We start from the raw sequence: 55,620 nt of genomic DNA, 5'->3' as shown, positions 1-55,620 counted from the left end.
GACCCACACGGTCTACATCACCTTCAGCAGCGGTCAGCCCGCCGACTTCGTCAACCTCAACTGGTTCTCCTTCAGCGGCTGAACCCCGGCCGCCGGACCCACCGCGGCTTGCGCGCCCCCGGGGACGCGCAAGCCGCACCGCTCCGTACCGTGACCCGCCCCGGCCTACCGGGGCCCACCGTGCACACTGCGCACGCCGCGACCCGGCCCGCCGGGAAGAAACCGTCCCGTCTCGGTCCACGTACGCAGCGGCCCGGCCCGCCGGGGAGAGACCGGCCGGGCTCAGTCGTCGACCCAGCCGTGGGACCGGGCGAACGCCAGGAAATGCTGCCTGACCTGACCGATCTGCGCGCCCGTCAGCGTGGGCGCGTGCTCGATGAGCAGCTCGGTCACCGCGCCGCTGAAGGACTTCGCCGACAACACGTCACACACGCCGTCGTCGTCACCGTCGCCGAGCTGCGGCGAGGAGACGGGGAGCGGGTGTGCCACGGCCGCGACCGGCCGCCGGGCGGGCGGCGGGTCCAGAAGGCTGACGGTCGAGACCTTCAGGCCGCGCTCGCCCTCCATGACCTCGTACTCCACCCGCAGACCGGGCTGGACGACGTGCCTGCTCTCGCCGAAGTCGTTGGCGTGGAAGAACACATCCTCGCCCCCGCCGACGGCGGCGATGAAACCGTACCCGCGTACCTCGTCAAAACGAAGGATCGTACCGACTGCCACCACAACACCACCTACACAGAGAATCGCACCGCTTCGAGCTCACCTTCCGGAACTGTCCGGCCGGTGAGTCCGGCCTGCCTGTCACGCCGGACGACCCGATGCTAGACCGGACGGCGCGCCGTGTCCCCGCCGACTCCGTACGACTCCCGCGACTCCGTACGGCCGCCTCGCGCGAACCCGGCCCGGGCACCCGGGCACCCCGGCGCCTCGCCCGCCCGGCGATGGTGCCAGGCTTCGAGGGCGTAGCCGTGCCGACCGAGGAGAGCCACCCGATGTCCCAGTCACCGACGTCCCCGATGTCCTCGACGTCCCCGACCTACGACGACGTCCTGGACGCCGCCGCCCGCATCGCGCCGCAGGTCCACCGTACCCCCGTGCTGCGTTCGCGCCGGATCAACGAGATCGTCGGCGCCGACGTGGTGTTCAAGTGCGAGAACTTCCAGCGGATGGGCGCCTTCAAGTTCCGCGGCGCGTTCAACGCGCTGTCACGGTTCACCGCCGAGCAGCGACGCTCCGGCGTGATCAGCTACTCCTCGGGCAACCACGCCCAGGCGATCGCGCTGGCCGCCCGGCTGCTCGACATCCCGGCCACGATCATCATGCCGCACGACGCGCCCGCCTCGAAGGTGGCCGCCACCGAGGGGTACGGCGGGAAGGTCATCCGCTACGACCGCTACACCGGGCACCGGGAGGAGATCGGCCGCGCCCTGGCCGCCGACCGCGGTCTCACGCTGATCCCGCCGTACGACCACCCCCACGTGATCGCCGGTCAGGGCACCGCCGCCAAGGAGCTGTTCGAGGAGGTCGGCGACCTCGACGCGCTCTTCGTCCCGCTGGGCGGCGGCGGGCTGCTCTCCGGTACGGCGCTGTCGGCCCGCGCGCTGTCGCCCGGCTGCGCGCTGTACGGCGTCGAGCCGGAGGCGGGCGACGACGGGCTGCGGTCGCTGCGCCAGGGCTCCATCGTCCAGATCGACACACCCAAGACCATCGCCGACGGCGCGCAGACCCAGCAGCTCGGCACCCACACCTTCGAGATCATCCGCCGCGAGGCCGACGACATCGTCACCGCCACCGACGCCGACCTCGTCGACGCCATGAAGCTCTTCGGATCCGCCATGAAGATCGTCGTCGAGCCCACCGGGTGCCTCGGCCTGGCCGCCGTCCGCAACCTCGCCGCCCAGCTGGGCGGCAAGCGGGTCGGTGTGATCGTCAGCGGCGGCAACGTCGACCTCGACCGCTACGCCTCCCTGCTGGCCTCGTGACCCGTGGGGGCGGGATCCCCGTCAGCGGGCGGGGCGGTAGGCCGGGATCGTGACCATCGGGGGGCGTTCGGCGACGGCGACGTCCCGGACGCTCACCTGGTGGCCGTCCGCGCCCCGGCGGAACTGGGCCAGGCGGGGAGAGGGCCGGTGCAGGGAGACCATCATGTTCTGGCGCTCCAGGCGTGACCAGGAGGTCTGCAGGATCTGGGCGGCCATCCCGCCGAGCGCCTCCGTCGACTGGTGGGAGTGCACCCGGCGGCCCAGGTCGACCTGGGCCAGGGCGTCGAGACCGGCGAGTTCGAGCAGGTCGATCAGCAGGGCGAGTTCCACGCCGTAGCCGGTGACGAACGGGACGCGCTCCAGCACGGACCTGCGCCCGGCGTACTCCCCCGCGAGGGGTTGCACGAACCCGGCCAGCCGTGGCCAGTGCAGGTTGAGCAGGGGCCGCGCGACCAGCTCGGTGACCCGCCCGCCGCCGCTCTGCACGTTCTGCAGGGGCCGGTCATAGCAGCCCTTGACGTAGACCGTCGCCGGGTCGGCGAGCAGCGGGCCGAGCAACCCGGTCACGAAGGACGTGCGGAACTCGCGCAGGTCGGCGTCGACGAAGACCAGCAGGTCGCCGGAGGTCGCGGCGAGGGACTTCCAGAGCGCCTCGCCCTTGCCGTCCAGCGGCTTGAGGTCGGGCAGGACCTCGTCCTGGGCGATCACCCTCGCCCCGGCCCGCGCGGCGCGTACGGCGGTCTCGTCGACGGAGCGCGAGTCGATGACCACGAGCTCGTCGACGAGCGGCACGGTCTCCATGAGGTCGCGGCGGATCGCGGCGACGATCTCCCCGACCGTCTCCTCCTCGTCGCGGGCGGGCAGCACGACACTGATCGTCGTCTCACCCTTGGCGCTCAGCAGCTCCGGCAGCGCCCAGTCACCCGAGGATGAGGTGCGCTCGCGTAGCCATGCCTCGACCTCAGGCAGCACGACCCACCCTTTCCATCACCTCGGCACTTAGGGGTATCACCCTATGTGGCGCCGATTCCCGACAACTACCGGCTCCCGTCCCCGCCGCGCAGGTGGGAAGATCAGTCCAGTCCGGAACAAGGGGGGACGGCATGAACCCGGTAGCCGTGATGCGGGCGGCGCGAGGTGTCCGCGACGAGCTCGACAGCTTGATGGGCGGCGCCTCCGGCGAGCTTCGCGACCGGCTGGACCCGCTGCTCGCCGAGGCGGGCAGCCGGCCTCCTGGCCAGCTGGCCGACGCGGTCATCATGCTCGTCGCCGAGTACGGTCCCGCCTGGGAGCGGCTCACCGCGCTGCTGAGCCTGGAGCGGGGCGTCACCGCCGAGCAGGTGATCCCCATGCTCTCCCCGGGACCGGGCGCCGAATCCGGATCTCACGGGGGCACACAGTCCAGCTCGTACGGGGGCACGGAGCCCGGTTCATACGGAGGCGCGGAACCAGGCGCGTACGGGGGCGCACAGTCTGGCGCGAGCAGTCTCTCTTCCCCGGCGCCGGGCGGTACCGCCCCCACCCCGCCCTCCTCCTGGGGCTCGGCGCCCTCGAACGGCACGGACCTGTCCGGCTGGGATCCGGCCGACGCCCCGCGGCCCGCTTCCTACACTCCCGCCTGGGTGCTCCCCGGCACGGGCGGGCAGGGGCGTCCGGCGCCGGACCCCGGGCAGCCGCCGCGGGAGGGGGAGGTGGAGGAGGCCGCCTACGACGACGGGTACGGCGACATGCCCTCCACCGGCGCCATGAGCGTCGACTGGATGCGCCCGGACCCCGCCTCCCCCCAACCGCCGTCCCAGGGCTCCCCGGAGCCGCCGTCCCCGGACCCTCAGCCCCAGGCACCGGCGCCGGTCCCCGCGCAGGCGCCGCCGACGCTGGCCGAGCCGCCCGCTCCCGCCGAAGGCCGGGCCTCCTCGGTTCTCGACCGGCTGACCGGGGCCTTCCGCAGGCGGCGCAAGGAGACACCGGCCGCGGCGCCGGGGCCCACGTGGGAGGGGATCCCGCTGATCGAGGCCCCCGCCGAGGCGGTCGCGGGCTGGGGTGCCGAGGTGGCGATCGGCGTCGCCCCCGGCCAGGGGCAGGACGGCACCGCGAAGCCGCGCGAGCCGGTCGACCTGGACATCCAGCTCGTCGCCGAGGGCTTCGACGCTCCCGGTGGCTGGCGGGTGCGGCTGCGCGCCGACGAGGCCACACCGTACCCCCGCGCCGTGGTCAACCTCGTCGCCCTCGCCCAGGAGGAGCCGGAGGCCGCCCGGCAGATCCAGGCGACCTACGCGGTGGGCGGCCAGGTGATCGGGTTCGGCCTGCGGGCGATCACGGTCCACGGCGCGGCCGGCAGCCTCGGCGGGCACGAGGCGCTGGAGCCGGTCTCGGGCACCCGTATCCGCCCGGCCCTGATGGGCGAGCCCCCGGACGTCACGGCGATCGTCGTCCACGGCGACCGGCCCGGACGGCTGTGGTGGACCTACCAGTCGCCGCACTTCGTCACCCCCGACCGGGCCGAACGCTGCGATCTGGGCACCCGGGCCTCGGAGTTCGGCCGCCAGCTGACCGGGCGGGGCCGTCTCTCCGAGGAGCTGGGCCGGGAGGTCGGCGCGCGCGTGCCGTGGGGGTTCTGGGATCTGCTGAACGCGGTGGCCGCCCGGGTGGCGCCGCGCCGCCCGACCGTGCTGATCCTCTCCCAGGAGCCGCACGTGCCCTGGGAGCTGGCCGTGCTGGAGCAGCCCTACGATCCCTCGCTGCCCCCCTACCTGAACTGCCAGACGGTGACCGGCCGCTGGCCCCTCGGCGGGCGGCGCCCCGAGCTGCCCCCTCCGGTGAGCGCGCGGGCCGACCGTGTCGCGGTGGTGTACGGCGAGGCGCGGGCGCACCCGCTGGTGGCCGAGTACGGCGCCACGCAGGTCTCCCCCGCGCTCGGCGACGTCTTGGGCGTGCTCAGGCAGGGGCCCGACGTCGTCCACTTCACGGACGGCGGCTCCGCGTCCGAGGCGCTGGGCTACGAGCTGGCCGGGGCCCCGTTCGTCTTCCTGGAGGAGCCGGGGGACGCCCAGGCGTTCCTGATGGCGGGCGCGAGCGGGGTCGTCGCCCCGCTCTGGCCCGCCGCTGGCGGCCTGGCGCCGGAGTTCTACCGGCGCTGCTTCGCCGGTGAGCCCCCGGCCGAGGTGCTGCGGTCCATGCGCGGGCAGGCCCCCGACGACGCGGGCGCCTACCGGTTCCACGGCCACCCGTCCCTGACGCTGCACCGGACGGCCCCGCCCTCGGGGTGAGCTCAGCCCGCGGCGTGGCGCTCCAGGAAGGTGTAGACGTCGGCCTCGTCCACCCCGGGGAAGGACCCGGGCGGCAGCGCGGCCAGGATGTGGGAGTTGCCTCGGGCCGAGGGCCAGGCGTACCCCTCCCAGCGCTGGGTCAGCTCGGCGGGCGGGCGGCGGCAGCAGTCGCCGGTGGGGCAGCCGGACTTGGTGCGGGTGGTGGTCTCCCTGCCCCGGAACCAGCGCGACTCCCGGTACGGGACGCCGAGGGTGATGGCGAAGTCGCGCTCGCGCGAGATGTCGACGTGGGCCATGCAGAAGTAGGTGCCGGTGGGCGAGTCGGAGTACTGGTAGTGGACGGAGAAGCGGTCCGGTGACAGGAAGACCTGGCGCCCCGACCACCGCAGGCACATGCGCTGGCCCTCGATCGCGCCCTGCTCGTCGGCGGGGAAGACGATGCCGTCGTTCTCGTAGGCCTTGTAGATGATCCCGTCGGCGTTGTTGCGGACGAAGTGGCAGACCAGGTCGAGGAAGTTGGTGGCCAGGTTGGTGAAGCGGTGCGCGGCCATCTCGTAGGAGACGGCGAACACGTCCCGCAGGTCCTCCACGCTCAGCGCGCGGTCCTTCTTGGCCTCCCGCAGGTACGGTACGGCGGCGGCCTCGGGCACCAGGACGGCGGCGGCGAAGTAGTTGGCCTCGGTCCGCTGGCGCAGGAAGTCGGCGAAGTCGCGGGGCCGGTGGTGGCCGAGGGAGAGGTGGCCGAGGGTCTGCAGCAGGATCGTGCGCGGGGTGTGCATGCCGACCTGCTCGTGCTTGACGTAGATGCGCCGGTTGCGCAGGTCGGAGATGGAGCGCACGGTACGCGGCAGGTCCTGGACGGTCTGGACGGTGTAGCCGAAGTGGCTGACCAGCGCCTGGACGGTGCTCTGCGACAGCGCGCCCGAGCGGTAGCCGACCGCGGCGAGCGCCTCGGCGGCAGCCTGCTCGATCTCCGCGAAGTAGTTGCCCTGCTCGCGCTGCTTGCGGCGCAGCTCGGCGTTGGCGGCGCGGGCCTCCTCGGGGGTGGCGGTCCCCCTGGCCTGGCGTGAGCGCAGTTCCCCGTACAGGCCGAGGATGTGTTCGAGCACGTCGTTGGGGACGCGGGCGGAGATCTTCAGCCGGGCCAGGCCGAGCCCGGCGTACAGGGGGTCGCGCTGGGCCTCCTCCAGGGCCATCTCCAGCTGGGCCCGCCGGTTGGGGGCCTGCCTGCGCAGCAGCTCCTCGATCGGCACGTTGAGCGCGGCGGCCAGCGACTTCAGCAGCGACAGCTTCGGCTCGCGCTTGCCGTTCTCCAGCAGGGAGAGCTGGCTGGGCGCGCGGCTCACGCGCTCGCCCAGGTCGGAGAGGGTGAGGCCGCGCTGCTTACGCAGGTGTCTCAGCCGCTGGCCGAACGCGATGAGATCGAGCTCCTGCGTCAAGGAAAGCGGTTCTTCACCCACCAAAGATGCCATGACCCGATGCTAAACGAAATTTCCGAGGAAATTTCACCTCCTCGCGGGTCTCCGGCCGGATGTCGGCACCCTCGCCTCCGGGGCGTCCACGCGGGGTCCGGCCCGGCGGCCGCGATCATCACACCCGTACGGAGTCCGGCCCGGCGGTCGCGGTCGTCACATCCGCACGGGTCAGGCCCGGCGAGCGGTCGTCACGCCCGTACGGGATCCGGCCCGGCACGCGGTCGGCAATCCGCACGCGGTCGTCACGCCCGTACGGGATCCGGCCCGGCGCGCGGTCGGCACGCCCGCGTGCCGGAGGTCCCGGCAAAGCCGGTACGTGGCACGCGTCCGCGGACACCTGATCCCAGCACAAGAATTGGTCTAGTCCATAGAGAAAACTATTAACTTCTTCTCGTCCAAATACCGGTGAGTATTGATCTCAGGAGAAGAATTTCCATTCTTTCGTCCGACTCGACCTTGTTTGGCCGTTTCGTCGAGGCACACACTCGGAGTAGGCCACCCAGGGGACGAAAAGGAGTTACCGATGAATGATCGCCTCAAGGGAGCCGCAGACGAGCTGCGGCGCGAGTGGGAGACCAACCCTCGCTGGAAGGGGACCGAGCGGACCTACACGGCCGAGGACGTGGTTCGACTCAGGGGTTCCGTCCAGGAGGAGCACACCCTCGCCCGGCTCGGCGCCGAGCGGCTGTGGGACCTGCTGAACACCGAGGACTACGTGCACGCCCTGGGCGCCCTCACCGGCAACCAGGCCGTGCAGCAGATCAAGGCCGGGCTCAAGGCCATCTACCTGTCCGGCTGGCAGGTCGCCGCCGACGCCAACCTCGGCGGTCAGACCTACCCCGACCAGAGCCTCTACCCGGCCAACTCGGTCCCGGCCGTCGTGCGGCGCATCAACAACGCGCTGCTGCGCGCCGACCAGATCACCTGGTCGGAGGGCGACCGGGACGCGCCGCACTGGCTGGCGCCGATCGTGGCCGACGCGGAAGCCGGTTTCGGGGGCGTGCTGAACGCCTTCGAGCTGATGAAGGGCATGATCGCCGCCGGTGCCGCCGGGGTGCACTGGGAGGACCAGCTCGCCTCGGAGAAGAAGTGCGGCCACCTGGGCGGCAAGGTGCTCGTCCCCACCGGCCAGCACGTCAAGACCCTCAGCGCCGCCCGCCTCGCGGCCGACGTGCTGGGCGTGCCGACCCTGGTCATCGCGCGGACCGACGCCCAGGCCGCGACCCTGCTGACCACCGACGTCGACCCCCGTGACCAGGCCTTCACCACCGGCGACCGTACCGCGGAGGGCTTCTACCGGGTCCGCAACGGCGTGGACGCCTGCGTCGCCCGCGGCCTGGCCTACGCCCCCCACGCCGACCTGCTGTGGATGGAGACCTCCACCCCGGACCTGGACGTGGCCCGCGAGTTCGCCGAGGCGATCAAGGCCGAGTATCCCGACCAGATGCTGTCCTACAACTGCTCGCCCTCGTTCAACTGGAAGAAGCACCTGGACGACTCCACCATCGCCAAGTTCCAGCGCGAGCTCGGCCACATGGGCTACAAGTTCCAGTTCATCACGCTGGCGGGCTTCCACTCACTGAACCACTCGATGTTCGACCTCGCCCGGGGCTACGCCGAGGACGGCATGACCTCCTACGTCGGGCTCCAGGAGGCCGAGTTCGCCTCCGAGGCGCGCGGCTACACCGCCACCCGCCACCAGCGCGAGGTCGGCACCGGATACTTCGACCTGGTCAGCACGGCCATCGCGCCGGAGTCCTCCACCACGGCCCTGAAGGGGTCGACCGAGGAGCAGCAGTTCGCGGAGGCCCACTGACCCCGCGAACCGGGCTCGCCCGGACAGACGCGACAGGCCCCGCCGCACGGATCTCCCCCGAGTCCGTACGGCGGGGCCTGCCCGTTCCCCTGACCGTCCCAACACCCGCTCTCCCCGCGGCCCGCGTTCCCGAGGGAGTTCTTTCCGGGAACGCGGGCGGCGGACGGCGGGGCATCTCAGTGGCCGACGGCCTCGATGAGCTTGCGACGCTGCTGGGTACCGAGGCCTCCCAGGCGACGCGCCTCGTCCACATCGGCCTGCTGCATCAGCTGCGCGGCCTTGACCGTACCGACTCCGGGCAGGGCTCGCAGGGCCTGCGACACCTTGATGCGCTTGGCGATGTCGTCCTCACGGCCAAGCAGTTGCTCCAGGCTGAGCGCGCCTGTCTTGACCTCGGCGAGAAGCTTGGCGCGAGCGGTCCGGGTCTCGGCAGCCTTGACCAGGGCGGCCTGACGCTGTTCGGGGGTGAGCTTGGGCAAAGCCATGGTGTTTTCTCCCTGATGACGGTAATTCCAGCGTCCTGCTACCCAAAGCCACCCGGATAATCATCGGAGGACAAACAGATAGATCTCCAGCACACGTACTGTGCATCACGATATGCCCGTTTGGTTACCCCGCCCTTACCCGCTTCTCCGTAGCCTCGGGCTCATGGGTATCTGGCGAAGCCCTCAGGGCATCGAGGTTGAGGCGATCGTGGTCCACGACGGCCCCTGTCTGCTGGTCACCCGTCGGATCGACGGACGGCGGGTCCTCGTGGCGTACTGCATGAGCATTCGCGAGGTCGGAGAGCACGTCGACCTCGCCGAGCTGGTCCCGGCGTAGGCGGCCCCCGCGCATCCGAACGGCCAATGATGGATCATGTCCGAGTCTTGTTCGGTACGCGTGTCAACTTCTGCGACCGCTGGGGCGTCGAGTAGTCAGGGAGGCTCGATGGATGTACTGATCGGCCTCATTGACGAAGATCTCCTCCTGGAGCTCATCCTCGTCGAGGCACTGCACACCGAGGCGGAACGGCTGGCCGCCCAGCCCGACCGCTGAACGAGAACGGGTGCCCGCCACCGGAAACGGCGGGCACCCGCACCGCCCGCGAGAGCCGGTGTGTGAGAACCGGGGCTCGATTCACCCGGTGGTGATGGCGTTAACTGTTCCCCATGAACAAGCGCGAGCTGATCGAGAAGGCCGCCGCCGAGGCCGGGCTCACCCGGAGGCAGACCGCCGCGGCTCTCGACGCGATCCTGGGGACGATCCAGACGGCCGTGGCGGCCGAGGACAAGGTGGCGATTCCCGGGTTCGGGTCCTTCGAGATCGTGCACAAGCCCGCACGGACCGGGCGCAACCCGCAGACCGGCGAACCCCTGGAGATCGCGGAGACCTGGACGGCGAAGTTCAAGCCCAGCCCGGGGTTCATGGGCCTGATCCGCCAGCGCAAGAAGGACTGACGGCCCCCGGCGCCTCGGGCGGGAAAGGCGACGGCCCCCGGGGAAGTATCCATTCCCCGAGGGCCTGGAGTGCCGCCATGTCGCGGCACCGGCACGTTTAAGGATCCGGGTCACTCATGATGAGGTCGCACTCTGCCATTAAGTTATAGACGCACGTGGAGCGTCCAGCGGGATTCGAACCCGCACTCGACCATCGTCGCCCGTATCCGTTCGATCCGGCGCCCGGCGGCGAATGCTGAATCTGGAGCGAGAGCCTGAGCATGAGCGGCTGCCTCTGCCATTTGGGCTACCCCGGCTCGACGGTGCCGGGGGAGGGAATCGAACCCCCACTGTGACCGCGTGTCAGTCTGACGGATCAGTTTCAGCTTCCGCGCTTTCGCTCATCCCCGTGCTCCAACGGGGAGTCCTGTGATCTTACCCGAGCAGGTAGCCCAGCACCTTCTCACCGACGCGCTGGTAGGTGATCTCGGTGCCGTTGGCCTCCTCACGGGCGAACTTCACCGCGTTCTGAAGCCTGCCGACCCGCTCCAGGAGCTCGTTGACCCGCTTCTGCGGCACGGCTCCCGAGAAGGTGACCTTGGTCCAGAAACCGACGACGATGTCCTCGTGGTAGACCTCGACCTGGGCCGGGTGCTTGTCGGTGGCCTCCGCCTTGACGTGGTTGCGGGGCACCTTCTTCGTACGGGTCGTCTTGACCGGCTCGGTCCGCCAGCAGTCGGTCGACTGGTCCGGCGTCCAGGCCTCGGCGGCGTCCAGGACGGGCAGCTTGGCGATGAAGGTGTGCAGATCCACCAGCTGCTTCTCCAGGAACAGCAGGTAGGTGACGGGCACGTCCTCCAGGAGGGTGGAACCGTCGACCTTGACGTCGGCCCGCGCCGAGCAGTTGGCCCAGTCCTTGGTGGCGGTGACGTCGAACAGCCGGGTGAGCGCGGCGCCCACCTGCTTGAGCAGATCCTCGCCCTGCACCTGCACCCGGGTCGACTCCGGGGGCAGCCGCTCGCCCTCGTCGTCGATCGGCTGGTAGGTCCGTGAGAGGCCCGACAACAGGGCGTTCTTCTGGATCGTGTGGTAGGCCTCGGTCACCTTGCGCTGGGTGTCGGACTTGACGCCCTTCTCCACGGCGAGGATCTGGTTCAGCTTGGTCGCCATGCGTGACACCGTACCGGGAAGATCACCCACACAACACCGCTTTTCCCGCAGATCACCCCTCGTCGTACCCGCTCACCGGCCGCGCGCTCCCCGGTCGTCGGGGCCCTCAGCCGCGTACCGCGCGGGCCGACCAGCGGCCGTCAAGGTGGTCGACGCGCAACGGGCGCCCGAAGCACTCCGACAGGTTCTCCGCGGTCAGGATCTCCGCCACCGGCCCGCCCACCTGGACGCGGGCGTCGCGCATCAGCAGGGCGTGGGTCGTGGTGGCCGGGACCTCCTCCAGGTGATGGGTGACGGTGACCGTGGTCAGCGCCGGGCGGGTCGCCGCCAGGTCCTCCACCGCGGTGATCAGGTCCTCGCGGGCGGGCAGGTCGAGCCCGGCGAACGGCTCGTCCAGCAGCAGGATCACCGGATCGGCCATCAGCGCCCGCGCGACGCGGACGCGGGCCCGCTCCCCCTGCGAGCAGACCCGGAAAAGCCGGTCCGCGAGGTCCTTGCAGCCCAGGTCGGCCAGCAGGTGGTGGGCACGCTCGTGCTCGGCGGGGCCGTAGCGGTCCCAGAGCGGGGCGCTGCTCCCGGTGTGGCCGGTCAGGACGACGGTGTGCGCGGTGGCCCCCTCCTCCTCCAGCAGCTCCTCGTCGACGAGCCGCTGACTGGCCGCGACGAGGCCGATGTGGCGGCGCAGCTCCCGCAGATCGACCCGGCCCAGCCGCTGGCCGAGCACGGTGACGGCCCCCTCGGTGGGATGGCGTACGGCGGCGGCGAGCGACAACAGGGTGGTCTTCCCCGCCCCGTTGGGGCCGAGCACCACCCAGTGCTCCCCGTATCCGACCCGCCAGCCGATGTCGTCCAGCAGGGTACGGCCGACCACCCGGACCCCGACGCCGCTCAGCTCCACCGCACCGGACACTGGCCCGCCCATCGGTATCCCCCTCGCCTCGATTCGCGGCGCTCACTTTAACCGATGTGCCGATATCTCCCTGTAAATCGTCTGAAAAGCGGGTCTCAACCTATCTGCATGGAGGGGCCGGGAGTGGGCTGCGGGGTGATGGTCGTCCCCGACGGGGCGGGGGCGGTGGGCGTCGGGGACGGGCTCTCGCCGTCACCGGTCTGCGGGATCTGGGTGAAGGAGGGCTTGGGGCCGGGGCCGCCCGAGGCCGTCGGGCAGTCCCTGGCCCTGCCCTTGCCCTTGGCGGTCGCGTCCGCGCAGTCCCTCGGATCGTCGTCGTCGGGCGAGTCGCCGGAGCCACCGGGGCCTCGGGGACGCTCCGCCTCCGGCTCCTCCCAGCCGTCACGGCCGTCGTGGCCGTCCTCACCCGTGGTGGGCAGCGAGACGGTCCTGGTGGTGGTGACCTGGACGGTGGAGGGGGTGGTCGGCGTCACCGCCCTCGGCCTGCCCGGGGACGGCCGGGTGCCGTCGCGGAAGATGGAGCCGGAGGGAGTGCCCTCGGCCGGGAGGACCAGCGGCACCGGCTCGGGAACCCCGGCACCGGCGGCCGGGTCGGACCCGCCGCCGCCGGTCGCGGCGGCCACGGTGACCGCCGCCATGGAGACCGTCGCCAGCGCCGCGAAACCGGCCTGCGACAGGTGCGCGCCCCGGCGGGGGGCCCGGCGAGACCCCCTGCCGGAGATCTCCACCGGGACCGAGGGCTCGTCGTGGACCGAGGAGGCCGACAGGGAGGCCGACAAGGGCGGGAAGGGCGGGGCGGCGAGCCGTACCCTCCCGGCTCCCGGGGTGTAGGGCACCGGGGTCCAGATCTCCGCCAGCACCTCCGCGACCGCCTCACGCAGGTCCCAGGGGGCGCCCACACCGCCCGCGGCGAGCAGCGCGCCGAGCAGGTCGGTGGCTCTTGGCCGCTCGGCGGGATTCTTGGCCAGGGACGCCTCGACGGCCGGGCGCAGCAGCACGGGCACCGAGGCCACCCTCGGCGGCTCGACCAGGATGCGCCGGGTCAGCACGTCCGCCTCCCCCGCGCCGAAGGGGTGGTGGCCACCGGCCGCGTACGCGACCAGACACCCCCAGGCGAAGACGTCGGAGGCGGGCAGCGCGAGCCCGCCGGTGAGCCGCTCGGGGGCGACCCAGCCCGGACTGCCCATCACCTGCCCCGCCTGCGTGTGCGCGGCGAGCACGTCGACGTCCCTGGCGATCCCGAAGTCGATCACCCGGGGACCGGTGTCCGACAGCAGCACGTTGCCGGGCTTGAGGTCGCGGTGGACCAGCCCCGCCTCGTGCACCGCCACCAGCGCGGCGGCCACCCCCAGCGCGACGCCGTACGCCAGGTCGGGGGTGAGGGGGCCGTGCGCGGAGACCACCTGGGACAGCGCGGGACCGGGGACGTACTCCGACACCAGGTAGGGACGGTCCTTGTCGGTGCCGTCCTCGATCACCGCGGCGGTACAGAAAGGCACCACTCTCCGGGAGAATTGCACTTCTTCCGCGAAACGGGCGCGGAGCGTGGCATCGTTGAGATGCATCGGGTGCGGCGTCTTGAGCGCCACCACCCCGCCCTGCGGATGCTCGGCCAGATAGACGATGCCCATCCCACCCACCCCGAGGCGGCCGAGCAGAAGGTAACGGCCGATGATGACCGGGTCTCCGACGGTCAGCGGCCGCACACCGGTCGGCATGCCGTTCACAGGACCTGCTCCCCCACGTGCCATCCTCGTTGTGCCTCTCGTGCGCGGGCTACCGGCAAGCACACTGTGGCGGGGTTTGAGCGTCCTTCGCTCCCGACAGGCCAGAAGGGATATGAGAGGTAAGGCGAATGATCCCTCAGGGTAAGGAATCCATGGTGTGAGGGATGCCTTTGGGACGGGACGGGACGGTGTGACCAGCGAGAGAAGGCCACCGCGTCACGCGGGTCCAAGCCTCAGGCGGTCGCGGGCGTACGGCTAAAGCGGTCACGGGGTACGGGCTAAGGCGTCTCACGGGCGTACGACTCAGACGTCTCACGGGCGTACGGCTCAGGCGGCGGCGGACCCCGGGCGTGCGCGCCGCTTCCTGAGCACCGGAGCGGCGGCGTCCTCGGGGGCGAGGCCCGGCACCGAAGGCCCGGGGACGGGAAGTCCCGGCAGGAGAAGGCCCGAATCCGGACCGGCGAGATCCGACGCGGCGACCTCCGGCAGCGCGAGGCGTCGCTTCGCGCCACCGCGGACGGGCAGCCGGTCCTGGGCCGCGGCGAGGAAACGGGCGATGTGCGGATACACCTCGCGGGCCTCGGGAACGACGTCGGCGAGGATGGCGAAGACGTGCGGCATCCGGGGCCACTCCTCGTACGTGACCGGCACCCCGGCGGCGCGGGCCCGCTCGGCCACCCGGCGGCCCTCGTCGCGCAGGACCTCGGTGGAGCCGGTGACGACCATCAGCGGCGGCAGGCCGGTGTAGTCGCCGAGGACCGGGGAGAGCAGCGGGTCGTGGGGGTCGAGGCCCGCGGTCCAGCGGCGGGCGAGCCAGTCGACGCGTCCGGCCGGGATCATCGGGTCGAGCAACCGGTTGACCCGGCGGGGCGCGCCGGTGAGGTCCGCCCACGGGGAGAGGCACACCGCGGCGGCCGGTAGCGGCATGTCCTGGTCACGGAGCGCCAGGAGCGTGGCCAGCGTGAGGTGGCCTCCGGCGGAGTCCCCGCCGAAGACGATGTCGGCGGGCTCGTACCCGTGATCCAGGAGACATCGGTAGGCGGCGATCGCGTCCTCCAGGGCCTCGGCAGGCCGGTGGACGGGACCCTGACGGTAGTCGACCGCAAGTACCGGGCGCCGGGTCGCGGCCGACAGGCGCCAGGTGATCGGCCGGTGGGTCGCCGGGGAGCAGGCGAAGTAACCCCCGCCGTGGAAGTAGAGCAGGACCTTGTCCTCGTCGAGTTCCTCCCCGGCGCGGACCCACTCCCCCGGGCACGGCCCCTCCTCGTCGGGGGTCACCTGTACGTGGACGGGCAGCCGGAACGGCATCCTGCCCGCCAGCGCGACAATGCGGGAGGCCGCGGCGAAGCCGACGTCGTTTCTCAGCAGGATGTCGGAGATCGGCTTGAAGGTGCCACGCATGATCGCGTTGAGGGCCGCGGCCTGCCAGCTGAACGGGTAGACCGGACTGACGTCCATATTGATCTCATCGCGCATGGGGGACCTCCACAAAAGGACATTCCCCCCAGAATGGGCTTCTATCGGCGATTGAACATATCAGGAAGATTACAAATATGTATCACGCAGGTACGAATCACGTTAAGCATGCGTTCACATGCTGACCGTAACCACACCCAAGGACCACTCAGAGCCGCTCAGGGCCCCGGATCCGGCCGTACCGGCGGGCCCGGATCCCGCCGCGTCACCCCCGGGACACCCAGGGACGCCCCAGGACGCCTCAGGACGTCTTGAGGTCTCAGCGCGGCCTTGGAGCCTCGGGATATATCAGGACATCTCGCGACTTTTCATGACCTTTCGTGACCTTGAGACGTCTTGAGGGCTTGAGCTTGCGACGCCTTGGGACGCTCTGGGACGGCGCCGAAAATCCGTTGCCTCTCCCTGGAACGCCCCTAAGGATAGGAGGGTTGTCCTGACACCCCCCGGGAGGCAGCCTTCCTGCTCTACGCGCGCATCGCCGGGTACGGCTTCCGCCGCCACTCCACCTACCGTGCCGCCGCCATCGCCGGAGCCTTCACCAACACCGTCTTCGGCATCCTCCGCGCCTACGTCCTGATCGCCCTCTGGCAGGCCCGTCCCGGCCTCGCCGGATACGACCTCACCGACGCCGTCACCTTCTGCTTCCTCAGCCAGGCCTTCATCGGCCCCATGCAGGTGTTCGGCGGCGGCCTCGAACTCTCCGAACGCGTCCGCAGCGGGGACGTCGCCCTCGACCTGCTCCGCCCCGCGTCCCTGCAGATGTGGAGCCTCGCCGACGACCTCGGCCGGGCCGCCTACCTGTTCTTCGTACGAAGCCTGCCCCCCACGGCCGTGGGTGCCGCGCTGTTCGGCCTCGTCGTACCGGTCGACCCGCTGACCTGGCTGTCCTTCACGATCGGGTTCGTCCTCGCGGTGGTCGTCAGCTTCGCCCTGCGCTACCTGGTCGCGCTGTCCTCCTGCTGGGTCATCGACGACCGGGGCGTACAGACGATGTCGCTCGTGATGACCTTCTTCTTCAGCGGCATGGTCCTGCCCCTCAACCTCTTCCCCGGCTGGCTCGGCACCCTCGCCGAGGCGCTCCCCTGGTCGGCCATGGTCCAGGTCCCCGCCGACATCTACCTCGGCAAACGCGACGTCCTGGAGGCCCTGGGCTTCCAGGCCGTGTGGGCAATGGCACTGCTGGCCCTGGGCGCCCTGGCCACGAGCGCCGCCCGCAGGAAGGTCGTGATCCAGGGTGGCTGACGACCACGGGAACACCGGAAACGGGCCCTCGCCCCGAGGGGGTGCCCGATGGTGAGGACGTACCTCCTGCTGGCCTGGACCTGGCTGAGAGCCTCGGCACAGTACCCGGGACCGTTGATCATGATGATGCTGGGCTCGTTCGCGGTCAACGCGCTGGACGTCGCGGCGATCTGGGTGATCTTCGAGCACACCGGATCGCTCGGCGGCTTCCGGCTCGCCGAGGTGATGTTCCTGTACGGCACCGCCGGCCTGTCCTTCGCCCTGGCCGACATGCTCTTCGGCAACGTCGACCGGCTCAGCCAGCACATCAGGAGCGGCGGCTTCGACATCATGCTGATCCGCCCGGCGAGCGCGTTCACCCAGATGGCCGTCGACCGCTTCGGGGTGCACCGGTTCGGCAGGGCGACCCAGGCCGCCGTCGTGCTCGCCCTCGCCCTGCCCCAGCTCGGCCTCTCCTGGGACAGGGCCTGGATGATCCCCCTGATGGTCGCGTGCGGGCTCGTCATCTTCACCGCGATCTTCACGCTCGGCGGGGCCGTCCAGTTCCTGCTGACCGACGCCCCCGAGGTGGCCAACGCCTTCACCTACGGGGGCGGCACCCTCACCCAGTACCCCCTGAGCGTCTACGGCTCCGAGCTCGTCAAGGGAGTCACCTTCGTCGTGCCGCTGGCGTTCGTGAACTGGCAGCCCGCGCTGTTCGTGCTCGACCGCGACGACCCCCTGGGCCTGCCGTACTGGCTCCGTTTCGCCTCCCCCCTGGCGGCCGTCGTCCTGGCCGCCGTCGCCGCCCTCGCCTGGCGGGCGGGCATCCGCCGCTATCGCTCGACGGGAAGTTGACATGATCGAACTCGACCGGGTCGGCCGCTCCTTCGTCGTGGGCCGCCGCAGGGCCAAGAAGACCGTGCACGCCGTACGGGACCTGTCGTTCACCGTGGAGGCCGGGGAGTTCGTCGGCTACCTCGGCCCCAACGGCGCGGGCAAGTCCACCACCATCAAGATGCTCACCGGCATCCTCGCCCCGACCTCGGGCAGCGTCCGGGTGGCCGGGCTCGATCCGACCCGCCGCCGTACGGCGCTGGCGCGCAGGATCGGGGTGGTGTTCGGCCAGCGGACGACCCTGTGGTGGGACCTGCCGCTGCGGGACAGTTTCGACCTGATCCGATACCTGTACAAAGTAGATCAAACGGACTTCCGGCGAAGGCTGGCCGAGCTGACCGAGCTCCTCGGGCTCGACGACTTCATGACCACCCCGGTCCGCCAGCTCAGCCTCGGCCAGCGCATGCGCGGCGACATCACCGCGGCCCTCCTGCACGACCCCGCCGTGCTGGTGCTCGACGAGCCCACGATCGGCCTGGACGTGGTCAGCAAGGCCGCCATGCGCGACTTCCTCCGGCACCTCAACACCGACCGGGGCACCACCGTCCTGCTCACCACCCACGACATGGGCGACATCGAGAAACTCTGCCGCCGCGTGATGCTGATCGACCACGGCAGCCTGGCCTTCGACGGCACCCTCGACGACCTGCGCGCCACCGCCCCCGAGGGAGACTCCATCGAGGAGGTGGTCGCCCGCCTCTACTCCGGCTGACCCGGACCCCGGCCCCAGAAAAGCCGGGTCTTTACTACGAATCTCCGCCAAAATGAATGTGATGTTCGTCACATGTCAGTGATCGTCGCGGAGGACGTGAACGCTCCCCGGGAAGCGGTTGAAGCCACCTTGACCCATGCGGTCTTCTCCATACATAAAACCGGTCTCCGGGAAGCGTTTCCCCTCTCCCTTTACCACGGGAATCCCCTATGCGTGGCCACAAATGCCGTCGGGGGCGTACGGGCAAAGCCCGGCCGGAAGGGGCCGGGTGATCGCCGGGCAGGGGTGGGCCGATCATGGGATACGCCCCTCGAAAGGGGCTCTGATCAGGGCGTTCATCACCACCGCTTGGGTCTTTCATGGGAGTGATACTGCCACCTTGTCAAATGGGTTCTGACATACCGTAATGCTATGGACAGCGACAAGCTCCTAGGTGAGTTCCTGCGCGCCCGGCGCGAGCTCACCACCCCTGAACAGGTGGGCCTCCTGCCGTCGGGTTTCCGGCGGACACCGGGGCTGCGCCGGGAAGAGGTGGCGATGCTTGCCGGGGTCAGCACCGACTACTACATCCGGCTGGAACAGGGACGGGAACGTCACCCCTCCGATCGAGTACTCTGCGCCCTCACCCAGGTCCTCGACCTCAGCGCCGACGCCGCCACGCACCTGCACGAGCTGGCGCACCCCCGGCCGCGGCCCGCCGGGGACACCGGCCAGCCCCACCAGGTCAAACCGGCGCTGCTACGGCTGATACGGAGCTGGCCCTACACCCCGGCGATCGTGACCAGCCGCTGGATGGACGTACTGGCCTCCAACCAGATGGCCGACGCCCTCTACGACGGGCTGGAGCACCGGGACAACCTGCTCCGGCTGATCTTCCTGAACCCCGACTCCCGCCGGTTCTACCGGGACTGGGAGGAGTCCGCCCGTTCCAAGGTGGCCCAGCTGCGCGCCATCGCGGGAGCCGACCTCGACGACCCGTACCTGACCGACCTGGTCGGCGAGCTCTCGCTCAAGAGCACGGACTTCCGCCGCCTGTGGGCGCGCCACGAGGTGTCCACAGAGAACATCGCCACCAGACGCTTCCATCACCGTGACGTCGGAGACCTGACGCTCACGTACGAGATGTTCACCGTCAACGGCTCCCCCGGACAGAAACTGATCGTCTTCCAGGCCGAGCCCGGGAGCCCTTCCGCGCACGCGCTGGACCTGCTGGGCAGCCTCGCGGCGCTGACGTCGTCATGAAGGGGTCTCGGCTGCGCTCGATCCAGGCGCGATACACGATCATCACGACGATGCTGCTGCTGCTCATCCTCACCCTGGTGGGGGCGAGCATCGACATGGCGATCCGCTACCGGATCCAGGACGACGTCTTCGGCAACACCGAACGGGTCGCCAGCCAGTGGAGCGCGCTCGTGAGGATCGGCACCATCCCCGACCCGATCCCCGTCTCGGCTCCGGTCGACCTCGTCCAGCTGGTGAACTCCCACGGCGTGGTCGTGAACTCCAGCAGGCAGGCCATGGGCATGGCGCCGATAAGCTCGTCCCGCCCCCCGCCCGACGACCGGTTCCAGCAGCTGACCGAGGGCTCCCTCATGGTCATGGCCATCCGGGTCTCTCCCGCGGTCGACTCACCCGTCGTCTACGCGGGCCTTGAGGAACCCGCCATCCTGCACAAACACCACCTGGAGTACTTCATCAGCGCGGGCGCCCTCGTCCTCCTGGCCCTCGCGGCCTGGATGACCTGGTGTGTCGTGGGACGGACGCTACGTCCGGTGGCGGCGATCCGCGCGCGGATGTCCGAGATCACCGTGAGCGACCTGAGCCTGCGGGTGCCCATCCCGCCGGGTGAGGACGAGATCGCGCTGCTCGCCCGTACCGCCAACCAGACCCTGAGCCGCCTGGAGGAGGCCGTGGAGCAGCAGCGCCGCTTCGCCTCCACCGCCTCCCACGAACTCAGGACCCCGATCGCGGGGCTGCGCGTGCAGCTGGAGGAAGCCCTGCTCTACCCCGACGACACCGACCCCCGCGACACCATCCGGGGGGCGCTGACGGCCAGCGGACGGCTGGAGGCGATCGTCAACGACCTGCTGCAGCTGGCCAGGCTGCGCGCCGCCGACCCGGCGCCGCAGGAGCTGATCGACCTCGGCGCCCTCGTGACGGAGGAGGCGTCCCAGGGCACCGGGATGCCGGTACGGGTCCAGGTGACCGCCCGCGTGTGGGTCCACGGCTCCCGGATCCAGCTGATCCGGGTGGTGGGCAACCTCCTGAGCAACGCGCGGCGGCACGCCGACAGCCGCGTCGAGGTCTCCGTCGGCCTGGAGGACGGCAAGGCCGTCGTGGCCGTGGTCGACGACGGCGCCGGCATCGCGCCCGCCGACCGCGAGCGCGTCTTCGAACGCTTCACCCGGCTGGACGACGGGCGCCTGCGCGACTCCGGCGGCAGCGGGCTCGGCCTCGCCATCTCCCGCGACATCGCCCACGCCCACCAGGGAACCCTGGTCGTCGAGGACTCCCCCCGGGGAGCCCGGTTCGTCCTGCGGCTCCCGCTCTCGGACACGCAGGCGCTCGGGGGCGACCCGGAGGCCCAGCGCAACGGTTCCGGGAAGGCCGTCCCGCCCTCCAGGAGGGCCGGTGGCAAGGAGCTCACGACCAGGGAGGCCGCGGGTAAGGAGACGGCGGGCAAGGAGGCCGTGGGTAAGGAGAGCACCGGCAAGAAGGGCGGCGGCACGGAGGACCCGGTCAGCGGGGTGGGGCACCGCCGACGGTGATCAGGGGTCGCGGTGCTTCCTTGAGGCCCTTTCGCCAAGATCAGCGGTAGCCCCGCTCCTCTGGCTCCTCGTACTCCTCCTCGTCCCCCCGGAACCTCGGCGTCCACCGGGAGGGCATCAGCACCGGCAGGAACAGCAGGATGCCGAGAAGCGCGTAGACACCGGTGGTCAGCAGCAGGCCCATGCCGCGACCGGCCTGCAGGAGCGCCTCGTGGAAGGCCGGGTCGTCGGGGACCAGGCCCATGGCGCGCCTGACGTCCAGGGCGTAGACCACCGTCCAGGCGAGCAGGACCATCGACGGGACGAAGGCCGCCAGCGGGGAGACACGTCCGGCGACCACCAGGCCGACCAGGAGGCCGATCCCGGTCATCACCCCGAGGGCGACCCAGGTCCTCGGACCGCTCTCCACCGGGAGGGGCACCAGGCCCGCCGCCGCCTCCTGCACGGCCCAGCCCGCGCCGAAGAGGAGCACGGCCGCCACGACCAGTCCGACCAGCACCCCAACGACGTGCCGCATCGCCACCACCTCGGCTCCAAGGACCTGTCACGGTCGCGGCAACCATAGCGACAAAAACATCAAAACGGCAGACGCCCCGGAACGTGAGAACATATGGGTCACCATGCGTGCCCGCCTCCCATTACGCCTCATGCGCGCGGCCACCTTCTCGGCCGTCTGCCTGGCACTCGCCGTCCTCGGCCACGTGGCCGCGGGCGGTTCGTGGCCGCGGCCGTGGGCGGTGGCCACGGCGGGCGCGGCGGTCATGGCGATGGCCGTGGTGCTCGCGGGGCGGGAGCGGTCCGCGGTGACGATCAGCGCCGGGCTCGCCGCCCTGCAGCTGTCGCTGCACGAGGTGTTCGCCCTCGGCGGCGCCGCGGGGATCGCGCCCCCGCATCCGCACGTCAAGGGGCTGGGCGAGAGCCTCGGCATGCTCGTCGCGCACCTCACCGCGACCCTGATCACCGGATGGTGGCTGGCCCGCGGTGAGAGCGCCCTGTGGGCGATGCTCCGTTCGGCCGGTCGGCGCCTCGGCGCCCTGTTCCCGCTGCTGCGGCCCCCGGTGGTCGTCGCCCCTCCCCCGCCCCCCGCGCACGCCCCGGCCGCGCGCGTTCCCGCGCGTGCCGTCCTCCGTCACTCCGTCAGCCGACGCGGTCCTCCACTTCCCGCCGCCTGACCCGGCCCCTTCCCGTCGCCTGACGCGACCCCGGAAAACCCGAACCCCCAAGTGGAGAACCCCCATGTCGTTTTCGCACGCCTGCCGCCGTCTGGCCGCCGTCACCGCGGGTGTCACCGCCCTCACCCTCGGCCTCGCCCTTCCCGCCCTCGCGCACGTCACCATCAACCCCGGCACCGCCGAGCAGGGCGGTTTCACCAAGGTCGCCTTCCGGGTCCCGAACGAGCGTGACGACGCCTCGACGACCAAGCTCGAGGTGACCTTCCCCACCGACCACCCGCTGGCCTTCGTCTCGGTCAAGCCGGTGCCCGGCTGGGACGTCAAGGTGGTCGAGGGCAAGCTGCCCAAGCCGATCACCACCGAGTACGGCGAGCTCACCGAGGCGGTCACGAAGGTCACCTGGTCGGGCGGGAAGATCGATCCCGGCCAGTTCCAGGAGTTCGAGGTGTCCATGGGCACGCTGCCCACCGACACCGACCAGCTCGTCTTCCCCACCACCCAGACCTACAGCGGCGGCGAGGTCGTCAAGTGGGCGGACGAGCCCAAGGCCGACGGCTCCGAGCCCGAGCGCCCGGCCCCGACGCTGAAGCTCACCCCCGCCTCCGCCGAGGGAGACGGCCACGGCGCCGCCTCCGCCACCCCCTCGGCCTCGGCCCCGGCGGTGTCGGCTCCGTCGGTGGCTCCCGCCGCCGCCTCCGCCACCGAGAGCTCGGACGGCACCGCGCGCCTGCTCGGCGGGGCCGGGCTGGTGCTCGGGATCATCGGGCTCGTGGTCGGGGCGTTCGGCCTGCGCCGTGGCCGCGCCTCCTGAAAGTCCCTCCGACTGCCTTGTGATCTCCACCTGATCGTCTTCTGATCGCGCGGGACGGCCCCGGGAAGCTCCTTCCCGGGGCCGTCCCGCGTTTCCCGCCTCCGCCCCGTGACCGCCCGCCCTCCCTGAGCCCCTCTACGCCTCCCTTGCGCTCCCCGCGCCTCCCCGTACCCAGGAGTGGGGTCGTGTCAGTCACGGCCCCTCCCCGTTCCACGGCGGCTCCGGCGTGCCGCCGCGTCCAGGAAGGGGTGGCCCGGCCGCGCGCCACGGAAATGTTTCCAGGTCAGGACAGCGTTCTACCTGCGTGTATGTCGCACCGCACCGCCCCGGCCGTGCCATCCCCTCCTTCTCCCGCGGCGCCACCGGTTCCGTCGGCCGACGCCGCCGGACAACGTTCCCGTGCACCCCATGGAGGTCCCCGTCATGCGGCTCACCAGGCGCGCGACCTCGGTCACCGCGCTCTCCCTCGCCCTGCTCACCGTGGCGGCCTGCGGCGAGCCGCCCGCCGCCGGTCCGCAGCCCCCGGCCCCCGAGGTCAGCGCCGCCGACATCGAGAGGGCCATGCGGACCGAGACCACGCTGACGTTCTGGTCCTGGGTCCCCAACATGGAGAAGACGGTGGCGCTGTTCGAGCGGAGATACCCCAAGATCAAGGTCAACCTGGTCAACGCCGGCCAGTCCAGGGTCGAGTACGCCAGGCTCCGGAAGGCCCTGAGGTCCGGCACCGGCATCCCCGACGCGGCGCAGATCGAGTACTTCGCGCTCCCCCGCTTCGCGTTCTCCCAGATCGTGGCCGACCTCAACATGTACGGCGCGGAGAAGCTGGAGAAGAGGTTCAGCGCCTCGGCCTGGGACCAGGTGGACCTCAACAGCAGCGTGTACGCGTTCCCGCAGGACACCGCCCCGATGACCATGATCTACCGCAAGGACGTCTTCGACCGGCTCGGCCTGAGACCACCGAGGACCTGGGCCGAGTTCGTGACGGTCGCCGAGCGGATCAGGAAGCGGGACCCCCGCGTCTTCATCACCAGCGTCGACCCGACCGACGCCGGTATCGCCGACAGCCTGATCTGGCAGGCGGGCGGGCGGCCGTTCGCCATCGAGAACGCCACGACCATCCGGATCGACCTGCAGGACCGGGGCACCAGGCGGTGGGCGAAACTGTGGACGAGACTGTCGCGGGAGAAGCTCGTCGACCCGGCCACGCACTGGAACGCCGCGTGGTGGAAGAAGATGGCCGGAGGCAGGTACGCGCTGTGGATAACGGGCGCCTGGGCCCCCGGGGTCATCGACGGCGCGATCCCGCAGACCAGGGGCAAGTGGCGTGCCGCGCCCCTCCCCAGCTGGGACGCCGGGAAACCGGTCAACGCGGAGAACGGCGGCTCCGGCGTGTCCGTGCTCTCGCGGAGCAGGCACCAGCTCGCCGCCTACGGCTTCGCCCGGTGGCTGGACTCCGACCCCGAGGCGGTCAGGTCGCTGAGCACCGCCTCCGGGGTGTTCCCCGCGACGTCCGAGCCGATGGTGAGCCGGGAGTTCCTCGACGTCGGGATCCCGGTCCTGGGCGGCCAGCGGGCGAACCGGCTGTTCACCGAGGGCTCCACGCAGGTGGCGAAGGGCTGGCAGTACCTGCCGTTCCAGCTCTACGCCAACAGCGTCTTCGCCGGCAGCGTGGGACGGTCGATCTCGGACGCCACCGACCTCGACGCCGGTCTGAGGGCCTGGCAGTCACGGATCAGCGCCTACGCGCGACGGCAGGGCTTCCAGGTCTCCCCAGAACGCTGAGATCTCCCGCAGTGCCTTCGCGTGCCTTCGCGGTGGGCTCGGCGGTACCGCGTGCCACGGGCGCCCCACCCGGGAGGCTCCCGGGCGGGACGGACTGAAGCGGTTAAAGCGGGCCAGGCGGTTCAGGCTGTTCAGGTTCAGGCGGTGATGTCCTTGCCGGTGAAGCGGGCCCAGGCGACGGAGCCGAAGACGGCGACGTAGGCGGCGAAGACCAGCAGCCCCTGCCCCATCTCGCCGGTGGCCATCGGGTCCCGCAGCACCCCGTCGAAGCCGCTCCACCAATGGGTGAGCAGGTACGGCTGGATCACGGACAGCTGCGGGATGACCCCCAGCACCTGGGCCACGATGACGACGACCACGGTCGAGGCGATGGCCCCGATGGACACCTCGGTCAGGGTCGACAGGGCCAGCGCGACGGCGGCCAGCGCGGCCATGCCCGCGGTGACGTACAGCACGACGACGCCGATCCGCAGCACGCCGTCGAGGAAGGGGATCGTCCCTCCCGACAGCAGCGTGATCGGGCCCGCGGGGAACAGCAGCAGGCCGACGAGCAGCGCGGACAGCGCCACCGTGGCGACGGCGGCCAGGCAGAAGGCGACCACGCTGGTGTACTTGACGGCCAACAGGCGGGTCCGGCCGGCCGGGGCCGCGAGCAGGTAGCGCAGCGTGCCGATGCCCGCCTCCCCGGCGATCGAGTCCCCGGCGACGACCGCGACGGCGACCGGCAGCAGCAGCTGCACCAGGACCGAGAGCGCGGCGAAGGTGAGGAAGAGCCCGTTCCCGGCGACCTGCTCGAAGATCGCCGATCCGCCGCCCCCGCCTCCCCCGTCCCCCATGGATCCGCTGAACATCCGCAGCGCGATCCCGATCAGCGCCGGGATCGCGGCGAGCACGACGAGCATGGCGATGTTCCTCGGCCGCCGGAAGGTCAGGCCGACCTCCGAGCCGAGCAGCCGCAGCCACGCCCGGAGGGCGCCCACCGCCCGCGCGGGCGGGATCGTCCCGCCCCCGGAGACGCGCCCGCCCGAGACCGGACCCGCCGGACCCGGACTCACCGGACCTGGACTTCCCGGCCCCGGACTTCCCGGACCTGGATCCACCGGCCCCGGAACGGAGCCCGCCACCGGGGCGGGTTTCTCTGAGGTGGTGCGTGTGGCGTTCTCGGTGGACACGGCTTCCTTCCCGCTAACCGTCGACATCGAATCCCTCCCCGGTCAGGCCCACGAACATGTCCTCAAGGCTGGGCCGCTGGACGGCGAGGCCGCGGACCGCGACGCCCTCGGTGACCAGGGCGGCGCACACCCGCTCCGCCGCGCCGGTTCCCAGCGCGGCGCTGACGTCGCCGTCGCCGAAACGGATCTCCGACAGGCCGAGCCCGGCCAGCACGGCCGCCGCCTCGACGGTGTCGGGGGTCTCCACCCGGATCCTGACCGTCTCCCCCGCGCGCAGCTCGGCGATGGATCCCTGGGCGACGAGCCGCCCGGTCCGCATGACGGCGATGTGGGAGCACATCTGCTCCACCTCGGCCAGCAGGTGGGAGGAGACGAACACCGTCGTCCCCTCGGCGGCGATCTCCTTGACCAGGCCGCGTACCTCGCGGGTGCCCTGCGGGTCCAGGCCGTTGGTCGGCTCGTCGAGGATGAGCAGCTCCCTCGGGCCGAGCAGCGCGGCGGCGATGGCCAGCCGCTGGCGCATGCCGAGCGAGTAGGCCCGATAGCGCTTGCGGGCCGCGGCGGCCAGGCCCACCCGTTCCAGCGCGTACCCGATCCTGGCCGAGACGGTACGCGGGTCGGCCGACGGGTCGGCGGCGTCGTAGCGGCGCAGGTTGGCCTCGCCCGACAGGTAGGGGTAGAAGGCCGGTCCCTCGACCAGGGCCCCCACCCTCGGCAGCACGCCGCCCGCCCCCTTGGGCATCGGCGTGCCGAGCAGCCGCCAGTCACCCGCCGTGGGGGCCACCAGGCCGAGCAGCATGCGGATCGTGGTGGTCTTGCCCGAGCCGTTGGGGCCGAGGAACCCGAACACCGACCCGCCGGGTACGGCCAGGTCGAGGGCGTCCACGGCCACCTGGCCACCCCCGAAGCGCTTGGTCAGCCCGCTGGTGACGATGGCGAACCCCTCGTCGTCGGCGGGACCCGGCGCGGGTCTCCCGGCCGTCAGCACAGCGACTCCGGCCGCCCCGCCGTTCCCGTACTCCGAGGTCACGCCGGTCCGGCTCTCCCCGTCCCCGGTGTTCCTCGCGTTCTGGACGATCGGCACTTCTCCCCCACTGCTCGTCGGTCACGGGACGGCCACCCGGCCGTCCCGCCTCATCTGCTCGTGAACGCGCCCCGGACGCTCTCACGAACGCGCCCCCGGACGCTCGTGAACGCGCCCCGGACGTTCACGAGCGCGCCCCGGATGCTCTCGCGAGCACGTCCCGGGCGCGTTCACGAGCACGTCCCGGACGCTCTCGCGAGCACGTTACGGACGTTCTCATCAGCGCGCCCCGGCTCGTTCACAAGCGCCCGCGAGCACCCGCGAGCGCCCGTGGACGCGCCGGGTTTCCCGGACGCCCGGTGCGGCCCGGACGGCGTCCCCGATTCACGCCGCCGGACCTCCCCGCCCCGGGCCCCGGCGCGCGGGATCCGGGAACACCCGCCGGGAGCCCGGCGCGGACGGCGGGCTCCCGGCGGAGGGCTCACTTGCGACCGGCCGCCTCGAACAGCTTCTCCGGGGTGACGGCGCCGACCAGCAGGCGGCCGTCGTCGGTCAGCAGCGCGGAGACCAGCTTGGTCTGGATGACCTTGCCGCTGCCCCACGTGCCGCTGATCGGCTTGGCCGACTTCAGCAGGGCGTCGGTGATCACACTGGCGTCCTGCCCCGCGGGGGCCTCACCCCGCGGCGACGAGGTCAGCTTCTCCATCTCGGGGGCGGGGATCACCATGACCGTGGTCCAGCCCTCGCCGACGGTTTTGGCCTTGTCCTTGATCTCCTCGCCTTCCCTGAGCTTCTCGCCCTGCCTCGCCCCGCCCTCCTCGGCGAGCTCGCCGATCGACGTCTCCTCGACCTTGGCGCCCGCGGGCGGGGTGAAGGTGAAGTTCTCGGCGGCGGGCGGGGAGAACGTGACCGAGGTGAAGCCGACCTCGAAGGCGGGCTCGGCCGCGCTCTTGGCGTACACCTGGATCCGCAGCGGGACGAAGGTCTCCCCGTCCAGCGCCAGCTTGACCTCCTTGACCAGGGACGAGGTGTCCTTGGGCGCGAGGACGAGCTGGTAGGCGGCCCGGTCGGCGACCTTCTCGGTGTTGGTCACGCTGACCACGGTGTCGGCCCCGACCCGCCCCAGCAGCTGCTGGGCGAACTGCTGGGGTGTGGTCGCCGTGGGCAGCGCCCTGTGCGCGGCGTCGGCCCCGTCGCCCGGCCCCCGGTGCCCGAGCCCCTCGGCGCCCTCGGTGCCGTCCGCGTTCTCCGTCTTGATTCGGGTGGCCTTGTTGACGTCGCTCTGCCACATCCACACCTGGTCGCCGTTGACGATCAGGTCGGTCTCGCTCATCCGTCCGGGGAGGGCGAAGCGGACCTTGTTCTCCCCGCCGTACCAGACCTTGAGCTCGTGCGAGCCCGCCAGCAGGGCCGCGGGCGAGGTCCCGCCCATGCCCGGCACCTCGGGCAGCCCGGGGAGCCCGAGCGAGGCGGTCTGCATGACGGTGCCCGACATGGGCTTCAGCCCGGTCTTGCTCGCCTGGGCGGCACTGGCCAGCAGCTGCTCGGCGGTACGCTCGGGCAGCGTGGGATCACCTTGGACGGCGGCGATGACCGGCCCGGCTCCGATGGCGCCCGCGACCAGCGCGATCGTGGCGACCGGCACGGCCCACCTCACCGCGCGGCCCCGTCTCGCTTGCTCAGACATCTCATTCCTCCACGGTATGCCGTCAATCCCTGTCGACAGCAGCCTGCGTGACAGCTCCTGTGCCGAAGCTGAGACAGACTGAGAAGGCTCACAGGCTTCTCAGCCGCCTCTCAGGCCGGGTGGTCGAGGATGGGCACGTACGAGGTGGTGAAAGGGGCAGTCATGCGGGTTCTCGTCGTCGAGGACGAGCGGAGGATGGCCGCCGCCCTGCAGCGTGGTCTGCAGGCCGAGGGGTTCGCGGTCGACCTCGCGCACGACGGGGAGGACGGCCTGCACCAGGCCAGGCACGGCGAGTACGACGTCGTGGTCCTGGACATCATGCTGCCCAGGATCTCCGGCTACAACGTCTGCAAGCAGTTGCGGGCCGAGGAGAACTGGGTCCCGATCCTGATGCTGTCGGCCAAGGACGGCGAGTACGACATGGCCGACGGGCTCGACCTCGGCGCCGACGACTACCTGACCAAGCCGTTCTCGTACGTGGTACTGGTGGCCAGGCTGAGGGCGCTGCTGCGGCGCGGGGCGAACCGGCGCCCGTCCGTGCTGAGGGCCGGGGATCTGGCGCTCGACCCGGCGCGGCGGCGCGTCACCAGGGGCGAGACACCGGTGGAGCTGACGCCCAGGGAGTTCGCGCTGCTGGAGTTCCTGCTCCGCCACCACGACGAGGTGGTCTCCAAGACGGAGATCCTGGAGCACGTCTGGGACACCTTCGACACCGATCCCAACGTGGTCGAGGTCTACGTCGGCTACCTGCGGCGCAAGATCGACGTGCCGTTCTCCCGGAACGCGCTGCAGACGGTACGGGGAGCGGGATACCGGCTGGCCGGCGATGGCGGCTGATCCGGCCCCCCGGGACCGCCAGAACCCCGGGCAGCGCCAGGAATCCCTGAACCGCCAGGACTCCTTGGGACACCAGACCCACCGGGAGCGCGAGGACTTCTTGGGCCACCGGGTCCCCCGGGAGCGGGCCGCCGCCGGGGCGGGCACGGGTTCCCGTACCGGCACGGCTTCCCCGGTCTCCCCGGCCTCCCCGGCCTCCCCGGCCGACGCGGTCGCGCACGGGGGAGGGCGCGCGGTCGGCCGGTGGCGGCGCAAGAGCCTGCGCTTCCGGCTGACGGCGGTCGCCTCGGCCGTGCTGGCGGTGGCGCTGGTGGTCTCGGCCTACGTGATGATCACCGTGCTCGGCAACGCGCTGCTGACCACCATCGACGACTCGATCTACCAGCGGGCCAGGGAGACGGTCTCGCTGGCCGACGCCGGACGGCTGCCCAACGAGATGACCTCGCCGGACGGCACGCTCCTACAGGTGATCGACGGCGCGGGACGGATCACCCACACGACCACCGGCACCGACAGGCTGGTGCCGCTGCTGGACGCCGGGGAGCGGGCGGCGACGATCGACAGGGGCGGGGCGCGCTTCCTGGACGGCAAGCCGTACGGCATCCCGCACATGCTCCGCGTCCGGGTGCTCAGCGCCGACCGGGGACAGACGGTGATCGCGGCGCGTCCCTTCAGCGAGGTGCAGACCAGCATCTCCACGGCCGGGCACGTGCTGATCGTCGGAACGCCGCTGCTGCTGATCCTGCTCGCCGGAGCCAGCTGGGTGATCATCGGCGGGACCCTGCGGCCGATCGCGGCGCTGCGCCGGGGCGCGGACGAGATCACCGACACCGCCCGCTCGCGCCGCCTGCCGGTGCCCGAGGCGCGCGACGAGGTGCACAGCCTGGCCACGACGCTGAACGCGATGCTGGCCCGGCTGGAGAAGGCCGGTATCCGGCAGCGGGCCCTGGTCTCGGACGCCGCGCACGAGCTGCGCAGCCCGCTGGCGAGCATCCGGCTCCAGCTGGAGGTGGCCCTCGGCCACCCCGAGGGGCAGGACTGGCGGGAGACGGCCGAGGGCGTGCTGGAGGACACCATGCGCCTGTCCCGGCTGGCCGAGGACCTGCTCTCGCTGGCCCGCCTGGACGAGCGCGGCGGCACGCCCGCGCGGGGGGAGCCGGTGGAGCTGGACCAGCTGGTCTCCCAGACCGTCGAGCGGTACGGCGAGGCCGTCACGGTGCGGATCGCCGGAGAACCCGGCGACGCGCCGGGAAACGGACCCGACGCGGTCACCGGCAACCCGGGAAGCGAGGCCCGCGCGGTCACCGGCAACCCGGTGAACGGGGCCGTCACCCGCGAGCCGGGAGACGGGGCCGACACGGTCACCGGCGGCCCTGAGGGCAGGTCCGGCATGGTCACCGACTGGCCGGGAGGCGGGGGCGGCGCGGCCGTCGGCGAGCCGGAGGGCAGGCCGATCAGGGTCACCGGGGACGCGCTGGATCTGGGCCGGGTGCTGGTCAACCTGGTCGACAACGCGCTGCGGCACACCTCCGCCCCGGTGGTGGTCGAGCTGCGGACCGAGGGGGCCGACGCCGTGCTGACCGTCACCGACGACGGGCCCGGTATCCCCGAGGCCGACCGGGAACGGGTGTTCGACCGGTTCACCCGGCTGGACAGCGCGCGCAGCCGCGACGAGGGCGGGGCCGGGCTGGGCCTGGCCATCGTGCGCGAGACGGTCCACGCCCACGGCGGCGCGGTCCACCTGGAGGACGCCTCCCCGGGCCTCCGCGCGGTCGTACGGCTTCCGCTATCTTGACTGAGGCTTGTGCCTCATCCGCTTGGCCGGGCGATCGCCCGGGACCTAGCGTCACCTTTATGACTTCCGTTGACGGTAGCCGGCGGGAGCTCATCCTGCGGGTCGCCACCAGCCTGTTCGCCGCGCTGGGGTACGACAGCACGTCCGCGAGCCAGGTCGCCGACGCCGCCGGGCTGAGCGTCGAGGCCCTCGACGAGGAGTTCGACGGCAAGCGGGAGCTCTACCTGGAGATCATGGAGCGGGAGTACCAGGCCGAGCGGGCGTCCCTGGTGAAGGCGCTGGAGGGGATGCCCGCGGTGACCCCCGAGCAGACGGCGCTGGTGATCCACCGGGTCATCGACCACTACCTCGACTTCTGCCTCGCCCACCCCGAGTTCCCCTCCCTCTGGATGCACCGGTGGCTCGCGGACGCCAGCGACGTCACCGAGCTGGAACGGAGATACGTCCAGCCGCAGATCGACCTCGTCTCCAGCGTGATCACCCCCGCGGTGGAGGCCGGGTACGTGGACGCCGACATCGACATGAAGTACGCCTTCTGGTCGGTGGTGTGGTGCGTGCACGGCTTCTGCCAGGGCGGGGTGCTCGACGGGGAGGGCAACCGCCAGGACGCGGAGGATCCCGCGGTGCTGCGGCGGTTCCGCGTCTACCTGCACCAGATGGTCCACCGCGTCGCCGCCCTGCCCGGCTCCCCTCCCCCGTCCTGACCACCACCCCCACCCGTCGCCCCGGGAAACGCCCGCCCGTGACCAGCCCCCAGCCGAGCCACGAGCCGCGAAGCCGCTCGTACGGCACAACTCCCCTTCCTGACCACCGCCCCCGCCCGGCGGGCCGCCGGATCCCTCGTACGGTGCGATTCATGTGATGCTTGCACTTTCCCGGCAGCCCCTGCGGGCCGTACCCTTCCGGCCCGCGTGAGCCGTACCCCCGAGGAGATCCATGAGCCTGCCTGACAAGGGCCGCAGCACCGAGGAACTGCTGGCCGAGATCGCCCGCCTCAAGCGGGACGACCTGCCGGTGCGCGGCGGCAAGGTGACCGCGTACGTCTACGACACCGGGCGGCCCGAGGTGCACGAGGCCTCCGCCAGGGCCTACTTCGAGATGCTGGAGGTCAACACCCTCGACCCGACGGCCTTCCCCAGCGTGGTGGAGATGGAGAAGCAGGTCGTCGGCGCGGTCGCCGGGCTGCTCGGCGGAGGGTCGGGCATCTTCACCAGCGGGGGCACCGAGTCGATCATGCTGGCGGTGAAGGCGGCGCGGGACGCGCGGGAGACCGGGGGGCGTCCCCGGATGGTGGTCCCGGTGACCGCGCACCCGGCCTTCCACAAGGCCGCGCACTACCTGGGGCTCGTGGTGGACGCCGTACCGGTGGACCTGGTGACGTTCCGCGCCTCCGCCTCGGACGTCGAGGCCGCGATCACCGAGGACACCGTCCTGGTGGTCGCCTCGGCTCCGTCCTACCCGCAGGGCGTGATGGACCCGGTCGCCGAGATCGCCGGGGTCGCCGCCGCGCGCGGCGTGCCGTGTCACGTGGACGCCTGCGTGGGCGGGTGGCTGCTGCCGTGGCTGCGCGAGGCCGGGGCGGACATCCCGCCCTTCGACCTGTCGGTGCCCGGGGTCACGTCGCTCTCGTGCGATCTGCACAAGTTCGGCTACGCCCCCAAGGGCGCGTCGGTCGTGCTGTTCGCCGACCCGGCGATGAGGCGCAAAGCGTACTTCGCCTCGGCGTCGTGGCCCGGCTACACGCTGATCAACGCCACCGTGCAGAGCTCGAAGTCCGCGGGCCCGCTGGGCGGCGCGTGGGCCACCTTCCAGGCCCTGGGCCGGGAGGGCTACCTGGAGCTCGGCCGTACCACCCTGGCCGCGGCCCGCGAGCTCCGCGAGGGCATCGCGAAGATCCCGGGGCTGCGGGTGCTCGGCGACCCGGAGTCGGCGCTGGTCGCCTTCGGCTCCACGGAAACCGACGGGGTGGACGTGTTCGTGCTGTCGGACGAGGCCAGGAGGCGCGGGTGGTTCCTGCAGCCGCAGCTGTCCTACGCGGGCATCCCGGCCAACATCCACATCACGGTGACCGGGGTGACCCTGCGGGGCGTCGAGGCGATGCTGGAGGTGATCGCGGAGGCCGCGGAGGCGGCGCGCGAGCGGGGGCCCGCGGAGCTGCCGGAGGGACTGGTCGAGCTGGTGGCGGGCCTGGACCTGGACGCGCTCGACGACGCCGCCTTCGGTGAGCTGGCGGCGGCGGCCGGGGTGGACCTGGGCGGCTCGGGGCAGCCGGAGATGGCCGTGGTCAACGCGGTTCTCGACGCCCTTCCCGCCGACCGGCGAGAGGCTATCCTGATCCGCTTCCTTTCCGGTATCTACTCCTGACTTCGTACGCACGACGTACGCACGACTTCCATAACAAATTGATTTACCTCAGTCATGTTATTGCGGTAAATATCATGCTGGCCGACGATGGGGACGCTCCACCGCCGCCCGGGATCCCCGACCGGGATGCCGGGCCCACCCCCCTCCAGGAGGTCCGCGAACATGAGCAAGATCCCCGCCTCCATCCGATTAGCGGGCTTGGTCACCGCCGCACTCCTGCTCGCCCTCGGCTCGGTCACCCCGGCCTCGGCGCGGCAGCACACGGGTTCCACCGGCTCCACCGGTTCGATCGTCAAGGCGGACAGCGCGACCGCGCTCCCCGGCAGCTACATCGTGGTCCTCAAGGGTCAGTTCAGCCGCGCCGACCGCGACCGCAGGGCCCGCGAGGTCGCCGAAGGTGAGGGCGCGCGGGTCAGCGCCGTCTACCAGCGCGCCGTCAACGGCTTCGCCATCCGGGCCGACGAGGAGCAGGCCCGGCGGATCGCCGCCAGGCCCGACGTCGCCTACGTTGAGCAGGACCAGGAGTTCACCCTGGTCAACCAGGCCGTGTCCTCGTGGGGCCTGGACCGGGTCGACCAGCGGAACCTGCCGCTCGACGGCAACTACACCGCGCCGAACACCGGTTCCGGCGTGCGGGCCTACATCATCGACACCGGCATCCGGGTCACCCACTCCGACTTCGGCGGGCGGGCGCAGGCGGGACGCGACGTTTACGACGACGACAACGACGTGGCCGACTGCAACGGCCACGGCACCCATGTCTCGGGAACGGTCGGCGGCGGCCAGTACGGCATCGCCAAGGCCGTCACGCTGGTCGGCGTGCGGGTGTTCGGCTGCGGCAGCAGCACCTCCACCTCGGTCATCATCGAGGGCGTCGACTGGGTCACCGCCAACGCGGTCAAACCGGCCGTGGCCAACATGAGCCTGGGCGGCAGCGCGAGCGCCACACTCGACACCGCGGTCTCCAACTCCATCGCCTCCGGCGTCGTGTACGCCCTCGCCGCGGGCAACGAGAGCACCAACGCGTGCACCCGCTCCCCCGCGCGGGTTCCCGCCGCGATCACGGTGGGCGCCACCACCAGCACCGACGCCCGCGCGTCCTACTCCAACTTCGGCACCTGCCTCGACCTGTTCGCCCCGGGTTCCGCCATCACCTCGGCCTGGAACACGAACGACACCGCCGCCAACACGATCAACGGCACCTCGATGGCCTCCCCGCACGTCGCGGGCGCGGCGGCGCTGGTCCTCAGCGGCAGTCCCACCGCCACCCCGGCGCAGGTACGCGACACGATCGTCACCAACGCGACGCCCGGCGTGGTGACCAACCCCGGCACCGGATCGCCGAACCTGCTGCTGTACGTCGGAGGGGGCGGCCCCGGCCCCGAGCCCACCGTGGTCTACTCCGACGACTTCGAGGCCGAGCGCGGCTGGACGGTCAACCCCGGCGGCACCGACACCGCGACCGCGGGCCGCTTCGAGCGCGGCGACCCGGGGCAGACGTCGAGCGGCGGCGTGACCACCCAGCCCGGCACCACCCCCAGCGGCACGTACGGGCTGGTCAGCGGTGCGGCGGCCGGGACGGGCGCGGGCGACGGCGATATCGACGGCGGCGTGACGAGCGCCCAGTCACCGGCGATCACGCTGCCCGCGAGCGGGACGCTCACGCTGTCCTACTCCTGGTATCTCGGCCACCTGAACAACGCGAGCGGCGCGGACTACGTCCGGGTCCGCGTGGTCGGCGCGACCACCACGACCGTGCTGAACCAGGCCGGTGCCGCGTCCAACCGCGCCGCCGCCTGGGCCACCGCCACGGCCGACATCTCCAGCCACGCCGGGCAGGTCGTCCGCGTCGTCGTGGACGCGGCCGACGCCTCAGGGGCGAGCCTGGTGGAGGCCGGGGTCGACAACGTCCGGATCACCTCGCAGTAGACCTTCCTGGAATGCGAGGCGCGCCCCCGCCTCGCGATCGGGCCACCCGTCCCCCCCAACGGGTGGCCCGATCCGTTTCTCCCGGGCTTCTCTTGGGCGCCCGGCGCGGAATACCGGAGCCGGCCATAAAAACAGGCCGCGATATTCACCGCGAAACATCGATGTCAAACATCATCAATAAACGGCTATTACGATGTGCGGCAACCTCGGTGAATATTGATACCGGCACTTCGGCCGGAAACCCGGCTCACGGATACTCGCGCGGAGGCGCCGAACCGGCGGCGGCCGACCAGGGCGCGGGTCCGATGGAGCACGCGATGCACCCCCACGTGCGGACGACGCCCTACGAGAGCCTGATCCCGCCGAGCACGGCCACCAGGCGGGGCTCGTCACCCGCGGCCACCTCCAGCTCGACCCCGAGCGCGGCCAGGTCCGCGGCGACGGCCGCGGGATCGGGATGGAAGGCGGTGAGGGAGGTCAGCCGCACCACGGGCAGGCCGCGCTCGGCGGGGTGCGCGGTGCTCCCCCAGTCGATCAGGAACGGGACCAGCCCGTCGCCGGTGTCGTCGGGCGAGGACGTGAGGCGCCACTCCAGCAGCTCCCCCTCCGGGGTGCGGCGCGACATCGGGTGGACGTCGCCCGGCTCGTAGCCGCGCTCGCGGGCCCGTACGACGGTCGCGTCGAGGTCGGCCGGGTGGATCGCCCAGGTGACCAGGCGCGGGCCCGGCAGCAGGTCAAGGCCGAACGGCCGGGCGAGGCCGGGATCCGGCTGGTCGGGATCCGGGCCGATGATCTCAAGGTAGCGGCGCCCGCCCAGGCCGAGCAGGAAGTTGCGGGTGCCCAGGCCCACGTGGCGCCCACCCTCGGCGGGCTCCGCGCCGAGCAGGTCGGCGAGCTCCCGTACGGTCGCGTAGAGGTCGGGGGTGGCGTAGACGAGGTGGTCGAGCAGTTCTTCCGGCATGGGTCGGGCTCCCGTCCGTGCGTGCGGCGGGCGGCTCGGCGCCCGCGGGAGAGGTGTACTCGCGATGCGAGGCGAGGCGGGCGTCATCGCCGGTACCGGTACCGGTACCGGCGGCAGCGGCGGCACTGTCAACGGCTCGGTCCGACGACGGCGGCACCGGCGTTGATGGCAGCACCGGCACTGTCGCCGTCACCGGCGCAGTCCCTCGACGGTGGCCAGGGCGGCGCGGGCGGACGCGGCGTCGTGGACGCGGAAGACCCGGGCGCCCTGCCAGGCGGAGACCGCCAGCGTGGCCATGGTCCCGGCGTGGCGCTCGTCCACCGGCAGGCCGCCGAGGGTCTCGCCGACGAAGTCCTTGTTGGAGACCGCGACGAGCACCGGCCAGCCGGTGGCGACCATCTCGTCCAGGCGGCGGCTGACCTCCAGGGAGTGCCAGGTGTTCTTGCCGAAGTCGTGCGCCGGGTCGATGAGGACCGACTCCCTGGGCACCCCCGCGGCGACGGCGCGCTCCGCGAGGCCGACGGTGTAGCCGATGACGTCGGCGACCACGTCGGCGTAGGCGATCCGGTGCGGGCGGGTACGCGGGGTCACCCGTCCGGCGTGCGCGCAGACCAGGCCGATGCCGTGCTTGGCGGCGACCCCGGCCAGCTCGGGGTCGACCCCGCCCCAGGTGTCGTTGAGGAGGTCCGCGCCCGCCTCGGCGACGACCTCGGCGACCTCCGCGCGCCAGGTGTCGACGCTGATGACGAGCCGGGGATGACGGCGCCTGACCTCGGCGACCAGATCGGCCACCCGGCGGATCTCCTCGGCGGGATCGACCTCGTCGCCGGGACCCGCCTTGACGCCGCCGATGTCGACGATGTCCGCGCCTCCCGCGACGGCACCGTCCACCGCCTCCAGGGCCGCCGCGAAGCCGTACGTCCTTCCCCTGTCGAAGAAGGAGTCGGGGGTGCGGTTGACCACCGCCATGATCGCGAACTCGCCGGGCCGGAACTCACGGCCGCGCAGGCGCAAGATAGTCATCGAGACCGAGCCTATAACCCGGTGTCGGAGAGGACGGCGCTCCCACCTGCGCCGCCTCTGGGGGAAAACTGGGGAACAAGAACTGACGAGCCTCGGGGGCTCCTACGCGGCCGACCCACTTTCGGCCACGGACAGGAACTCCTGAGCGATGGCGGGCAACCGCCGTCGCGCGTGAACGATGGCGATCACCCGGCGGACCGAGGGATCGAGGGTGCGGACCACGAGCCCGGCGCGGGCGGCCTGCTCGGCCATCCCCCGGTACCAGAGCATCGAGGCCGTACCCGAGCGGACGGTGTTCAGCCAGTTGCCCCGCTCGTCGAGCTGCGTCGCCACCACGGGGGCCACACCGTGCTTGGCGAAGAGCGCGTCGAACTCCCTGCGCCGGGAACTGCCGGGAACCGGCAGCACCAGTCGCATGCCGTTGAGTCTCCTCATCGGCACCGGGTCGGGCAGGTCCACGCCGGGCGGGGAGATCAGCACGATCTCCTGGCGCTCCAGCGGGTGGCTGATCAGATCGGTGGGGACGGGCAGGTCCGTCAGGCCGAGATCGGCCCGCTGGTCCCTGATGGCGCTCACCACGCCGTCCCGCCCGTCACAGCGGACGATGTGAATGCGTACCCCGGGATGTTCGGCGGTGTACGCGGGGAGGAGGCGTCCTGCCAGCCCCGGTTCGAGGCTGGGTATCGAGGCGATGCGGAGCTCCGCCTCGGACGCGTGGCCGTGCGTGGACAGTGCCTCGATCTCGCGGACGGCGTCGAGTGCCTCCCGGGCCAGTTTGACCACCCGGCGTCCCTGGGCCGTGACGACCACGCCACGTCCGGAACGTGCGAACAACGTCATCCCGAGCTCTCGTTCCAAATCCCTGATCGCACGGGAAAGGGCAGGTTGTGCGATGTACAGCGACCTGGCCGCGTCGGTCATGGTGCGATGCTCCGCCGTCGCGACCACATAGCGGAGCTGCTGCAGATTCATGATTTGAAGCTAGGTCACGGGCCCTGGATCGGTCCGGCACATCGCGGAGATCACCTCGGATGATTTCGGAATGTAATCGAATGCAGCGACATCCGTGACGGATGATAAATCAGTATGCTTACGCCCCAAATTCGGCAAAAGTCCGGACCTGCAGCTCATACCGGACGCTCGGGTTAACGGGGAGACAGCGTGACAGGCAACGGGCAGTACCCTCCACCACCCCTTCCACCACAGGGGCAACCTCATCAGGCACCCCCCGCGTGGGCGGCTCAGGGCCATCCTCAGCCGCCACCACCGGGGTATCCACCGCAGCCACCGCCGGGACAGGGGCCCCCGGCGCAGGGAGGCCAGGGATATTCGCGGCTGCCCGCGTATCCGGGGCAGGGACATCCACCACCGGGACAGGGGCCCCCGGCACAGGGATATCCAGCGGCACCACCGAGACAGGGAAACCATCCAGCGACACCGCCGGGGCACGGGAGCCACCCGGCGTCGCCGCCAGGACAGGGATTCCCTCCCGGATACGGATACCCGCCCCCGCCGCCGCCCGGCCGGGGACACCCGCCCCAGGGGCCACCGCAGGGACCGCCCCGGGGCCACCCCCAGCCGCCGCCACCGGGGTATCCGCCACACCACCTCCCACCCCCGCCGGTGCGTCCGCAGCACCCACCGCCGGGACAGGGCTACCCGCAGCCGCCCGCGCGGCCCGGCGGCCATATGCCGTACGGCCATCCGGCCCCGCCACCACCGCCGCCGGACCCCCGGCAGCGGCATGCCTACCCGCCGCCGCAGTGGCAGCCGCAGCGACCCCGCTCCGGCGCCGGGCCGATCGTCGGCGGGATCCTCGGCCTGGTCGCGCTGCTGTTCGTCGGGCTCGCGGTGATGGGCGCGGTGGTCAAGAGCAACCTCCGGCTGGACCCGGCCTCGCCGGTCGCGATCCCGCCGCTGCCCACCTATCCGGACAGCAGGCCGTCGTACACACCCACCGCGGAGCCCGAGCGGAGCGCGTCCGCCGAGCCGAGGCGGACGACGGCCTCCTCCGACATCTCGGAGGACACGATCGCGCCCCCGGCCAAGGTGCGGACGCTCAACACCAGCCTGGAGAACAACACGCTCTACCGGGCGGGAGGGCTTCCCCGGGTGAACTGCCCCGCGGGATCGGCCAGCATCTACAGCCACAGCCAGCTCAAGGCGCTGATCCTCAGGACGTCCAAGTGCATGGACAAGGGCTGGTCCCAGATCATGCGCAAGCAGGGCATGGACTGGCGCCCGCCCGGCTACGCCCTCACCGCGACGAAGGGCCGCGGCGCCTGCGGTGACTTCCCCTCGCCGGGCAGCATGGTGCCGTACTACTGCCCGCGCAACACCACCATCTACGCCTCCACCAGGGCGATGACGCGGGGGGTGGGCAACTCCGGCGGGTACGGCTCCATCACCGAATGGCACGGCGGGGTCATCAGCATGATGGCGCACGAGTACGGGCACCACGTGCAGCAGATGTCGGGACTGTCCAACACCTGGTGGCAGAAGTCGCTGCGCTCCGGCAGCCGGAGCGGGAAACTCGCGCTCAGCCGCCGGTTCGAGCTCCAGGCGACCTGCTTCGGCGCGATGTTCATGCGCTCGGTCTCGGCCAGCTATCCGGTCACCCCGGCCCGGCGCAACACCCTCTACTACTTCTACTCCCGCGTGGGCGACTGGCCCGGCTATCCCCGCGACCACGGCTCCCCGGCGAACAACAACCGGTGGTTCCGCCAGGGCTACGAGAAGAACAAGGCGTTCCAGTGCAACACCTGGCTGGCGCCGTCCTCGACGACGTCCTAGATGACGTCACGGCTTAAGGGATCATTAACCACAGATTAGCGATCTGTCTGTCATGTCCAGGTATGGGGACTAGAATCCTGGCAAATTCCGTTCAATCGGGGAACCTCGGCTGTTTTGCCAGGTAGACCGGGGCAAGACGTAGTAGGAAGCGGTGTGACGATGCGCCTTGGGCAAGACTCGGGGGATCTCGCCGGCGACAGTGGGAAACGGCGCCCCCGGCGCCGTAGTGGAAGCCAGGGCGCGGGCCGTGGCGGCGCGCGAGGTCCTGCCGAGACGCAGCCCCCCTCCGGCCCGCCACAGGCCCGGGGCGCCGCCGCCGGGCAGGAGGCGCCCCCCGCCCGGGACGCGCGCAACGGGCTCCGGGCGGTTCCCGACCCGGTCCAGGGCGTGCCAGGGACGCCGTCCTCGCAGCCCGGGGGCGGCGTACGGGGCGCCGCCACCGGGCAGGAGACGCCGCCCCTCCAGGGCGCCGGGCAGGGGACCCCTCCCCCGCACGACGTACGCAACGGGCAGGCCGCGCACAGCGAGCAGGCCGTGCACGGCGGGCAGGAAACCCTCCCTCCCCAAGGTGCGCCCAACAGCCGGACGGCCTCCCCCTCCCAGACCGGAGCGGCCGGAGCGGGCCAGGGCGGGGGGCCGATACAGGCCGGGAAGCCGGTACAGGCTCAGGGAGCGGGCCAGGCCGGACCCCCGACCGGACCTCCGGAACCTCCCGGCCCCCCAGGGCCACCCGGCCCGCCCGCTCCGCCCGGGAAGCGGCCTCGGTTCGCCAAGCCGCTGACGGTCGGCGCGCTCATCGGCTGGACCGCGCTGTCGGCGCTCCTGCCCGGCGCGGCCCACCTGCGGTCGGGACACCGCCGTACCGGATACATCCTGATCACGATCTTCGGCGCGCTGCTGCTGGCCATCCTGGTCGGCGCGCTCGTCCTCAGCGGCGAGGGGAACGCGGGGTTCGTCGCCCGCGACAGCACGCTGATGACCGGGGCGGTCCTGGCCATCGTCGGCGCGATCGCCTGGTTCCTGCTGGTGCTCTTCTCCTACGTCTCCCTCGGGCCCAACCGGCTCAGCGGCAGGGGACAGATCGTGTCGGGCATCGCGGTCGGCGTGCTGTGCGTGTCGGTGATGGCGCCGTTCGCGCTGACCGCGAGCACCGTGCTGACCGTCAAGGAGGCGGCCAACACCATCTTCGAGAGCGCCTCGGACAACCCCACGGCCGTCCCCGTCAAGCACGAGGACCCCTGGGGCGGGCGCAAGCGGGTGAACTTCCTGCTCGTCGGCGGCGACGGCGCCGGGAACCGGGAGGGCGTGCGGACCGACAGCATGACCATGGCCAGCGTGCACGTCGCGACCGGCAACACCGCCATGTTCAGCCTCCCCCGCAACCTCCAGCACGTCCGCTTCCCGCCCAACAGCGCGCTCGGCAAGCGGTTCCCCAACGGCTTCATGCGCGAGCTGCCCAACGGCGGCCTGCTCAACGAGGTCTGGCAGTACGCCGAGGACCACCCCGAGCTGATGCCCGGGATCAAGAACGGGCAGCGGGGCCCCCGGGCGCTCATGGACGCCATCGGCTTCACCCTCAACCTGAAGATCGACTACTACGCCCTGGTGAACATGTTCGGCTTCGCCCACCTGGTGGACGCCATCGGCGGCCTCAGGATCAAGGTCGAGCGCGACGTCCCCTGGGGCGGCCTCTACGGCACCGCCGGGACCATCAAGGCCGGATTCCGGAAGCTCTCCGGCGAGGAGGCTCTCTGGTACGGGCGCTCCCGCGTCGGCAGCGACGACTTCTCCCGGATGGCCCGCCAGCGCTGCGTCATCGGCGCCTTCGCCCAGCAGGCCACCCCGTCGGTCGTGCTCACCAACTTCGTCAAGATCGCGAACGTGGCCAAGAAGATGGCCAAGACCGACATCCCCCGCGAACTGCTGGAGCACATCACCGAGCTGGGACTGAAGGTCAAGGACGCCAGGATCGTCAGCCTCCAGTTCGTGCCGCCGGAGTTCTACACCGGCTCGCCCGACTGGCAGAAGATCCGTACCGCGGCCGCCAGGACGGTGAGCCAGTCGCTGCGGCCCGCCCGCCGCCCCCTGGCCGCGACGGCCTCCCCCGGCACGAGCGGCGCGGCGCCCGCCGCCACGCCCAAGCCCTCCAGGACGACGGTGGCGGCCTCTCCCAGCCAGACGCCCACCCCGAACGGCAAGGGCGAGGCCGAGTCCCTGAACGATCTCTGCGGGTTCTGACACCCCCGTGTACGCATGTGGCCCGTCCCCCGCGAAGGAGGACGGGCCACGACGCTTCTCCCGGAACTCCCCGGGATCAGCCGACCTTGACCCCCGTCCCGACGCTCCCGGCGCTCCCAGCGGTCCCGCCGGTCCTGGGCAGCAGGGCGAAGGCGCCCAGGTAGATCAGGCCCGCCACAATCAGCAGGGCCTGGTAGCCGATGACCAGTGCCAGGTACTCCAGGCAGCCGCCGACCATCGCGCCCAGCAGGTTGGCGCCGAAGGACACGGTGGCGTCCGCGGAGTCGGCGAAGCGCTTGGCGAACACCACGTTGGCCGCGAAGATCGGCAGGAACGCCACGACCACCGCGACCACCGCGCGCACCGGCAGCGGCAGGCCCAGCAGCCAGGAGTTGGGCACCAGCCAGGCCAGGACCAGCCCGGCGAGCAGCACGCCGTACATCACGGGTAGAGACGGCACCCGGAAGCGGCGGGTCACCTCCACCGCGGCGAGCACGGCGACCAGCACCCCGCCGAACACGATCGCGTTCACCACCCAGGTGGTGCCGAACAGCAGCGCGAACCCGGTGACGCTCTTGGTCTCCAGCAGCAGGAACGCCACCCCGAGCAGGAAGAGGTCGGCGTACGGGCGCATCCGCCGGTACGGACCGGCGACGGCCCGGACGGCGAGCAGGCTGACGATGAGGATCAGCCCGAGGGTGATGATGTAGATCTGCGGGATCGTCCGGTCCTTCAGATAGAGGAAGGGCCGGTCGTCACTGGCCGGGGGCGGGGTGTCCAGGGTCGCCCCCGCCCACTCGGAGCCGCACCGCTGCGCCTCGGTGGTGAGCCCCGCGGTGATCACCGCCTGCTGACCGGTCTCGCTGACGATGTCGACGCAGGGCTTGTGGCCGAAGGCGGCCTGCATGGTGGAGCCGAGGCGGTCCACCAGCCAGGTCTCGCGGTAGTAGTTGTACATCGAGAAGGCCCCGCCGGGCTTGAGGTGGTCCCTGGCCGCCTCCATCGCCTGCTGGGTGAACAGGTAGCTCTCCAGCCGCAGCGAGCTCGCCCCGGACACCAGGGTGAGCGAGTCGGGCAGCGCGAAGAGGATCAGGTCGTACTTGTCGGAGGTCCGTTCCAGGAAGGCGCGGCCGTCGGTGACGTGGGTGGTGACCCGGGGGTCGTCGTAGGGCTTGTCCGGGTGGTAGGAGCGGCCGAGTTCGAGCAGCTTGGGGTCGATCTCCACGGCGTCCACGTGCTTGGCCCCCTTCGACAGCGCGATCGACACGTCGGTACCGCTGCCCGCGCCCACGATCAGCACGTTGTCCAGCTTGCCGGAGGCCGCCCGCTCGTACGGGAGGGCGTACTGGCGCTCCCACTCCAGGCGGCTCTTGGCGGGGGTGGCCTGCTGGTGCGGGATGCCGTTGACGTCGATGTTCATCAGCGGCACGTCGTTCCAGTAGCCGCGCACGTAGGTCACCTTGTAGTAGGGCGACCACAGCGCCCCGGCCGTCAGCGTCTCCGTCGCGAGGACGCCGACGACGATCAGCGACGGCACGAGCAGCGCCGCGCGGGCCCAGACCCTGCGGGGCCAGAGCAGCACCGCGTAGGCGATCGCGGCGATCGTGCCCCACACCACCGGGGGCGCGCTGAGGAACGACAGCGCGGTGAACAGCCCGATGCCGCTGAGGCTGCCGATCAGGTCGTAGCGGTAGGCCTCCAGCCGTTCGAGCTCGGGGAAGCACCGCCCGACCAGCTCGGCCGGGCCCATCAGCACGATCGCCGCCGCCGCGAAGATCACCGGAAGGATCAGCCAGGCGGGCGGGCCGCTGGCGCTCAGGCTCGTCCAGTACAGGACCCCCTCGGTCTGGCGGTCCACGGTGACCGGGAAGAGCCACACGACCAGGACCAGGACGGCCAGCACGATCGGCGAGTAGTACGGCTGCCGGGTGCTGCGTCCCACCCGCAGGAAGCCGAGCCCGATGCCGAGGAAGGACCCCAGCAGGACGAAGTTGGTGAAGTAACTCAGATGAACGATGTTCGACCCGGTCCACCGGATCAGGGCCAGCTCAAGGAAGAGCATGAAGCCACTGGCCACTATCAGTCTGGGCCGCGTGCTCAGCCAGTGTGTGTGCCGGACATCGGGGCTGGGGGGTGGAGTCGTCTCCGCCTCTGCGGTCATGGCTCCCAACGCTAGTGACCGGCACCCGCGCAGGGAAGGAAATCCACGCCTGTCGTTTGCATGGTTTACAACCCATGAGTCCAGTTAGGGGATGGTTTCAACGGCTGGACGTGGTCAAGGCGGATGAAGGAACGTGGTCAACCCGGTTCCCTCAAGCCTCGGTGGTGCACATGCGGGTCCTGCTCCAGCTCCGTCCCTCCCCCGATGTCGTCGCGGCCGTGGCCGACCCCGCGGTGAGCACTCCGGCGGCCGACGTCGCCGACGCGCTGCCCGGGGTCGTCGTGGACCCCTCCTTCACCCCGGTCCTCGCGCCCCGCCCGGTTCCCGCGGTCGGGGGCGACCCCCTCTCCCTCAACCAGCCGCTCACGTTCTCCTTCGCCGACGACGAGGCCTCCGTCCTGGTCCGCGGCGAGATCTCCGACGACGAGGTCTCCACCCGGATCACCCTGCTGCCCTCGCTCCGTCCCGACGTCGTGGGAGTCTTCGCCGACCCGATGATCGAGCGGGGCCTCACCTGCGGCGGAACGCCCCCGGTGGGCGACTGGCGCGACGTGGAGCGGCTGCTCGGCGTCGCCGAGCTGGCCCGCGAGGGCCTCGACGGCTCGGGCGTCGCGCTCGCGGTGCTCGACACCGGCGTCAACGCCGCGCACGTGGCCCGGCACCTCGACCGCGCCGTGGCCCTCGACGCGCGGCACAGCTGGAAGCCGTCGGGAGTACGGGGCGACGCGGGCGAGTTCCCCGTCGACCACGGCACGATGTGCGCCTTCGACGCGCTCATCGCCGCCCCGAGGGCGTCGCTGATCGACGTGCCCGTGCTGCTCTCCCGGCGTCCCGGCGGCACCGCGCTGGACGGCCTGCTGTCGGACGCGGTGGCGGCCTTCGCCCACCTGCGCACCGTCCTCGAAGCCCAGCCCGCCGCCTCGCGCTCCCTTGTCGTCACCAACAGCTGGGGCTCCTTCTCCCCCGGCTGGGACTTCCCCGCGGGCCATCCCGGTAACTACTCCGACAACCCGGCCCACCCGTTCAACCTGATCGTCTCCAGCCTGGAGCGGGCGGGCGCCGACGTGCTGTTCGCCGCCGGAAACTGCGGACGCGACTGCCCCGACGGCCGGTGCGCGTACGCCGACCGGCCGATCACGGGTGCCAACTCCCACCCGGGCGTCCTGTCGGTCGGCGGCGTCGACATCCGCGGCGAGCGGGTCGGCTACTCCTCGCAGGGTCCCGGCCGCCTCACCGCCCGCAAGCCGGACCTCTGCGCCTACACCCACTTCTCCGGCTCGCGGGCCTTCGGCGCCGACGAGGCCGACTCGGGCACCTCGGCCGCGTGCCCCGTCGCCGCCGGCCTGGTCGCGGCCGTACGCACCCTGTGGCCCTCCTCCCGCCTGTCACCCGCCCAGCTGCGCACCCTGCTCCGGCGCACCGCCGACGACCGGGGCGACCTCGGCTTCGACCACGACTACGGCTACGGCGTCGTCGACACCACCGGAATCCTCACCTCCCTACGCCGCCGCGCCCAGCGCGTAGCGTGAGCGCATGCTCCTGATCACCGTACGACTCCCGCCCGACGCGACGCTCGCGCAGGCCATGCGGCGCCTGAAGTTACCCGAGGAGGATGTCGACACCGACTACGGCCTGGTGCTCATCGACCCCGAACAGGGGCTGTACGGCCTGCGGGTGAGCGAGTCCGCCGCCCGCCGGGTCGCCCCGGAGGCGGGCGGCGGCCCCTACTCCGACCCGGGGATCGAGCCGTACGGCCCGCCGGGCTGAGGTCTTCCCGGCTCCGGGAGTGCCCGGGTGGTCAGGCGTTCTCGCGGTTGAAGACGCGGGTTCCCACGGCGACGCAGAGCAGGGACAGGACCACGGTCACGGCGACGCCGAGGCCGACGGTCCCGTTCACGTAATGGCCGTTGAACAGCTCGCGCATGGCCTCCAGCACGTAGCGGAACGGGGTGGCGCGCGACAGGACGTCCAGCCAGGCCGGTGCCATCGACATCGGCAGGAACGCGCCGGACAGCAGGACCAGCGGGACGATCGCCGTGCTCATGATCGGCGCGAACGCCTCGGGGTTCATGACGAGCGCGATCGCGTTGGACAGCGCGGCCAGGCTGACGCCGAGCAGGACCATCAGCAGCAGCGCGACCAGCACGCCGGGAATCTCCGCGCGCAGGCCGAAGGCGTACCCCACCGCGACCAGCATGATCGACTGGATCACCAGGGTGAGCGAGCTGGCCAGGACGCGGCCGAGCAGCAGGGAGACGCGGTGCGCCGGGGTGACCCGCAGCCGTTCCAGCACCCCGGCCCTGGCGTCCATCACGATGCCGAACCCGGCCAGGCCCGCGCTGAACAGCGCCACCTGGATGAGCAGGCCGGGGATCAGCGTCTCCCAGGGGCCGATCGTGACGAACAGCGGGCCGAACAGCACCAGGTAGAGCAGGGGCTGCAGGACGCCGAAGACGATCCCGGCCTTCTGCCGCAGGGAGATCCGGACGTTGTGCCGGAAGATCAGCCAGGTGTCGCGGACGACGCTCATCGCTCCCCTCCCGCTGCCGCGATGTGAGCCGCCCGCCGCCCGCCATCAGTCCCGGGCGGGCCCGGCGGATCGTCCCTCGGAGAGTCACTTCTTGGGGAGTCGTCTCCCGGGGAGTCGCCTCTCAGGGGGGCATCTCTCAGGGAATCGTCTCTTGGAGAGGCATTTCTCAGAGAGTCGTCTCTCAAGGAATCGCCCTTCAGGGAGTCGTCTCTCAGGGAATCCCCTCTCGGGGAGTCCTCTCTCAGAGAGTCGTCTCCCGGGGGATCGTCTCTCAAGGAGCGGCCGGTGATGGAAAGGAAGACGTCGTCGAGGGTGCCGGTGCCGCCCTTGAGTTCGGCCGGGGTGCCCTGGGCGACGATCACACCGTCGTCGATGACGAACAGGCGGTCGGCGAGCGCGTCCGCCTCGTCGAGGTAGTGCGTGGTCAGGAAGACCGTGAGGCCGAGCCCGTCGCGCAGGCTCCTGATGTGGTCCCACAGCGCGGCCCGGCTCTGCGGGTCCAGGCCCGTGGTGGGCTCGTCGAGGAAGAGCAGGACGGGGTCGTGGACCAGGCCGAAGGCGAGGTCGAAACGGCGGCGCTGACCGCCGGAGAGCGCGCCCCCCGGCCGATCCCGCAGGCCGGTGAGCCCGAACCGGTCGAGCACCCGCGCGACCCGCTCGCGCGCCTCGGCCGGGCGCGTGCCGTACAGCATGGCGTGCAGTTCCAGCTCCTCCCCCACCGGGTTCGCCAGGTCTATCCCGCCGCTCTGCGACACGTAGCCGACGCGCCGCCGTACCCCCCTCGGGTCGGTGAGCAGGTCATGGCCCGCGACCGTGGCGGTGCCCCCGGTGGGACGTACGAGGGTGGTCAGCATGCGCATCGTGGTTGTCTTCCCCGCGCCGTTTGGGCCGAGGAATCCGACGATCTCTCCGGCCTCCACGGTCAGGTCGACGCCCCGGACGGCCTCCACGCCACCGGGGAAGGTCTTACTCAAAGCCGATGTCTTGATCATTTGATCGCCTCCATTTTTACAGTAACACCAATTTTAGAGTCACTACAAAATTTGTTCGGCACCTAGAATGACCCCATGAGCGAGGGCCTGCGCGAGCGCAAGAAACGGGAGACCAGGCAGCGCATCTCCGACATCGCCACGTGGCTGTTCGTGACGAAGGGCTTCGACAACGTGACGGTGGCTGAGGTCGCCAGGACGGCCGACGTGTCGGTCAACACGGTCTTCAACTACTTCGGCACCAAGGAGGACCTGCTCTTCGACCGGCAGGAGGACGTCGAGGACCTGCCGAGCAGGGTCGTACGGGAGCGGAGGCCCGGCGAGAGCCCGCTGGAGGCGCTGCGCCGCGACTTCCTGGACGCGCTCGACACCCGCCACCACCGCTACGGGTTCCACGAGGGAAGCGACGCCTTCACCCGCATGCTCTCCCGGAGCCCGTCGCTCAACGCCCGGCTGCGGGAGATGAACGAGGCGCGGGAGAGGGCCCTCGCCAGGACGCTCGCCGAGGAGGCCGGTGCCGATCCCGGCGACCTCACCCCCGTTTTCGTGGCCGCCCAGGTCAGCGCGGTGCTGCAACGGCTGATGACCCACGCCGTCGAGCGCATGCTGGCGGGCGAGAGCCTCGACGCCATCGCCCCCGACCTGCGACGGCACGCCGAGCGCGGCTTCGCGCTGCTGGAGGCGGGCATCGGCGACTACTGCGTCCGCCCCCAGGACACCCCCCGGGCCACCGAGACCGGGGAACCGGACTAGCTTCCCGCGTCGGGAAGGCCAGCGGAAAACGGCCCGCGCGACATGGCACGTTTCAAGGGGCGTCGCAACACGGTGATCAATGGTTGGCCGCGAGAAGCACAGCGAGACGCCCGGCTGGGATGGGGTCTCGGCGGCTGCTGGTCTGGGTGGGCGGGGTGCTGGCCGTGTGCGTCGTGGGCCCCGTACTGCCCAAGGTCTTCGGGGCCGTCCTGATGCCGGCCGCCCTCGGCGCGGTGGCCGTGATGGCACTGCGCTCCTCTGTGGGCCGCCGGACGGCTGCCGTCCTGACGCCGTTTCTCGTTGTCGCTGTCATGCCGTCGTGGTTCACCGATCTGGCGGGTCTGACGGCGGTCGCCGTCGCGACGGCGGCGCTGCTGGGCGTCACGGGGTGGCTGGCCCGCACCGGGAAACCCGCCTGACGCCCGTACGGCGACGGTCCAAGATCGCTGACACGGCCAAAGTTTCCGCTACCGCCACCAGCCACCGCCGCAGGCCAACCCGCGCATCCGCACCTTCCGGGCGCCGAACGATCGCTTGTCGGCGGCGAGCAGCACGGTGACATGGTGAGACGCTCGACCGGGGTACACCGGTCGAGCGTCGGCGTTCAGCTCGGCGGCGACGGCGTCATGCGACGCCACCGGAAGAGAAGCATGCCCGCCGTCGTGGGCTGAGGGACAATGTTCGCGGTACGTGTTTTCGGAACGGGCGATGTTTCCGGACAGTGAAGATCACGTGACCGTAATGGGTCACGATATCAATGGCGAATCCGGAACTTCATCAGTCCGTTATGATCTTGGCTTGTCTCTGGCCTCTCCGACCCCCGGGAGCCCCCGTGCCACCGCGCGAGCGTCTCCGCCGCCTGTTCGAAACGCACCGTTTCCAGCAGGTCCTCGTCGCCGTCATCGTGATCAACGCGGCCACCCTCGGGCTGGAGACCTCGGCGACGCTCGTCGAGCGGTACGGGACGGCGCTCACCGTCGTCGACCACCTGGCGCTCTACATCTTCGTCGCCGAGCTGGCCGCCAAGCTCTACGCCTACGGCTGGCGGTTCTTCCGCAACCCGTGGAACCTCTTCGACACCGCGATCGTGGTGATCTCGCTGCTGCCCACGGCGGGCGGGCTCTCGGTGCTGCGCGCGCTGCGGATCCTGCGGGCGCTACGGCTGATCTCCGTGGTGCCCAGCCTGCGCCGGGTGGTGACCGCGCTGCTCACCGCGCTGCCGGGGATGAGCTCGATCGTGCTGTTGCTGGCGCTGGTGCTCTACGTCACGGCGGTGATGGGCACGAAGCTCTATCACGTCACCGCGCCCGAGTATTTCGGCGACCTGCCCACCTCGCTGTTCACGCTGTTCCAGATGATGACCGGGGACGCCTGGTCCGACATCACCCGCGAGGTGATGGCCGTGCATCCGTCGGCGTGGGTGTTCTTCGTGGCGTTCATGCTGGTGTGCACCTTCGTGGTACTGAACCTGTTCATCGCGGTGGTGGTCAGCGCGATGGAGGAGGAGCACGCCGAGGAGTCCGTACAGGCGACCGAGGAGCTGGGCAGGGCCGTGCTCACCGAGCTGGCCACGCTCAGGGCCGAGGTACGGGAGCTGCGGGACCGGGTTTCGGCGCCGCTGAACGGCGGTCCCGGCCCGGCCGCGAACGGCGGCACGGGCACGCGGGGAAACGGCGCCCCGGGTTCGCGGGGCACGGCGTCGAACGGCGACATGAGCCCGGCTTCGGGCTCGGGTTCGGGTTCGGGTTCCAGCCCGACTTCGGGTTCGGGTTCAGGGGCGGCGTCGAAGAGTACGGCGAACGGTGGCGCGAAGAAGCCCGCCACCCGGGGGGCAGCGGGCAGGCGCCGCGGATAGGCGCCAGGTCAGCGCGAGTAGAACTCCACCACCAGCTGCTCGTCCACCGGCACCACGATCTGCTCGCGCAGCGGGCGGCTGAACAGGGTGAACCGGAGGTCGGCGTGGTTGACGTCGAGATAGGCGGCGATCCGGTCATCCGCGTACACCCCCTCGGAGGCGGCGACGAAGGGCTGCATCCGGCGTGACTTCTCGCGCACCGCGACAACCTGGCCCGGCTTGACCAGGTAGCTCGGGATGTCGACCTTGCGGCCGTCCACGGTGATGTGGCCGTGGGCGACGTACTGGCGGGCCGCGTAGATGGACGGGGCGATGCCGGAGCGCAGGACCAGGGAGGCGAGGCGCGTCTCCAGCAGCACCACCAGCTCCGCGCCCGCACGCCCGGTGCCGCGCAACGCCAGGTCCCAGTAGCGGCGCATCTGCCGCTCGGAGACGTCGTAGTACCAGCGGAGCTTCTGCTTCTCCATCAACCGCAGCCCGTAGTCACCGGTCTGCCGCCGGTTGGTCTTGCGACCGTGCTCACCCGGCGGGTAGGGGCGCTCCTCGAAGTATCGGACGGCCTTGCGGGTCAGCGGCACGCCCGCCCTCCGGGACAGACGCACCTTCGGTCCGGTGTAGCGCATGCTCACTCCTCTGTGGTTAGGTTTACCTTAGTTAGGCAAGGCTAATCTTACACAGCAGCATCTCCCGACCTCAAGGAGAGCCGGTCCATGCAGCCCGTCACCGCTCCGCCGATCCCCGAGCGGGTCCGCACCCTCGCCGCCACCGCCGCTCCCACCCACGTGTCCGTCTCCGGAGCCACCGGCCCCGCGACGCCCGCCAGGGGTGGCGTGGACGGCGCCGGACGCCCCGTGCTGCTCGTCCTGCCGGGTGACCCGCTCTACGACGCGCGGGACGAGCCCGTGGTGACCGTGGACCTGACGTCGAACCGCTCGCTGGGCGAGCACGAGCTCTCGCGCGGCCTGCTCAAGGTGCAGGGCTGGGTGCAGGCGGTGCCCGAGTTCGAAGTGCGGGAGACGGCGGTGGCGATCGCCGAGCGCTGCCCCGACGAGGCTCTGTTCGAGGTGCTGGAGGGGACGGACGGCCCCCGGCTGGTCCGGGTGGACGTCGGCAGGGTGATCTATCTCACCGGGCCGGAGTCGGGTGTGCTGGACGCCGAGGAGTATCTCGACGCCGCCCCCGACCCCCTGATGGGCGACGCCGAGCGCATGCTCCACCACATCAACGACTCCCACCGCAGGCAGCTGGAGACCGCGCTGGGCTCACTGCTCGCCGCGCCGGTGCCGGAGGCCTGGCTCTGGGAGCTCGACCGCTTCGGGGCGACCGTCCGCTGCGGCGTCGACGACCCGACGCTGATCCGGCTCCCCTGGCCCTCGCCCATCACCGACGCGGAGTCCCTCGAACACGCCGTACGCTGCCTGCTCTGCCACCACTGAGCCGGAAAGCTTTTCAAGCGGTGTTTTGTCGTGTGGCGCCATTTCCGGCATCGGCTGGAAATGGCGCCACACCATTCCAAGCGAAACTCCCCGAGGGAAATCACTCCCGGGGGGAATCACCTGGGGAACGGAAATGTCACCCCTCGGACACCACCTCGCCGATGTTCCGGATCACCTGGTCGACGAAGCCGTAGTCTCTGGCCTCGGTGGCGGTGAACCAGCGGTCGCGATCCCAGTCCTCCTCGATCCGCTCCAGCGACTGGCCGGTGTGGAAGGCGATCCGCTCGCACAGCATCTGCTTGATGGAGAGCATCTGCTCGGCCTGGACGGCGATGTCGGCGGCCGTGCCCCCGAGGCCCCCGGAGGGCTGGTGCATGATCACCCTGGTGTGCGGCAGGACGTAGCGTTTGCCGGGAGCGCCCGAGCACAGCAGGAACTGCCCCACGCCTCCCGCGATGCCCATGCCCACGGTGGCGACGTCGTTGGGGATGTACTGCATCACGTCGTAGATGGCGATTGCGGCCGACACCGAACCACCGGGTGAGTTGATGTGGAGCCAGATGTCGCGCCGGTCGTCGGCGGCGGAGAGCAGGAGCAGCTCCTCGCAGATCCGGTTGGCGACCTCGTCGTTCACCTCGCTGCCGAGCACGACGATCCGCTTGCGCAGCAGCCTCTGATACAGCTGGTCTTCGGGGACGATCTGGGGATCGCTCATGTCTTCCACCTACTCCGAACCCGGGATTCGCGAACGACGAATACCCGCGACCATAACCCCGCCGGGGACCGCGTTTTCCGTTCGTTCGCTGTCGGCGCCTTCCACTGAAAGCGCAGCGTCCGTTATTCCGTTTTCCCCGGACACGGCCGTTCCCGGGCCGGACACGGCTGTTTCACACCCCGGCCACCGGCGTTTCACGACCGGGACACGCCCCGGGTGGATCCCTCCGTACGGAGGCGAGGGGTGGGTCCCGATGTACGGGTGCGAGGGGTGGGGCTCGTCGTACGAGGACGTCCGGCTGCGAAGGCTGGGGCCGCGATCGCGCACCCGCCTTCCGGGGTCCCAGCAGGGGATCGGCCGGGCTCCGGGCCGAGCATGTTTACCCCCTTCTCTCCGGGAGAGGGGATACCACTGCATGGACAAAACTCCACAAACGGGAGGACTCACACCATGGGTGCCGACGACAAGGTTGCCAACAAGGCCGAAGAGCTCGGGGGCAAGGTCAAGGAAGGCGCGGGACGCGTCACCGGCAACGAGCGGCTTGAGGCCGAAGGCAGGACCGACCAGGCCGACAGCCACCTCAAGCAGGCCGGGGAGAAGCTGAAGGACGGCGTGGAGAAGGTCAAGGACGCTTTCAAGAGCTGACATGCGACCACGTAGTGACGGGGGTCCCGGTTTTCCGGGACCCCCGCCGCCGTGTTCGGGGGAACCGCCCTGTTTGGAAGGACCGCCCTGGAGGGACCGTCCTGCTCGAAGAGACCGTCCTGTTCAAAGGGGGCGGTACTCAGGAGGGTCGGCGTTCAAGGAGATCGGCACTCGGGGAAACCTCCGCCCAGGGAGACCGGTTCTCCTGAGCGCCGGTTCTCAAGAAGACCAGGGTCCCAAGAGGACCGGCACTCAGGAGAGTCTCAAGAGGACCGAGACTCAGGAGAGTCTCAAGGAGACCGGTTCTCGGAAGGACCGGCGCTCAGGAGGCGGGGCCGACCTCGGGTTCTGGTGTTCCGTTGCCGGATGTGTCCTTCCCCTTCCCGTCAACACCCTCAACGCCCTCGGCCCCGTCCTCACCGTCCTCACCGGCCTCGCCGTCGTCCGCGCTCTCCGTACCGGTCTCGCCAGCGCCGTCAGCCTCGGCTTCGGTCTCGGCGTGGCTCGCGCCCTCGGAGGTTTCCTCTTCCGGGGTGCGGCGCGCGTCGTCGGGGTCCGCCAGGAGGGGGCGCTCGGGGAAGGTCGTGTCCGCCCCCGACCGCTCCGCCACGACCCGGGTCTCACCGTCGACGCCTCGCGGTCCCGCGGGCGGCGGAGCCTGTTCGGGAATGTCACGCTCGGCCGTCTCTTCGCTCACCTCAGGAGTGTCCGTCATGCCGATCCCCTCCCCTGACAAAGTTCAAATATGTCGCCGGGCAGGCATGGCGCCGATCAGCCGGGTAGGGAATCCCGCGACGAAGGGAGCGAGATCATGACGGTCACCCGGTTTCAGGATCTGCCACTGGCCGAGCACGACAGGGCCTGGGACGGCGAAGCGGCGGAGAAGCGCGTCCGGTCATGGTCGGGCGCCAAGGAGGAACCCAACGCCCGGTACCGAGAAGCCCATGTCTGGTACGACGGCGACGAGCCGGACAACTTCGGGAGCTACAAGCTCCCCATCGCCGACGTGATCGACGGCAGGCTCAAGGTGGTCCCGCACGCCGTACGGGCAGCGGGAGGGATCATGCGGGGAGCCCGGGGCGGGGTCAAGGTTCCGGAGGAGGACCTCGGCCGGATCAAGGCCCACCTGGCCAAGTACTACGCCAAGATGGGCGAGACCGCCCCCTGGGAATCCTGACGGGATGAGGGGGTGACGCGTTTCGCGTTCGGCTTCGACCCGGCGTGGCGGATACCGCTGCTGCTGGTCGGGGTCGGTCCCGGCAGGGCCTACGCCGAGGTCCGCGAGGGCGAGTTCTCGGTCCGCTTCGGCCCCTGGTCGCTGCGCACCCCCCTGTCCAATGTCGCGGGCACCACCGTGACCGGCCCGTACGCGCCGTGGAGGGTCATCGGGCCGCACCTGTCGCTGGCCGACCGCGGGGTGACGTTCGGCACCAACGCCAGGCGGGGGGTGTGTGTCCGGTTCCACACCCCGGTGCCCGCGCTGGCGCCCGGCGGTTTCCTGTCCCACCCGGGCGCAACCCTGACGGTCTCCGATCCCGAAGAACTGACGAGAGCCCTCGGACGGCCACGCGAGACATGACGGCGGGGTATCCGGGCAAAGGGTGCGTTCCAACCAAGGAGGAAAACATGACGGCCGAAGGAGAGATGCCGGAGGAGACTTCGGCGAGCGGGAAGCCCATGGTCGCGGCCACTCCGCGCGACGTCGTCCACATTCGCCTGGGCTCCTTCGCCCTGATAGCGGTGATCGGTCTCGGGGTGCTCGGTCTCGTGGCCGGGATCACCTGGCTCACCGTCGCGATGGCCGTACTGGCCGTGATCGCGATCGCGGACATCGCCCTGGCGGTGCACCGGCAGTCACGTGCCGCTCCGGGCACGACGACGGAAGCGGGCTGAGCCGCAGGCGGCTCCCGGGACGCGCCCGCCGCGCGTCCCCGCCCTGGACGCGGGCGACCCGGGACGCGGGTGACCCACCGCACGGACAGACACCCCCGTACGACAGGACCCCGCACGGCAGAGGGCGTACGCGAGAAACCACACGCCCCCGTACGACAGAGGGTGTACGCGAGAAGCCGCCCGGTGGAGGACGGCCCGGCGGGGGTTCCCGGTCAGA

52 protein-coding genes (1 of these 52 only partly in view) are annotated in these 55,620 nt (G+C 71.1%); 31 read left to right on the top strand and 21 right to left on the bottom strand.

The window, feature by feature from the left end:
* Positions 1-82, top strand: partial view of a glycoside hydrolase family 16 protein gene (locus ACW9TB_RS34360; RefSeq protein WP_472752278.1) — the 3' end only. The gene continues 1,304 nt to the left of window position 1, outside the view; 82 of the gene's 1,386 nt are visible here — the last part of the coding sequence; its start codon lies off the left edge, out of view; its stop codon occupies positions 80-82.
* A 200-nt stretch (positions 83-282) separates the two neighbouring features.
* On the opposite strand, the gene ACW9TB_RS34355 is transcribed toward ACW9TB_RS34360, so the two are convergent.
* Positions 283-720: a cold-shock protein gene (locus tag ACW9TB_RS34355; RefSeq protein ID WP_472752277.1), complete on the bottom strand. Its 438-nt coding sequence runs from the start codon at positions 718-720 to the stop codon at positions 283-285.
* Between the two features lie 272 nt (positions 721-992).
* Between ACW9TB_RS34355 and ACW9TB_RS34350 the strand changes: the two genes are divergently transcribed.
* Complete coding sequence (locus ACW9TB_RS34350; RefSeq protein ID WP_472752276.1) at positions 993-1,982, top strand: threo-3-hydroxy-L-aspartate ammonia-lyase; 990 nt, start codon at positions 993-995, stop codon at positions 1,980-1,982.
* 21 nt (positions 1,983-2,003) lie between these two features.
* Here the strand turns inward: ACW9TB_RS34350 and ACW9TB_RS34345 are convergent, their stop codons facing one another.
* On the bottom strand, positions 2,004-2,954 hold the full coding sequence (locus ACW9TB_RS34345) for a glucosyl-3-phosphoglycerate synthase (RefSeq protein ID WP_472752275.1): 951 nt from the start codon (positions 2,952-2,954) through the stop codon (positions 2,004-2,006).
* Between the two features lie 131 nt (positions 2,955-3,085).
* Here ACW9TB_RS34345 and ACW9TB_RS34340 point away from each other — a divergent pair, with 131 nt between their 5' ends.
* Positions 3,086-5,248, top strand: a complete 2,163-nt coding sequence (locus tag ACW9TB_RS34340; RefSeq protein ID WP_472752274.1) for a hypothetical protein — start codon at positions 3,086-3,088, stop codon at positions 5,246-5,248.
* Positions 5,249-5,250: 2 nt separating this feature from the next.
* Here ACW9TB_RS34340 and ACW9TB_RS34335 read toward each other — a convergent pair whose 3' ends face one another.
* A complete protein-coding gene (locus tag ACW9TB_RS34335; RefSeq protein WP_472752273.1) occupies positions 5,251-6,720 on the bottom strand; it encodes a helix-turn-helix domain-containing protein in 1,470 nt (489 codons plus the stop codon).
* A gap of 526 nt (positions 6,721-7,246) precedes the next feature.
* Between ACW9TB_RS34335 and aceA the strand changes: the two genes are divergently transcribed.
* Positions 7,247-8,539, top strand: a complete 1,293-nt coding sequence (aceA, locus tag ACW9TB_RS34330; RefSeq protein WP_472752272.1) for an isocitrate lyase — start codon at positions 7,247-7,249, stop codon at positions 8,537-8,539.
* Positions 8,540-8,715: 176 nt separating this feature from the next.
* Here aceA and mihF read toward each other — a convergent pair whose 3' ends face one another.
* Positions 8,716-9,024: an integration host factor, actinobacterial type gene (gene mihF, locus ACW9TB_RS34325; protein WP_472752271.1), complete on the bottom strand. Its 309-nt coding sequence runs from the start codon at positions 9,022-9,024 to the stop codon at positions 8,716-8,718.
* Positions 9,025-9,187: 163 nt separating this feature from the next.
* Between mihF and ACW9TB_RS34320 the strand changes: the two genes are divergently transcribed.
* Both ACW9TB_RS34320 and ACW9TB_RS34315 read left to right on the top strand, forming a co-directional pair.
* On the top strand, positions 9,188-9,361 hold the full coding sequence (locus ACW9TB_RS34320) for a hypothetical protein (protein WP_326640877.1): 174 nt from the start codon (positions 9,188-9,190) through the stop codon (positions 9,359-9,361).
* 329 nt (positions 9,362-9,690) lie between these two features.
* Positions 9,691-9,978: an HU family DNA-binding protein gene (locus ACW9TB_RS34315; RefSeq protein ID WP_030909250.1), complete on the top strand. Its 288-nt coding sequence runs from the start codon at positions 9,691-9,693 to the stop codon at positions 9,976-9,978.
* Positions 9,979-10,392: 414 nt separating this feature from the next.
* On the opposite strand, the gene ACW9TB_RS34310 is transcribed toward ACW9TB_RS34315, so the two are convergent.
* The 4 genes from ACW9TB_RS34310 to ACW9TB_RS34295 all read right to left on the bottom strand — a co-directional run bounded on the left by ACW9TB_RS34310 (position 10,393) and on the right by ACW9TB_RS34295 (position 15,240).
* Entirely contained in the window at positions 10,393-11,127 is a 735-nt protein-coding gene (locus ACW9TB_RS34310) for a DUF7873 family protein (RefSeq protein ID WP_472752270.1), read from the bottom strand.
* 106 nt (positions 11,128-11,233) lie between these two features.
* On the bottom strand, positions 11,234-12,049 hold the full coding sequence (locus ACW9TB_RS34305; RefSeq protein ID WP_472752269.1) for an ABC transporter ATP-binding protein: 816 nt from the start codon (positions 12,047-12,049) through the stop codon (positions 11,234-11,236).
* Between the two features lie 83 nt (positions 12,050-12,132).
* Positions 12,133-13,755, bottom strand: coding sequence for a serine/threonine-protein kinase (locus ACW9TB_RS34300; protein WP_472752293.1), 1,623 nt, complete (start codon positions 13,753-13,755; stop codon positions 12,133-12,135).
* A 336-nt stretch (positions 13,756-14,091) separates the two neighbouring features.
* Positions 14,092-15,240, bottom strand: coding sequence for an alpha/beta hydrolase (locus ACW9TB_RS34295; protein WP_472752268.1), 1,149 nt, complete (start codon positions 15,238-15,240; stop codon positions 14,092-14,094).
* Positions 15,241-15,699: 459 nt separating this feature from the next.
* Here ACW9TB_RS34295 and ACW9TB_RS34290 point away from each other — a divergent pair, with 459 nt between their 5' ends.
* From ACW9TB_RS34290 to ACW9TB_RS34270, 5 genes are all read left to right on the top strand, one after another.
* Positions 15,700-16,482, top strand: a complete 783-nt coding sequence (locus tag ACW9TB_RS34290; protein ID WP_472752292.1) for an ABC transporter permease — start codon at positions 15,700-15,702, stop codon at positions 16,480-16,482.
* A 48-nt stretch (positions 16,483-16,530) separates the two neighbouring features.
* Entirely contained in the window at positions 16,531-17,319 is a 789-nt protein-coding gene (locus ACW9TB_RS34285) for an ABC transporter permease (protein WP_472752267.1), read from the top strand.
* Between the two features lies 1 nt (position 17,320).
* Positions 17,321-18,070 (top strand): ABC transporter ATP-binding protein, encoded by a 750-nt coding sequence (locus ACW9TB_RS34280; RefSeq protein ID WP_472752266.1) that lies wholly within the window; start codon positions 17,321-17,323, stop codon positions 18,068-18,070.
* A gap of 411 nt (positions 18,071-18,481) precedes the next feature.
* A complete protein-coding gene (locus ACW9TB_RS34275) occupies positions 18,482-19,312 on the top strand; it encodes a helix-turn-helix transcriptional regulator (RefSeq protein WP_472752265.1) in 831 nt (276 codons plus the stop codon).
* Positions 19,309-20,838 carry a HAMP domain-containing sensor histidine kinase gene (locus tag ACW9TB_RS34270; RefSeq protein WP_472752264.1) on the top strand — a complete coding sequence of 510 codons (1,530 nt, stop codon included), beginning with the start codon at positions 19,309-19,311 and terminating at the stop codon, positions 20,836-20,838. Before ACW9TB_RS34275 ends, ACW9TB_RS34270 begins: the two co-directional genes overlap by 4 nt.
* A gap of 40 nt (positions 20,839-20,878) precedes the next feature.
* Here ACW9TB_RS34270 and ACW9TB_RS34265 read toward each other — a convergent pair whose 3' ends face one another.
* The gene (locus ACW9TB_RS34265; protein WP_472752263.1) at positions 20,879-21,355 is read right to left on the bottom strand and encodes a hypothetical protein; all 477 of its coding nucleotides are present in this window, start codon (positions 21,353-21,355) and stop codon (positions 20,879-20,881) included.
* Positions 21,356-21,485: 130 nt separating this feature from the next.
* Here ACW9TB_RS34265 and ACW9TB_RS34260 point away from each other — a divergent pair, with 130 nt between their 5' ends.
* The 3 genes from ACW9TB_RS34260 (at position 21,486) to ACW9TB_RS34250 (ending at position 24,603) form a co-directional block, all read left to right on the top strand.
* A complete protein-coding gene (locus tag ACW9TB_RS34260) occupies positions 21,486-22,010 on the top strand; it encodes an MFS transporter (RefSeq protein ID WP_472752262.1) in 525 nt (174 codons plus the stop codon).
* 64 nt (positions 22,011-22,074) lie between these two features.
* A complete protein-coding gene (locus ACW9TB_RS34255; RefSeq protein WP_472752261.1) occupies positions 22,075-22,821 on the top strand; it encodes a YcnI family copper-binding membrane protein in 747 nt (248 codons plus the stop codon).
* Positions 22,822-23,229: 408 nt separating this feature from the next.
* Complete coding sequence (locus ACW9TB_RS34250) at positions 23,230-24,603, top strand: ABC transporter substrate-binding protein (RefSeq protein ID WP_472752260.1); 1,374 nt, start codon at positions 23,230-23,232, stop codon at positions 24,601-24,603.
* Between the two features lie 137 nt (positions 24,604-24,740).
* Here the strand turns inward: ACW9TB_RS34250 and ACW9TB_RS34245 are convergent, their stop codons facing one another.
* The 3 genes from ACW9TB_RS34245 to ACW9TB_RS34235 form a co-directional block, all read right to left on the bottom strand.
* Positions 24,741-25,658, bottom strand: coding sequence for an ABC transporter permease (locus ACW9TB_RS34245; protein WP_472752259.1), 918 nt, complete (start codon positions 25,656-25,658; stop codon positions 24,741-24,743).
* 130 nt (positions 25,659-25,788) lie between these two features.
* On the bottom strand, positions 25,789-26,859 hold the full coding sequence (locus ACW9TB_RS34240; protein ID WP_472752258.1) for an ABC transporter ATP-binding protein: 1,071 nt from the start codon (positions 26,857-26,859) through the stop codon (positions 25,789-25,791).
* 421 nt (positions 26,860-27,280) lie between these two features.
* A complete protein-coding gene (locus ACW9TB_RS34235) occupies positions 27,281-28,486 on the bottom strand; it encodes a LolA family protein (RefSeq protein ID WP_472752257.1) in 1,206 nt (401 codons plus the stop codon).
* A 162-nt stretch (positions 28,487-28,648) separates the two neighbouring features.
* Here ACW9TB_RS34235 and ACW9TB_RS34230 point away from each other — a divergent pair, with 162 nt between their 5' ends.
* From ACW9TB_RS34230 to ACW9TB_RS34210, 5 genes are all read left to right on the top strand, one after another.
* Complete coding sequence (locus tag ACW9TB_RS34230) at positions 28,649-29,323, top strand: response regulator transcription factor (RefSeq protein ID WP_344746749.1); 675 nt, start codon at positions 28,649-28,651, stop codon at positions 29,321-29,323.
* Positions 29,313-31,118 (top strand): sensor histidine kinase, encoded by a 1,806-nt coding sequence (locus ACW9TB_RS34225; RefSeq protein ID WP_472752256.1) that lies wholly within the window; start codon positions 29,313-29,315, stop codon positions 31,116-31,118. The genes ACW9TB_RS34230 and ACW9TB_RS34225 overlap by 11 nt, the downstream gene beginning before the upstream one ends.
* A gap of 59 nt (positions 31,119-31,177) precedes the next feature.
* Positions 31,178-31,822, top strand: a complete 645-nt coding sequence (locus tag ACW9TB_RS34220; RefSeq protein WP_472752255.1) for a TetR/AcrR family transcriptional regulator — start codon at positions 31,178-31,180, stop codon at positions 31,820-31,822.
* Positions 31,823-32,054: 232 nt separating this feature from the next.
* Positions 32,055-33,482, top strand: coding sequence for a pyridoxal phosphate-dependent decarboxylase family protein (locus ACW9TB_RS34215; protein ID WP_472752254.1), 1,428 nt, complete (start codon positions 32,055-32,057; stop codon positions 33,480-33,482).
* A gap of 162 nt (positions 33,483-33,644) precedes the next feature.
* On the top strand, positions 33,645-35,411 hold the full coding sequence (locus tag ACW9TB_RS34210) for a S8 family peptidase (RefSeq protein ID WP_472752253.1): 1,767 nt from the start codon (positions 33,645-33,647) through the stop codon (positions 35,409-35,411).
* A 343-nt stretch (positions 35,412-35,754) separates the two neighbouring features.
* Here ACW9TB_RS34210 and ACW9TB_RS34205 read toward each other — a convergent pair whose 3' ends face one another.
* The 3 genes from ACW9TB_RS34205 to ACW9TB_RS34195 all read right to left on the bottom strand — a co-directional run bounded on the left by ACW9TB_RS34205 (position 35,755) and on the right by ACW9TB_RS34195 (position 38,367).
* The gene (locus ACW9TB_RS34205; RefSeq protein WP_472752252.1) at positions 35,755-36,372 is read right to left on the bottom strand and encodes a VOC family protein; all 618 of its coding nucleotides are present in this window, start codon (positions 36,370-36,372) and stop codon (positions 35,755-35,757) included.
* Positions 36,373-36,561: 189 nt separating this feature from the next.
* Positions 36,562-37,395 carry a dihydropteroate synthase gene (gene folP, locus ACW9TB_RS34200; protein WP_472752251.1) on the bottom strand — a complete coding sequence of 278 codons (834 nt, stop codon included), beginning with the start codon at positions 37,393-37,395 and terminating at the stop codon, positions 36,562-36,564.
* A gap of 102 nt (positions 37,396-37,497) precedes the next feature.
* Positions 37,498-38,367 (bottom strand): LysR family transcriptional regulator, encoded by an 870-nt coding sequence (locus ACW9TB_RS34195; protein WP_472752250.1) that lies wholly within the window; start codon positions 38,365-38,367, stop codon positions 37,498-37,500.
* 651 nt (positions 38,368-39,018) lie between these two features.
* On the opposite strand from ACW9TB_RS34195, the gene ACW9TB_RS34190 reads away from it, so the two are divergent.
* A complete protein-coding gene (locus ACW9TB_RS34190; protein WP_472752249.1) occupies positions 39,019-40,188 on the top strand; it encodes a neutral zinc metallopeptidase in 1,170 nt (389 codons plus the stop codon).
* 387 nt (positions 40,189-40,575) lie between these two features.
* On the top strand, positions 40,576-42,426 hold the full coding sequence (locus ACW9TB_RS34185; protein WP_472752248.1) for an LCP family protein: 1,851 nt from the start codon (positions 40,576-40,578) through the stop codon (positions 42,424-42,426).
* Between the two features lie 76 nt (positions 42,427-42,502).
* Here ACW9TB_RS34185 and ACW9TB_RS34180 read toward each other — a convergent pair whose 3' ends face one another.
* Positions 42,503-44,488 (bottom strand): spermine/spermidine synthase domain-containing protein, encoded by a 1,986-nt coding sequence (locus ACW9TB_RS34180; protein ID WP_472752247.1) that lies wholly within the window; start codon positions 44,486-44,488, stop codon positions 42,503-42,505.
* A gap of 269 nt (positions 44,489-44,757) precedes the next feature.
* Between ACW9TB_RS34180 and ACW9TB_RS34175 the strand changes: the two genes are divergently transcribed.
* Together ACW9TB_RS34175 and ACW9TB_RS34170 are read left to right on the top strand one after the other, a co-directional pair.
* Positions 44,758-46,116, top strand: a complete 1,359-nt coding sequence (locus ACW9TB_RS34175) for a S8 family peptidase (protein ID WP_472752246.1) — start codon at positions 44,758-44,760, stop codon at positions 46,114-46,116.
* A 4-nt stretch (positions 46,117-46,120) separates the two neighbouring features.
* Positions 46,121-46,354 carry a hypothetical protein gene (locus ACW9TB_RS34170; protein ID WP_472752245.1) on the top strand — a complete coding sequence of 78 codons (234 nt, stop codon included), beginning with the start codon at positions 46,121-46,123 and terminating at the stop codon, positions 46,352-46,354.
* A gap of 31 nt (positions 46,355-46,385) precedes the next feature.
* On the opposite strand, the gene ACW9TB_RS34165 is transcribed toward ACW9TB_RS34170, so the two are convergent.
* Together ACW9TB_RS34165 and ACW9TB_RS34160 are read right to left on the bottom strand one after the other, a co-directional pair.
* A complete protein-coding gene (locus ACW9TB_RS34165) occupies positions 46,386-47,117 on the bottom strand; it encodes an ABC transporter permease (RefSeq protein WP_472752244.1) in 732 nt (243 codons plus the stop codon).
* Positions 47,114-48,109, bottom strand: a complete 996-nt coding sequence (locus ACW9TB_RS34160) for an ABC transporter ATP-binding protein (protein ID WP_472752243.1) — start codon at positions 48,107-48,109, stop codon at positions 47,114-47,116. The genes ACW9TB_RS34165 and ACW9TB_RS34160 overlap by 4 nt, the downstream gene beginning before the upstream one ends.
* Positions 48,110-48,184: 75 nt before the next feature.
* On the opposite strand from ACW9TB_RS34160, the gene ACW9TB_RS34155 reads away from it, so the two are divergent.
* The 3 genes from ACW9TB_RS34155 (at position 48,185) to ACW9TB_RS34145 (ending at position 50,714) form a co-directional block, all read left to right on the top strand.
* Positions 48,185-48,859, top strand: a complete 675-nt coding sequence (locus ACW9TB_RS34155) for a TetR/AcrR family transcriptional regulator (protein WP_472752242.1) — start codon at positions 48,185-48,187, stop codon at positions 48,857-48,859.
* A gap of 119 nt (positions 48,860-48,978) precedes the next feature.
* Entirely contained in the window at positions 48,979-49,278 is a 300-nt protein-coding gene (locus ACW9TB_RS34150) for a hypothetical protein (RefSeq protein ID WP_472752241.1), read from the top strand.
* A gap of 413 nt (positions 49,279-49,691) precedes the next feature.
* Positions 49,692-50,714, top strand: coding sequence for an ion transporter (locus ACW9TB_RS34145; protein ID WP_472752240.1), 1,023 nt, complete (start codon positions 49,692-49,694; stop codon positions 50,712-50,714).
* A gap of 8 nt (positions 50,715-50,722) precedes the next feature.
* Here ACW9TB_RS34145 and rpsD read toward each other — a convergent pair whose 3' ends face one another.
* On the bottom strand, positions 50,723-51,337 hold the full coding sequence (gene rpsD / locus ACW9TB_RS34140; RefSeq protein ID WP_472752239.1) for a 30S ribosomal protein S4: 615 nt from the start codon (positions 51,335-51,337) through the stop codon (positions 50,723-50,725).
* An 87-nt stretch (positions 51,338-51,424) separates the two neighbouring features.
* Here rpsD and ACW9TB_RS34135 point away from each other — a divergent pair, with 87 nt between their 5' ends.
* Positions 51,425-52,150: a DUF2470 domain-containing protein gene (locus tag ACW9TB_RS34135; RefSeq protein ID WP_472752238.1), complete on the top strand. Its 726-nt coding sequence runs from the start codon at positions 51,425-51,427 to the stop codon at positions 52,148-52,150.
* Between the two features lie 136 nt (positions 52,151-52,286).
* Here the strand turns inward: ACW9TB_RS34135 and ACW9TB_RS34130 are convergent, their stop codons facing one another.
* Positions 52,287-52,865 (bottom strand): ClpP family protease, encoded by a 579-nt coding sequence (locus ACW9TB_RS34130; protein ID WP_472752237.1) that lies wholly within the window; start codon positions 52,863-52,865, stop codon positions 52,287-52,289.
* A 450-nt stretch (positions 52,866-53,315) separates the two neighbouring features.
* On the opposite strand from ACW9TB_RS34130, the gene ACW9TB_RS34125 reads away from it, so the two are divergent.
* Positions 53,316-53,510: a CsbD family protein gene (locus ACW9TB_RS34125; RefSeq protein WP_472752236.1), complete on the top strand. Its 195-nt coding sequence runs from the start codon at positions 53,316-53,318 to the stop codon at positions 53,508-53,510.
* A gap of 322 nt (positions 53,511-53,832) precedes the next feature.
* On the opposite strand, the gene ACW9TB_RS34120 is transcribed toward ACW9TB_RS34125, so the two are convergent.
* Positions 53,833-54,207, bottom strand: a complete 375-nt coding sequence (locus ACW9TB_RS34120) for a hypothetical protein (protein ID WP_472752235.1) — start codon at positions 54,205-54,207, stop codon at positions 53,833-53,835.
* A 114-nt stretch (positions 54,208-54,321) separates the two neighbouring features.
* Between ACW9TB_RS34120 and ACW9TB_RS34115 the strand changes: the two genes are divergently transcribed.
* The 3 genes from ACW9TB_RS34115 to ACW9TB_RS34105 are packed head-to-tail and all read left to right on the top strand — an operon-like array spanning position 54,322 to position 55,403.
* A complete protein-coding gene (locus tag ACW9TB_RS34115) occupies positions 54,322-54,687 on the top strand; it encodes a hypothetical protein (protein ID WP_472752234.1) in 366 nt (121 codons plus the stop codon).
* A 12-nt stretch (positions 54,688-54,699) separates the two neighbouring features.
* Positions 54,700-55,089: a hypothetical protein gene (locus ACW9TB_RS34110; RefSeq protein ID WP_472752233.1), complete on the top strand. Its 390-nt coding sequence runs from the start codon at positions 54,700-54,702 to the stop codon at positions 55,087-55,089.
* A gap of 47 nt (positions 55,090-55,136) precedes the next feature.
* Complete coding sequence (locus tag ACW9TB_RS34105; RefSeq protein ID WP_472752232.1) at positions 55,137-55,403, top strand: hypothetical protein; 267 nt, start codon at positions 55,137-55,139, stop codon at positions 55,401-55,403.
* The last annotated feature ends 217 nt before the right edge of the window (positions 55,404-55,620 follow it).

The organism is Streptosporangium sp. H13245, from assembly GCF_055690525.1.
The sequence above is the reverse complement of the archived record's forward strand: the minus strand, read 5'-3'. Positions and strand labels throughout refer to the sequence as shown.

Excerpts from the sequence above, each read along its gene's own strand:
- ACW9TB_RS34265 (WP_472752263.1), bottom strand. The coding sequence starts at position 21,355 with ATGCGGCACGTCGTTGGGGTGCTGGTCGGACTGGTCGTGGCGGCCGTG.
- ACW9TB_RS34135 (WP_472752238.1), top strand. The coding sequence starts at position 51,425 with ATGCAGCCCGTCACCGCTCCGCCGATCCCCGAGCGGGTCCGCACCCTC.
- ACW9TB_RS34235 (WP_472752257.1), bottom strand. The coding sequence starts at position 28,486 with ATGTCTGAGCAAGCGAGACGGGGCCGCGCGGTGAGGTGGGCCGTGCCG.
- ACW9TB_RS34340 (WP_472752274.1), top strand. The coding sequence starts at position 3,086 with ATGAACCCGGTAGCCGTGATGCGGGCGGCGCGAGGTGTCCGCGACGAG.
- ACW9TB_RS34230 (WP_344746749.1), top strand. The coding sequence starts at position 28,649 with ATGCGGGTTCTCGTCGTCGAGGACGAGCGGAGGATGGCCGCCGCCCTG.
- aceA (WP_472752272.1), top strand. The coding sequence starts at position 7,247 with ATGAATGATCGCCTCAAGGGAGCCGCAGACGAGCTGCGGCGCGAGTGG.
- ACW9TB_RS34250 (WP_472752260.1), top strand. The coding sequence starts at position 23,230 with ATGGAGGTCCCCGTCATGCGGCTCACCAGGCGCGCGACCTCGGTCACC.
- ACW9TB_RS34335 (WP_472752273.1), bottom strand. The coding sequence starts at position 6,720 with ATGGCATCTTTGGTGGGTGAAGAACCGCTTTCCTTGACGCAGGAGCTC.
- ACW9TB_RS34155 (WP_472752242.1), top strand. The coding sequence starts at position 48,185 with ATGAGCGAGGGCCTGCGCGAGCGCAAGAAACGGGAGACCAGGCAGCGC.
- ACW9TB_RS34275 (WP_472752265.1), top strand. The coding sequence starts at position 18,482 with ATGGACAGCGACAAGCTCCTAGGTGAGTTCCTGCGCGCCCGGCGCGAG.
- ACW9TB_RS34115 (WP_472752234.1), top strand. The coding sequence starts at position 54,322 with ATGACGGTCACCCGGTTTCAGGATCTGCCACTGGCCGAGCACGACAGG.
- ACW9TB_RS34180 (WP_472752247.1), bottom strand. The coding sequence starts at position 44,488 with ATGCTCTTCCTTGAGCTGGCCCTGATCCGGTGGACCGGGTCGAACATC.
- ACW9TB_RS34260 (WP_472752262.1), top strand. The coding sequence starts at position 21,486 with ATGCGCGCGGCCACCTTCTCGGCCGTCTGCCTGGCACTCGCCGTCCTC.
- mihF (WP_472752271.1), bottom strand. The coding sequence starts at position 9,024 with ATGGCTTTGCCCAAGCTCACCCCCGAACAGCGTCAGGCCGCCCTGGTC.
- ACW9TB_RS34285 (WP_472752267.1), top strand. The coding sequence starts at position 16,531 with ATGGTGAGGACGTACCTCCTGCTGGCCTGGACCTGGCTGAGAGCCTCG.
- rpsD (WP_472752239.1), bottom strand. The coding sequence starts at position 51,337 with ATGCGCTACACCGGACCGAAGGTGCGTCTGTCCCGGAGGGCGGGCGTG.
- ACW9TB_RS34160 (WP_472752243.1), bottom strand. The coding sequence starts at position 48,109 with ATGATCAAGACATCGGCTTTGAGTAAGACCTTCCCCGGTGGCGTGGAG.
- ACW9TB_RS34225 (WP_472752256.1), top strand. The coding sequence starts at position 29,313 with ATGGCGGCTGATCCGGCCCCCCGGGACCGCCAGAACCCCGGGCAGCGC.
- ACW9TB_RS34295 (WP_472752268.1), bottom strand. The coding sequence starts at position 15,240 with ATGCGCGATGAGATCAATATGGACGTCAGTCCGGTCTACCCGTTCAGC.
- ACW9TB_RS34280 (WP_472752266.1), top strand. The coding sequence starts at position 17,321 with ATGATCGAACTCGACCGGGTCGGCCGCTCCTTCGTCGTGGGCCGCCGC.
- ACW9TB_RS34220 (WP_472752255.1), top strand. The coding sequence starts at position 31,178 with ATGACTTCCGTTGACGGTAGCCGGCGGGAGCTCATCCTGCGGGTCGCC.
- ACW9TB_RS34215 (WP_472752254.1), top strand. The coding sequence starts at position 32,055 with ATGAGCCTGCCTGACAAGGGCCGCAGCACCGAGGAACTGCTGGCCGAG.
- ACW9TB_RS34310 (WP_472752270.1), bottom strand. The coding sequence starts at position 11,127 with ATGGCGACCAAGCTGAACCAGATCCTCGCCGTGGAGAAGGGCGTCAAG.
- ACW9TB_RS34315 (WP_030909250.1), top strand. The coding sequence starts at position 9,691 with ATGAACAAGCGCGAGCTGATCGAGAAGGCCGCCGCCGAGGCCGGGCTC.
- ACW9TB_RS34320 (WP_326640877.1), top strand. The coding sequence starts at position 9,188 with ATGGGTATCTGGCGAAGCCCTCAGGGCATCGAGGTTGAGGCGATCGTG.
- ACW9TB_RS34210 (WP_472752253.1), top strand. The coding sequence starts at position 33,645 with ATGAGCAAGATCCCCGCCTCCATCCGATTAGCGGGCTTGGTCACCGCC.
- ACW9TB_RS34350 (WP_472752276.1), top strand. The coding sequence starts at position 993 with ATGTCCCAGTCACCGACGTCCCCGATGTCCTCGACGTCCCCGACCTAC.
- ACW9TB_RS34270 (WP_472752264.1), top strand. The coding sequence starts at position 19,309 with ATGAAGGGGTCTCGGCTGCGCTCGATCCAGGCGCGATACACGATCATC.
- ACW9TB_RS34125 (WP_472752236.1), top strand. The coding sequence starts at position 53,316 with ATGGGTGCCGACGACAAGGTTGCCAACAAGGCCGAAGAGCTCGGGGGC.
- ACW9TB_RS34105 (WP_472752232.1), top strand. The coding sequence starts at position 55,137 with ATGACGGCCGAAGGAGAGATGCCGGAGGAGACTTCGGCGAGCGGGAAG.
- ACW9TB_RS34165 (WP_472752244.1), bottom strand. The coding sequence starts at position 47,117 with ATGAGCGTCGTCCGCGACACCTGGCTGATCTTCCGGCACAACGTCCGG.
- ACW9TB_RS34170 (WP_472752245.1), top strand. The coding sequence starts at position 46,121 with ATGCTCCTGATCACCGTACGACTCCCGCCCGACGCGACGCTCGCGCAG.
- ACW9TB_RS34130 (WP_472752237.1), bottom strand. The coding sequence starts at position 52,865 with ATGAGCGATCCCCAGATCGTCCCCGAAGACCAGCTGTATCAGAGGCTG.
- ACW9TB_RS34205 (WP_472752252.1), bottom strand. The coding sequence starts at position 36,372 with ATGCCGGAAGAACTGCTCGACCACCTCGTCTACGCCACCCCCGACCTC.
- ACW9TB_RS34255 (WP_472752261.1), top strand. The coding sequence starts at position 22,075 with ATGTCGTTTTCGCACGCCTGCCGCCGTCTGGCCGCCGTCACCGCGGGT.
- ACW9TB_RS34150 (WP_472752241.1), top strand. The coding sequence starts at position 48,979 with ATGGGGTCTCGGCGGCTGCTGGTCTGGGTGGGCGGGGTGCTGGCCGTG.
- ACW9TB_RS34300 (WP_472752293.1), bottom strand. The coding sequence starts at position 13,755 with ATGCCGACCGGTGTGCGGCCGCTGACCGTCGGAGACCCGGTCATCATC.
- ACW9TB_RS34195 (WP_472752250.1), bottom strand. The coding sequence starts at position 38,367 with ATGAATCTGCAGCAGCTCCGCTATGTGGTCGCGACGGCGGAGCATCGC.
- folP (WP_472752251.1), bottom strand. The coding sequence starts at position 37,395 with ATGACTATCTTGCGCCTGCGCGGCCGTGAGTTCCGGCCCGGCGAGTTC.
- ACW9TB_RS34305 (WP_472752269.1), bottom strand. The coding sequence starts at position 12,049 with ATGGGCGGGCCAGTGTCCGGTGCGGTGGAGCTGAGCGGCGTCGGGGTC.
- ACW9TB_RS34175 (WP_472752246.1), top strand. The coding sequence starts at position 44,758 with ATGCGGGTCCTGCTCCAGCTCCGTCCCTCCCCCGATGTCGTCGCGGCC.